66 protein-coding genes (1 of these 66 running past the window's edge) are annotated in these 54,326 nt (G+C 72.2%); 56 read left to right on the plus strand and 10 right to left on the minus strand.

Annotation, left to right across the window (positions count from 1 at the left end; translation table 11 throughout):
- Positions 1-5: 5 nt before the first annotated feature.
- Positions 6-1,085 carry a hypothetical protein gene (locus tag J7E96_RS19255; protein ID WP_215132884.1) on the minus strand — a complete coding sequence of 360 codons (1,080 nt, stop codon included), beginning with the start codon at positions 1,083-1,085 and terminating at the stop codon, positions 6-8.
- Positions 1,086-1,194: 109 nt separating this feature from the next.
- Between J7E96_RS19255 and J7E96_RS19260 the strand changes: the two genes are divergently transcribed.
- The 20 genes from J7E96_RS19260 (at position 1,195) to J7E96_RS19355 (ending at position 16,274) form a co-directional block, all read left to right on the plus strand.
- Positions 1,195-1,713: a hypothetical protein gene (locus J7E96_RS19260; protein ID WP_215132885.1), complete on the plus strand. Its 519-nt coding sequence runs from the start codon at positions 1,195-1,197 to the stop codon at positions 1,711-1,713.
- Positions 1,714-1,799: 86 nt separating this feature from the next.
- Positions 1,800-2,312, plus strand: a complete 513-nt coding sequence (locus J7E96_RS19265; protein WP_215132886.1) for a hypothetical protein — start codon at positions 1,800-1,802, stop codon at positions 2,310-2,312.
- 70 nt (positions 2,313-2,382) lie between these two features.
- Positions 2,383-3,132: a hypothetical protein gene (locus J7E96_RS19270; RefSeq protein WP_215132887.1), complete on the plus strand. Its 750-nt coding sequence runs from the start codon at positions 2,383-2,385 to the stop codon at positions 3,130-3,132.
- Positions 3,133-3,264: 132 nt separating this feature from the next.
- On the plus strand, positions 3,265-3,801 hold the full coding sequence (locus J7E96_RS19275) for a hypothetical protein (protein WP_215132888.1): 537 nt from the start codon (positions 3,265-3,267) through the stop codon (positions 3,799-3,801).
- A 64-nt stretch (positions 3,802-3,865) separates the two neighbouring features.
- Positions 3,866-4,594 (plus strand): PP2C family serine/threonine-protein phosphatase, encoded by a 729-nt coding sequence (locus J7E96_RS19280; RefSeq protein ID WP_215132889.1) that lies wholly within the window; start codon positions 3,866-3,868, stop codon positions 4,592-4,594.
- Positions 4,595-4,694: 100 nt separating this feature from the next.
- Positions 4,695-5,630: a DUF3560 domain-containing protein gene (locus J7E96_RS19285; RefSeq protein ID WP_215132890.1), complete on the plus strand. Its 936-nt coding sequence runs from the start codon at positions 4,695-4,697 to the stop codon at positions 5,628-5,630.
- Positions 5,631-5,854: 224 nt separating this feature from the next.
- Complete coding sequence (locus J7E96_RS19290) at positions 5,855-6,547, plus strand: nuclease-related domain-containing protein (RefSeq protein WP_215132891.1); 693 nt, start codon at positions 5,855-5,857, stop codon at positions 6,545-6,547.
- Between the two features lie 123 nt (positions 6,548-6,670).
- Positions 6,671-7,159 (plus strand): hypothetical protein, encoded by a 489-nt coding sequence (locus J7E96_RS19295; protein WP_215132892.1) that lies wholly within the window; start codon positions 6,671-6,673, stop codon positions 7,157-7,159.
- Positions 7,160-7,312: 153 nt separating this feature from the next.
- Positions 7,313-7,468: a hypothetical protein gene (locus J7E96_RS19300; protein ID WP_215132893.1), complete on the plus strand. Its 156-nt coding sequence runs from the start codon at positions 7,313-7,315 to the stop codon at positions 7,466-7,468.
- Positions 7,469-7,627: 159 nt separating this feature from the next.
- On the plus strand, positions 7,628-8,461 hold the full coding sequence (locus J7E96_RS19305; protein ID WP_215132894.1) for a hypothetical protein: 834 nt from the start codon (positions 7,628-7,630) through the stop codon (positions 8,459-8,461).
- A complete protein-coding gene (locus J7E96_RS19310; protein WP_215132895.1) occupies positions 8,458-9,204 on the plus strand; it encodes a hypothetical protein in 747 nt (248 codons plus the stop codon). The genes J7E96_RS19305 and J7E96_RS19310 overlap by 4 nt, the downstream gene beginning before the upstream one ends.
- A 333-nt stretch (positions 9,205-9,537) precedes the next feature.
- The gene (locus J7E96_RS19315; protein WP_215132896.1) at positions 9,538-10,275 is read left to right on the plus strand and encodes a hypothetical protein; all 738 of its coding nucleotides are present in this window, start codon (positions 9,538-9,540) and stop codon (positions 10,273-10,275) included.
- A 48-nt stretch (positions 10,276-10,323) separates the two neighbouring features.
- Complete coding sequence (locus tag J7E96_RS19320) at positions 10,324-11,028, plus strand: ParB/Srx family N-terminal domain-containing protein (protein WP_215132897.1); 705 nt, start codon at positions 10,324-10,326, stop codon at positions 11,026-11,028.
- Positions 11,025-11,960: a hypothetical protein gene (locus J7E96_RS19325; RefSeq protein ID WP_215132898.1), complete on the plus strand. Its 936-nt coding sequence runs from the start codon at positions 11,025-11,027 to the stop codon at positions 11,958-11,960. The genes J7E96_RS19320 and J7E96_RS19325 overlap by 4 nt, the downstream gene beginning before the upstream one ends.
- On the plus strand, positions 11,957-12,403 hold the full coding sequence (locus tag J7E96_RS19330; protein WP_215132899.1) for a hypothetical protein: 447 nt from the start codon (positions 11,957-11,959) through the stop codon (positions 12,401-12,403). Before J7E96_RS19325 ends, J7E96_RS19330 begins: the two co-directional genes overlap by 4 nt.
- Positions 12,403-12,831 carry a 6-carboxytetrahydropterin synthase gene (locus J7E96_RS19335; RefSeq protein WP_215132900.1) on the plus strand — a complete coding sequence of 143 codons (429 nt, stop codon included), beginning with the start codon at positions 12,403-12,405 and terminating at the stop codon, positions 12,829-12,831. The genes J7E96_RS19330 and J7E96_RS19335 overlap by 1 nt, the downstream gene beginning before the upstream one ends.
- A complete protein-coding gene (locus J7E96_RS19340) occupies positions 12,828-13,553 on the plus strand; it encodes a 7-carboxy-7-deazaguanine synthase QueE (protein ID WP_215132901.1) in 726 nt (241 codons plus the stop codon). Before J7E96_RS19335 ends, J7E96_RS19340 begins: the two co-directional genes overlap by 4 nt.
- Positions 13,550-14,155: a GTP cyclohydrolase I gene (gene folE / locus J7E96_RS19345; protein ID WP_251070140.1), complete on the plus strand. Its 606-nt coding sequence runs from the start codon at positions 13,550-13,552 to the stop codon at positions 14,153-14,155. The genes J7E96_RS19340 and folE overlap by 4 nt, the downstream gene beginning before the upstream one ends.
- A 48-nt stretch (positions 14,156-14,203) precedes the next feature.
- Positions 14,204-14,635, plus strand: coding sequence for a hypothetical protein (locus J7E96_RS19350; RefSeq protein WP_215132902.1), 432 nt, complete (start codon positions 14,204-14,206; stop codon positions 14,633-14,635).
- Complete coding sequence (locus J7E96_RS19355; RefSeq protein ID WP_215132903.1) at positions 14,622-16,274, plus strand: hypothetical protein; 1,653 nt, start codon at positions 14,622-14,624, stop codon at positions 16,272-16,274. Before J7E96_RS19350 ends, J7E96_RS19355 begins: the two co-directional genes overlap by 14 nt.
- A 52-nt stretch (positions 16,275-16,326) precedes the next feature.
- Here J7E96_RS19355 and J7E96_RS19360 read toward each other — a convergent pair whose 3' ends face one another.
- On the minus strand, positions 16,327-16,575 hold the full coding sequence (locus tag J7E96_RS19360; RefSeq protein ID WP_215132904.1) for a hypothetical protein: 249 nt from the start codon (positions 16,573-16,575) through the stop codon (positions 16,327-16,329).
- A 139-nt stretch (positions 16,576-16,714) separates the two neighbouring features.
- The gene (locus J7E96_RS19365; RefSeq protein ID WP_215132905.1) at positions 16,715-16,873 is read right to left on the minus strand and encodes a hypothetical protein; all 159 of its coding nucleotides are present in this window, start codon (positions 16,871-16,873) and stop codon (positions 16,715-16,717) included.
- A gap of 277 nt (positions 16,874-17,150) precedes the next feature.
- Here J7E96_RS19365 and J7E96_RS19370 point away from each other — a divergent pair, with 277 nt between their 5' ends.
- The 26 genes from J7E96_RS19370 (at position 17,151) to J7E96_RS19495 (ending at position 42,316) form a co-directional block, all read left to right on the plus strand.
- A complete protein-coding gene (locus J7E96_RS19370; protein ID WP_215132906.1) occupies positions 17,151-17,489 on the plus strand; it encodes a DUF1360 domain-containing protein in 339 nt (112 codons plus the stop codon).
- Positions 17,489-19,207 (plus strand): hypothetical protein, encoded by a 1,719-nt coding sequence (locus J7E96_RS19375; RefSeq protein WP_215132907.1) that lies wholly within the window; start codon positions 17,489-17,491, stop codon positions 19,205-19,207. Before J7E96_RS19370 ends, J7E96_RS19375 begins: the two co-directional genes overlap by 1 nt.
- Positions 19,204-19,443, plus strand: coding sequence for a hypothetical protein (locus tag J7E96_RS19380; RefSeq protein ID WP_215132908.1), 240 nt, complete (start codon positions 19,204-19,206; stop codon positions 19,441-19,443). Before J7E96_RS19375 ends, J7E96_RS19380 begins: the two co-directional genes overlap by 4 nt.
- Positions 19,436-22,840: a phage minor head protein gene (locus J7E96_RS19385; RefSeq protein ID WP_215132909.1), complete on the plus strand. Its 3,405-nt coding sequence runs from the start codon at positions 19,436-19,438 to the stop codon at positions 22,838-22,840. The genes J7E96_RS19380 and J7E96_RS19385 overlap by 8 nt, the downstream gene beginning before the upstream one ends.
- Complete coding sequence (locus tag J7E96_RS19390) at positions 22,840-23,007, plus strand: hypothetical protein (RefSeq protein WP_215132910.1); 168 nt, start codon at positions 22,840-22,842, stop codon at positions 23,005-23,007. Before J7E96_RS19385 ends, J7E96_RS19390 begins: the two co-directional genes overlap by 1 nt.
- A 29-nt stretch (positions 23,008-23,036) precedes the next feature.
- Positions 23,037-23,234: a hypothetical protein gene (locus tag J7E96_RS19395; protein WP_215132911.1), complete on the plus strand. Its 198-nt coding sequence runs from the start codon at positions 23,037-23,039 to the stop codon at positions 23,232-23,234.
- 110 nt (positions 23,235-23,344) lie between these two features.
- A complete protein-coding gene (locus J7E96_RS19400; RefSeq protein ID WP_215132912.1) occupies positions 23,345-24,988 on the plus strand; it encodes a major capsid protein in 1,644 nt (547 codons plus the stop codon).
- A gap of 74 nt (positions 24,989-25,062) precedes the next feature.
- Positions 25,063-25,917: a cupin gene (locus J7E96_RS19405; protein WP_215132913.1), complete on the plus strand. Its 855-nt coding sequence runs from the start codon at positions 25,063-25,065 to the stop codon at positions 25,915-25,917.
- Positions 25,910-26,425 (plus strand): hypothetical protein, encoded by a 516-nt coding sequence (locus tag J7E96_RS38225; RefSeq protein ID WP_215132914.1) that lies wholly within the window; start codon positions 25,910-25,912, stop codon positions 26,423-26,425. The genes J7E96_RS19405 and J7E96_RS38225 overlap by 8 nt, the downstream gene beginning before the upstream one ends.
- 76 nt (positions 26,426-26,501) lie before the next feature.
- A complete protein-coding gene (locus J7E96_RS19415) occupies positions 26,502-28,589 on the plus strand; it encodes a glycosyltransferase family 4 protein (RefSeq protein ID WP_215132915.1) in 2,088 nt (695 codons plus the stop codon).
- A gap of 251 nt (positions 28,590-28,840) precedes the next feature.
- The gene (locus J7E96_RS19420; RefSeq protein ID WP_215132916.1) at positions 28,841-29,542 is read left to right on the plus strand and encodes a hypothetical protein; all 702 of its coding nucleotides are present in this window, start codon (positions 28,841-28,843) and stop codon (positions 29,540-29,542) included.
- 2 nt (positions 29,543-29,544) lie between these two features.
- On the plus strand, positions 29,545-30,258 hold the full coding sequence (locus J7E96_RS19425; protein ID WP_215132917.1) for a hypothetical protein: 714 nt from the start codon (positions 29,545-29,547) through the stop codon (positions 30,256-30,258).
- Positions 30,258-31,073, plus strand: a complete 816-nt coding sequence (locus J7E96_RS19430; RefSeq protein WP_215132918.1) for a hypothetical protein — start codon at positions 30,258-30,260, stop codon at positions 31,071-31,073. The genes J7E96_RS19425 and J7E96_RS19430 overlap by 1 nt, the downstream gene beginning before the upstream one ends.
- A complete protein-coding gene (locus J7E96_RS19435; protein WP_215132919.1) occupies positions 31,064-31,657 on the plus strand; it encodes a hypothetical protein in 594 nt (197 codons plus the stop codon). The genes J7E96_RS19430 and J7E96_RS19435 overlap by 10 nt, the downstream gene beginning before the upstream one ends.
- Positions 31,654-31,818: a hypothetical protein gene (locus J7E96_RS19440; protein ID WP_215132920.1), complete on the plus strand. Its 165-nt coding sequence runs from the start codon at positions 31,654-31,656 to the stop codon at positions 31,816-31,818. Before J7E96_RS19435 ends, J7E96_RS19440 begins: the two co-directional genes overlap by 4 nt.
- A gap of 11 nt (positions 31,819-31,829) precedes the next feature.
- Complete coding sequence (locus J7E96_RS19445; RefSeq protein WP_215132921.1) at positions 31,830-32,207, plus strand: hypothetical protein; 378 nt, start codon at positions 31,830-31,832, stop codon at positions 32,205-32,207.
- Between the two features lie 96 nt (positions 32,208-32,303).
- Positions 32,304-32,855, plus strand: coding sequence for a hypothetical protein (locus J7E96_RS19450; RefSeq protein ID WP_308296038.1), 552 nt, complete (start codon positions 32,304-32,306; stop codon positions 32,853-32,855).
- Between the two features lie 5 nt (positions 32,856-32,860).
- Entirely contained in the window at positions 32,861-33,082 is a 222-nt protein-coding gene (locus tag J7E96_RS19455) for a hypothetical protein (protein WP_215132922.1), read from the plus strand.
- A gap of 57 nt (positions 33,083-33,139) precedes the next feature.
- Positions 33,140-36,769 (plus strand): hypothetical protein, encoded by a 3,630-nt coding sequence (locus J7E96_RS19460; RefSeq protein ID WP_215132923.1) that lies wholly within the window; start codon positions 33,140-33,142, stop codon positions 36,767-36,769.
- A gap of 1 nt (position 36,770) precedes the next feature.
- Positions 36,771-38,012, plus strand: a complete 1,242-nt coding sequence (locus J7E96_RS19465) for a hypothetical protein (RefSeq protein WP_215132924.1) — start codon at positions 36,771-36,773, stop codon at positions 38,010-38,012.
- Positions 38,012-39,163 carry a hypothetical protein gene (locus J7E96_RS19470; RefSeq protein ID WP_215132925.1) on the plus strand — a complete coding sequence of 384 codons (1,152 nt, stop codon included), beginning with the start codon at positions 38,012-38,014 and terminating at the stop codon, positions 39,161-39,163. Before J7E96_RS19465 ends, J7E96_RS19470 begins: the two co-directional genes overlap by 1 nt.
- The gene (locus J7E96_RS19475) at positions 39,160-39,456 is read left to right on the plus strand and encodes a hypothetical protein (RefSeq protein ID WP_215132926.1); all 297 of its coding nucleotides are present in this window, start codon (positions 39,160-39,162) and stop codon (positions 39,454-39,456) included. The genes J7E96_RS19470 and J7E96_RS19475 overlap by 4 nt, the downstream gene beginning before the upstream one ends.
- Before the next feature lie 2 nt (positions 39,457-39,458).
- Positions 39,459-40,424: a hypothetical protein gene (locus tag J7E96_RS19480; protein WP_251070141.1), complete on the plus strand. Its 966-nt coding sequence runs from the start codon at positions 39,459-39,461 to the stop codon at positions 40,422-40,424.
- A gap of 250 nt (positions 40,425-40,674) precedes the next feature.
- Positions 40,675-41,598, plus strand: coding sequence for an N-acetylmuramoyl-L-alanine amidase (locus J7E96_RS19485; protein WP_215132927.1), 924 nt, complete (start codon positions 40,675-40,677; stop codon positions 41,596-41,598).
- Positions 41,599-41,612: 14 nt separating this feature from the next.
- Positions 41,613-41,918: a hypothetical protein gene (locus tag J7E96_RS19490; RefSeq protein ID WP_215132928.1), complete on the plus strand. Its 306-nt coding sequence runs from the start codon at positions 41,613-41,615 to the stop codon at positions 41,916-41,918.
- Positions 41,919-41,923: 5 nt separating this feature from the next.
- Positions 41,924-42,316, plus strand: a complete 393-nt coding sequence (locus J7E96_RS19495; protein ID WP_215132929.1) for a hypothetical protein — start codon at positions 41,924-41,926, stop codon at positions 42,314-42,316.
- Positions 42,317-42,357: 41 nt separating this feature from the next.
- Here J7E96_RS19495 and hemC read toward each other — a convergent pair whose 3' ends face one another.
- The 5 genes from hemC to J7E96_RS19520 form a co-directional block, all read right to left on the minus strand.
- A complete protein-coding gene (gene hemC / locus J7E96_RS19500) occupies positions 42,358-43,290 on the minus strand; it encodes a hydroxymethylbilane synthase (RefSeq protein WP_215132930.1) in 933 nt (310 codons plus the stop codon).
- 17 nt (positions 43,291-43,307) lie between these two features.
- The gene (locus J7E96_RS19505) at positions 43,308-43,886 is read right to left on the minus strand and encodes a class I SAM-dependent methyltransferase (protein WP_215132931.1); all 579 of its coding nucleotides are present in this window, start codon (positions 43,884-43,886) and stop codon (positions 43,308-43,310) included.
- Positions 43,879-44,853: a porphobilinogen synthase gene (locus J7E96_RS19510; RefSeq protein ID WP_215132932.1), complete on the minus strand. Its 975-nt coding sequence runs from the start codon at positions 44,851-44,853 to the stop codon at positions 43,879-43,881. The genes J7E96_RS19505 and J7E96_RS19510 overlap by 8 nt, the downstream gene beginning before the upstream one ends.
- Before the next feature lie 353 nt (positions 44,854-45,206).
- The gene (locus J7E96_RS19515) at positions 45,207-45,965 is read right to left on the minus strand and encodes a hypothetical protein (protein WP_215132933.1); all 759 of its coding nucleotides are present in this window, start codon (positions 45,963-45,965) and stop codon (positions 45,207-45,209) included.
- A 52-nt stretch (positions 45,966-46,017) separates the two neighbouring features.
- On the minus strand, positions 46,018-46,191 hold the full coding sequence (locus J7E96_RS19520) for a hypothetical protein (protein WP_215132934.1): 174 nt from the start codon (positions 46,189-46,191) through the stop codon (positions 46,018-46,020).
- Positions 46,192-46,321: 130 nt separating this feature from the next.
- On the opposite strand from J7E96_RS19520, the gene J7E96_RS19525 reads away from it, so the two are divergent.
- The 10 genes from J7E96_RS19525 to J7E96_RS19570 all read left to right on the plus strand — a co-directional run bounded on the left by J7E96_RS19525 (position 46,322) and on the right by J7E96_RS19570 (position 53,319).
- Positions 46,322-47,569: a helix-turn-helix domain-containing protein gene (locus J7E96_RS19525; protein ID WP_215132935.1), complete on the plus strand. Its 1,248-nt coding sequence runs from the start codon at positions 46,322-46,324 to the stop codon at positions 47,567-47,569.
- 122 nt (positions 47,570-47,691) lie between these two features.
- Complete coding sequence (locus J7E96_RS19530; protein WP_215132936.1) at positions 47,692-48,264, plus strand: hypothetical protein; 573 nt, start codon at positions 47,692-47,694, stop codon at positions 48,262-48,264.
- Positions 48,261-48,761 (plus strand): hypothetical protein, encoded by a 501-nt coding sequence (locus J7E96_RS19535; RefSeq protein WP_215132937.1) that lies wholly within the window; start codon positions 48,261-48,263, stop codon positions 48,759-48,761. Before J7E96_RS19530 ends, J7E96_RS19535 begins: the two co-directional genes overlap by 4 nt.
- Positions 48,754-49,146, plus strand: coding sequence for a hypothetical protein (locus J7E96_RS19540; protein ID WP_215132938.1), 393 nt, complete (start codon positions 48,754-48,756; stop codon positions 49,144-49,146). The genes J7E96_RS19535 and J7E96_RS19540 overlap by 8 nt, the downstream gene beginning before the upstream one ends.
- Positions 49,143-49,997: a hypothetical protein gene (locus tag J7E96_RS19545; RefSeq protein ID WP_215132939.1), complete on the plus strand. Its 855-nt coding sequence runs from the start codon at positions 49,143-49,145 to the stop codon at positions 49,995-49,997. The genes J7E96_RS19540 and J7E96_RS19545 overlap by 4 nt, the downstream gene beginning before the upstream one ends.
- Before the next feature lie 173 nt (positions 49,998-50,170).
- Positions 50,171-51,283 (plus strand): radical SAM protein, encoded by a 1,113-nt coding sequence (locus J7E96_RS19550; protein WP_215132940.1) that lies wholly within the window; start codon positions 50,171-50,173, stop codon positions 51,281-51,283.
- Complete coding sequence (gene tmk / locus J7E96_RS19555) at positions 51,280-52,029, plus strand: dTMP kinase (protein ID WP_308296039.1); 750 nt, start codon at positions 51,280-51,282, stop codon at positions 52,027-52,029. Before J7E96_RS19550 ends, tmk begins: the two co-directional genes overlap by 4 nt.
- Positions 51,911-52,705, plus strand: coding sequence for an endonuclease/exonuclease/phosphatase family protein (locus tag J7E96_RS19560; protein ID WP_251070159.1), 795 nt, complete (start codon positions 51,911-51,913; stop codon positions 52,703-52,705). Before tmk ends, J7E96_RS19560 begins: the two co-directional genes overlap by 119 nt.
- Before the next feature lie 22 nt (positions 52,706-52,727).
- Complete coding sequence (locus J7E96_RS19565) at positions 52,728-52,952, plus strand: hypothetical protein (RefSeq protein ID WP_215132941.1); 225 nt, start codon at positions 52,728-52,730, stop codon at positions 52,950-52,952.
- Positions 52,953-52,995: 43 nt separating this feature from the next.
- Positions 52,996-53,319, plus strand: a complete 324-nt coding sequence (locus J7E96_RS19570; protein WP_215132942.1) for a MazG-like family protein — start codon at positions 52,996-52,998, stop codon at positions 53,317-53,319.
- Between the two features lie 99 nt (positions 53,320-53,418).
- Here J7E96_RS19570 and J7E96_RS19575 read toward each other — a convergent pair whose 3' ends face one another.
- Both J7E96_RS19575 and J7E96_RS19580 read right to left on the minus strand, forming a co-directional pair.
- A complete protein-coding gene (locus J7E96_RS19575; RefSeq protein ID WP_215132943.1) occupies positions 53,419-54,105 on the minus strand; it encodes a class I SAM-dependent methyltransferase in 687 nt (228 codons plus the stop codon).
- A gap of 115 nt (positions 54,106-54,220) precedes the next feature.
- Positions 54,221-54,326 carry the end of a hypothetical protein gene (locus J7E96_RS19580; protein WP_215132944.1) on the minus strand. The gene runs 359 nt beyond the window's last position, so only the last 106 of its 465 coding nucleotides appear in the window; its start codon lies off the right edge, out of view — the gene reads right to left on this strand; its stop codon occupies positions 54,221-54,223.

Here is a 54,326-nt window from a genome sequence, read left to right on the forward strand (position 1 = left end):
CATCTTCAGAGTCGTTCAACAGCCTGACCGTGGTGACCGCCGAGCAAGTGGAGAGCGCCGTACGCCTGGACGTGGTCGCCGGCGACCACCGGGGCCGGATCATCCAAGCCGTGGTGACCCGCCACGCGGGCAAGTTCCGCGTGACCTGCCAGTGCCTCGACGGCCTGGAGGTGTGCCGGATCGGCCGTCAGGTCGGATGGCGCAGCAGCCCGGAGGCCGCCAGGGAGCTGTGGGAGTGGCACGCCGCCGGATCGGTGGGCCCGGCCCCCGCCGACCGCCTGCCCGCGCCTGCCGCCCCTGCGACCGCCCCAACGACCGAGACCCCCCAGGAGGAGGCCCCGGCCACGCACGCCCCCGCCGAGCCGGTACAGATCCCGGCCCAGACCGCCCCGGCCGTCGACTACCGGGAGCAGTACCGACAGGAGCAGCAGGCGAAGGGACTCCAGTGGTCCACCCGCCACGCGGCGGCCGTCACCTGGGCCGCGGCCGGGGAGCTGGTCCGCGACGAGGACGGCACCCCGCGCCGCGTCGCCCCCGGCAGGTCCGGGCGCCGGGTGGCCGCCGCACTCCTGCCCCCGCTGGTGGCCGCCGGGTTCCTCGCCGACGTCGAACACGACGGGGTGACCCGCATCGAGCCGACCGCCGACGGATGCCGCGCACTGCTGGTGTGGGACCTCCACCGGCCGGAGCCCGTCGAGCGACCGCGTAAGAAGGAGAGCCTGCCGCTGCAACCCCTCCTCGGAGGCCAGGAGGCCCGGCGCCGCGCCGAGGCGTTCCGGGCCGACGAGGAACGGCGCCACGCCGAGCGGGACCGCTGGTACGAGGAGTTCGAGAAGCGACAGGCAGCCGAGGAGTGGCAGGACCGCCTGTGGGACGCCTGGGCCGCCGTCGCCGGCATCACGTACCGCCTCGGCCGCAAGCACCCCCGGGGCTGGGCCCCCACCGACGAGGAGGTCGCCCTCCACGGCCTGGACCCGGCCGTCGTCGCCGCGCTGCGCGAGGAAGCCGCGGCCGTAGTCGAGGAGGAGGCGCCGGCCGCCGCCCCCCAGGAACACCCCGCCGACCGGGACCAGGCCAGGCCTCACCCCGACACGCCCCACGCCTCGCTTTGTTGCAACTTGACGTTGCAACTCAATGGTGCAAGTATCGGGGTGTCAGGGAGGGCAGACAGCCCGACCAGGAAGGGGAACGGTCATGAGCCGCACGATCCGGATTCGCACCACGGAGGACGCCGTCGTGGAGATCGCCGCCCTCACGACCCGCGTGATCGCGGAGGGAGGGTACGAGGGCCACGACCTGGAGACGGTCGGCCGGATCATCACCTCGGACACGGTCCTGGACACGATCCGCACCGCGTACGACCGGCGGGTCGGCAACGGCGCCACCCCGAAGGACGCCGTGATCGCCGTGGGACAGAGCCTGATCGCCCACTACTGCAACTCCGCCGGTATCCCCACCGTCCCGGCCGCGCCCGCCGACCCGGAGGAGACCACCGCCGACCCGGCAGGCGTCCCGCACCGCGCGCACGGCACGTGCGGCGCCACGTGGCGCCGGGTGCCCGTGAACCGCAACCGCCCCGACCTCGGGGACACCACGGAGTTCGGGCACCGGGAGTGCGGCGAGCCCGCCACCGTCGACCGGTTCGTCAAGGCCGCCCACGCCGACTACTACCGCCCTGTCTACGCCTGCCCGACCCACACCCGCAGCAACTGACCCGCCGGGCCCCGCCGCTCCCCCCACCGGGAGGGCGACGGGGCCCGCCCCCGGCCCCCGCCACCAGCAGCCACCCGGAGGACGCCATGCGCAAGACCGTTACGACCTGCACCCTGTCCCGCTTCACCGGCACCACCGCCGAGGGCATGACCTTCACCGACGTAACGGTTCTCCTGGTGCGCATGACCGCCGCCCAGGTCAAGGGCTGGAAGTGGATCGGCGACGAGTGGAGGGGCGAGGACCCCGTGGAGGGCTACGAGGTCCGCGACACCACCGGCGCCCTCCTGGGCGTGGTCCTGCCGCTGGGCCACCGGGCCACCCGGATGCACGCGGAGTACTACGACCCGGAGGCCGGCGACTTCTTCCCGGCCGGGGAGACGGACGCCGCGATCTACACCCAGGGCATCGCCCGCATCCTCGACGCCCGCACCGTCCACGTCGGCACCGTCCCGGCCGGAGAGGGCTTCGACCTGGACGAGCCCCGTTACGTCCACCCCTGCTGGGTCGGAGCCTGCCCAGAGGACTGCCCCCTGTGTGACTGCGGCTGGTGGGAGCGCCAGGGTGCCCGGCCCCGCCGCCTCCAGCCCACCAGCAGCTAGCCTTCCCCGCCCTCCCGAGCCGGGCGCACCCGCGCCCGGCCCCCCACGCCGCACCGCCACAGGAGGACCCGTGTTCCGAGAGACCATCCACCACTCCAGCGGAGTCATCGAGGGCGCCGCGAACGAGCAGCACGCCACAATGCTCCTGACGTCCGCCGTCCGCCGGGGGTATGACGTCGAGTTCACCCCGGCCGGGGGCGCCCTCATCACCTGGACCCGCCACCTGTTCGGCGCCGGTGGAAACAGCGCCGTGCGCGCGGACCGCTCCATCAGCCTGGAGCCCTTCACCCCGGTCGGCGCCCTGTCCGACACCGCCCGCGACGACCTCGCCCTGATCGCCGGCGACCGGCACGCCCGCTACGACGAGCAGGACGGCCGCCGGGTGATCCGCGGTCTGGTGTGGCAGATCCCCGCCTTCACCACCGCACGCCTCCGCGCCCGGGGCCTGGTGGTCGAGGACGGGGACCGGCTCCGCCTGTCCCTGACGGCCCGCCTGGGGCTCCTGGCCCAGGCCCACCGGACCAGCACCACCGCGCCGAACGGCTGGTACCGGCCGTCCGCCGCCGACCCGTACGGATCCGCCGGACTCAACCGCCCCGGCGGCCGGGCCGGGATGCTCCGCGACAGCGGCAGCGCCGCCACGTGCGCGTGCGGGGAGCTGTCCGGGTGGGGAGGGGACCGCGACGAGGCCCGACGGCTGACGCGCGATCACCGGCGCGCCGTGGCCGCCGCGTTCATCGCCGAGCACCTCGCGTACGTCCCGGCCCCGGCTGCGGCCCGGTGCGACTGCGGCGGATGCGCGGAGTGCATGACCGGCTGACCCACCCCCCCTCGTGACCGCCCCTCCCAATGTCACCCGTGTGCCCACTGTTGCAACTTGACGTTGCAACACAAGGATGCAAGTATCGAGACATGAGGGAGGGGCACAAAGCCCGCCCCGGAAAGGACCGCCATGACCATCACCGCCACCGCCCGCGACGCCGCCACCCGCGCCCGCGCCCTGGCCTACGTCGTCCTGAGCCGCGCCGCCCTCCACCCCGCCCAGGACGTCCTGATGCAGATGGTCGAGCTGCTGGACACCGCCGCCCTGGCCTTCGAGACCGAGGACGCCCCGGTCATGGACGGCATCACGATCACCAACACCACCCCCTTCGACGCCGCGATGGCCCTCCTGGAGTGCCAGGCCCTGGCCGAGGACAACCCGGCCGCCGGCATCGCGGACGCGGTCTTCTACTACGTCACCGCCCCCATCAGCCGCCGCCCGGTGGAGCTGCCGGAGCTCAAACCCCTCAGCCCCCAGCTCGCCCGGCAGGAGATCAGCCTCCTGACCCGCATTGCCCTGGTCGCCCACGACCTGGACGCCAGCAGCCCCGCCGACGAGACCACGCGCATCGCGCACCTGGCCGTCCTGGTGGACCTGCACCGCCAGTTCGCCCGCCTCGCCGCCGCCGTGAAGGTCGACAACAACCGCCCCTGCAACAGCCGCTGACCCACCGACGGGCCGCCCCACCCCGGGGCGGCCCGCCCCCGCCACCCCAGAACGGAGCAGGACAATGCGCAACTACGCCACCGCCCAGAACATCGGCGGACGGGCTGTCCAGTGCGACGCCACCGCCGTCTACACCCACCGCAACGGCGCCCGCGCGTACGTGCTCCTGGACGGCATCGGGGACCGGGAGTACGTGCAGGAGTGGACCCGGGCCGCGGCCCGCCGCCTCGCCCGCACCGCCGCCCGCCTCCACGACGCGGAGGCCGGCCTGCGCGCCGAGTACGACGGCTACGCCAAGGAGCCGGACCGCGAGGGCCCGTGGGGATTCGGCCCGAAGGCTGCCGCCGTGGTGGCCGTCACCGCCCCCGGACTTCCCCTCACCGTGGCCTGGTGCGGCGACTCCCGCGCGTACGTCCTGGCCCGGGGCACCGCCCGGCGCCTGACCAACGACCACAACCTCCGCCGTGTGTACCCCCCGTGCGACATGTACCCGGAGGGCGGTAACCGCCACAAGATCACCTCATGCCTCGGCGCCACCGCCAACGACGCCCGCGTTCAGGCCGAGTACCAGCACCCCGCGATCGAGGCCGTGACCGTCCCGGCCGAGAACTGCCGCCTGCTGCTCGCCTCGGACGGCGCGTACGAGCCGATCGAGGACAACGCCGCCACGGTGTCCACCTACCTGGTCGGCACCCCGGCTGAGGCCGCCCGGGACCTGGTGACCACCGCCGTCGCGTGGGCCGGCGCCCGCCCGGACAACGCGACCGCCCTCGTGGCCGACCTGCGCCCCTGACCCCTTGTCCGGACCGGTGTCCGGGCCTGTCCGCCCCCGCTGGACGGACAGGCCCGGTCACCCGCCCGAGCACCACCAGCACTGACGAAAGGCGCGATCCATGGCCACCATCAAGATCACCCACACCCCGAAGGGCGGCACCCTCGTGGACGGGGACACCGTCAAGGGCGACGGCACCGGTGACATCCTCAAGCGGTACGGGTTCCGCTGGTTCCGCTCCCTGCGGCAGTACGGCCACTCCAACAGCCGCGACCGCGCCCCGCGCGTCGTCGCCATTGAGGCCGCGGCCGAGGAGTTGCGCGAGGCCGGCCACACGGTGACCGTCGAGATCGCCGAGGAGGTCCGCCTCAACGACGTCGTGCGCGCCGGCAAGCACGAGCGCCTGGAGGACCGACGCGCCGCCCTGGGGGCCAAGGGGGAGAAGCTGACCAGGGAGGCCGACGCCCTTATGCGCGCGTCCGACGCCATGGTCGAGCACCTCCCCCTCGGACAGCCGGTCATGCCCGGCAAGCGCGGGCGCGCACACCGCAACCTGTTGGAGCGCAGCGTGAACACCGCGATCCGCTCCGCGCAGACGGCCGACGCCGCCCGCCGGATGCCCGCCCGGATCGAGGGGTCCCGCCGCGCTGAGGCGTACAAGGAGCGCCCGGACGTCACCGCGCGCCGCGTCGAGCGCCTGGAGGCAGAGAAGCGCGGCCTGGAGCGCCGCATGGCCGGACTGTCCCTGTACCCCTCGGCCAACTCCGGTCGGCTGCGCCGACAGTACGAGGGGGAGCTGAAGGTCCTGGAGGAGCGGATCGCCGGCGACCGCGCCGTCCTCGACGCCGCCCGGGAGGCCGGGACGTTCGGCCGGTACTCCAAGGAGAACGTCCACCGCGACGACCAGGTGAAGATCCGGGGCCAGTGGCGCACGGTCGCCCGCCCCAACGGCAAGACCGTGAGCGTGACGACGGGCTACTCCTGGACGGACCGCTACGGCTGGGAAGAGGTCAAGGACGTGCGCTGCCACCACGTCCAGGACACCCCGGACAGCTGACCGGACACCGGGGCGGACAGTGCCCGGACACTGTTCGCCCCAGTTGTTCCGGACAACCCCGAACAACCCCTGCGGACACCCCGCCCGGACACCCCTGTCCGGGCCCTGTCCGCCCTGTCCCACCAGCGCGAACGCCTCGCGCGCGGACACCCCCGCCACCCCTGTCCCCCTGCCTGTCCGCCCCTGCCTGGACACCGTGTCCGCCCCCACGAAAGGACCCGAACGTGACCCTCCTGACCGTCCTCGCCCTGGCCGCCGCATGGTGGATCTGGAGGCACCACCGCACCCGCACGAGGACCGGGGCCGGCGCCTCGGCCGCCGCCCGCGCCCGGCAGCTCCGCACGCCCCTCGTCCGCCTCGCCGACGCCGTGGGCATCCAGACCCGCGCCGGACAGCAGGCCCGGAACTGTGAGGCCGGCGCCGTCGGCGAGGAGCGCGCCGCCGCCCGCCTGGCCCCCCTCGCCCGGCAGGGCTGGACCCTGCGGTACGACCTCGCCCTCCCGCCCGGCGAGGGCCCGGCCAATGTGGACGGGCTCGCCATCTCGCCCAACGGCGGCGTGTTCGTACTGGACCCCAAGATGATGTCCCGCCACTACCCGGTGACCGTGCGCGTCGGCCGCGTGTGGCACGGCGACCGCGACGTCACCAGCCGGATCACCAGCGCCCGGCACGAGGCCGCGGCCGTCTCGCGCGCCCTCGGCGTGCCGGTCACCGCGATCGTCGCCATCGAGGGCGCCCCCCTGGTCGGCCCCCACGGGCGGCCGACCGCCGAGCTCGGGTTCCGGGGCGTGCGCATCGTGCCGGCGGACGTCCTCCCGGCCGTGCTGCGGGAGGCCGCGCGCATCCCCGGGCAGCGACGCGCCGCCGACCTGGTGGCCGCCGCCGACCGCGCGCTGCCGCCGTACACCCGCCGCTAGTCCTCGCCCTCGGTCCGCACCGCGCCCCCGCGCCCGGTGGGACCTGTGACCCCCGAGGGGGCGACCCACCGGCGCCCCCTCCCCGCTAGCCTGCCAACCCTGCACCCGGAAGGAGCACCCCCTATGGGCGCCTGCCTCAACCCCACCGCTGACATGCGGCCCTGGTTCAACGTCGAGGTGAGCGGCGGCCACGCCGAGCTGACCGCCACGACCTACCTCCACGGCTGGTACCGCATCCGCGAGGAGTCCGACGGCGATCTCACCGACGAGCAACTGGCCACCGCCTACACCGACGAGGAGCGTTCCGCGGCCTGGATCACCTACGCCTCGGACACGTTCGCCACCCCGGCCGCCCCCCTGTCCGCGTTCCTCGCCACCCTCCGGCAGATCGCCGACCACCCCGCTTATGGGCGCTGGAAGCAGGAGGGGGGCCAGCCCAGGCCGACAGGCGCCCGCGCGGAGATGCGCGACGACGGCCGGGTCCTGATCACCGGACCGTTCATCCGCCACCCCAGCGACCGGGACGGGGATCTCCTCCAGAGCGTGGAACTCCTCTACGGCGACGTCGCGGCCCTCCTCGACGCCGTGACCGCCCTGACCCCCGGCCGCTGATCACGGGAACCCCGACGGACGGTCGGACGGCCGGACGGTCAACGCCACGCTCGGTGATCACACTCGCCGGTGGACCTGTCCCCGTTCCACTCCCGCACCCGGCGCCCGGGTGAGAGCCTTCCCGCGCCCCACCCCGCGACGAGGAGCCCCACCGTGCCGAAGATCAAGACCCGCCAGCAGATGGGATGTCTGCTGGCCTGCTTCCACTGGACCATGATCGTGTTCACGGTCGGGCTGTGGACGCCGGTCTACCTCGCCGCCCGACGCAAACGCGTCACCGTCACCTACCTACCGGACGACCCGAAGTAGCCCCACCACCCAGGGCCCCGCACACGGACGCGTGCGGGGCCCCCGCCATTCCCCCGGACACCGCCCGCGCGCCGGCCTGCCGACCCGGCCACGGCCCGCAGACGCGCGCCTGCCCTTATCCTTCTGCGCCCTCTCGACCCGCGACCAGGGGATAAGCCCATGACCCAGGCCACCTACGTCCGCACCGACACCATCCCGCTCGGCCAGCTCGTACCGTTCCCCGGCAACGCGAAGCGCGGGGACGTCGGCACCATCCTCACCAGCCTCTGCCGGAACGGGCAGTACCGCTCCCTTGTCGTCCGGGAGGTCGAGCCGGACCGGTACGTCATCCTCACCGGCAACCACACCACCCAGGCCCTGGCCGCCCACGGCCCCGGCGACTGCGGCATGACCGTCAAGGTCGGAGAGGAGGAACGTCCCTGCGGAGTGTGCGGCAACGAGACATGGGATCCGGTCGCCCGCTGCGAGATCGTCCAGTGCGACGAGGAGACGGCCCGCCGCATCAACCTCGTAGACAACCGCTCGGCGGACCTGGGCACGTACGACGACCAGGCCCTCGCGGAGCTGATCGCCGGCCTGGACGACGTCCACGGCACCGGCTACACGGACGAGGACCTGGCCGACCTGCTGACCGCCATCGAGGAGGCCGCCGAGGAGGAGGAGCCGCCCGAGGAGCAGCCGGCCCCGGCCGCCACCCCCGGCGCCCCGGACACCGCCGCCCCCGCCACCCCGGCCGCGGCCGGCGACTCCACCCCGCCCACGCCCCCGCCCCCCGGACACGTGATCATGACGCTGACCTACCTCCCCCCGGACCGCGACGAGGCCGCCCGGCTGGTGTCCGTCGCCCGGGAGATGTTCCCGGCCGAGGGGGCACCGGAGATCGTGCTCCGCGCGCTGCGCACCCTCACGGCCGTCCTGGACTCCCGGCACGCCCACGACGGGGTGCTCACCGTCTCCGCGCTGCTCAAGGCCGCCGGGGTCGAACCCTCATGACCGCCGTCGCCCTGGACGTGCCCCAGGTTCGCCGGCGACTGCGGCGCCCGCAGCGGCTGCTCACACAAAACAGCGAGCTGCGCGAGGAACACATCTGGAACTGGACCCTGCCGGCCCTGGCCACCCGCCTCCGGGACGGACGAGTCGTCAAGACCTGTCCAGCGGCAGGGGTCTGTGCACAGGCTTGCTACGCGCGGAATGGCACCTATAACTTCCCCGGGGTCATCGACCGCCACCAGGCGAATCTGGCCTATGTGCTGGACGACATGCCCGGGTGGCAGCGGCAGATGGCCGTCGAGCTCGCGCACCCGCGCCACCGGGGCGGCTGGATCCGCATTCACGACGCCGGCGACTTCTTCAGCGACCACTACCTATCCGCCTGGCTGCGTCTGATCGCGTTCCGTCCGGCCGTGAACTTCTACGCCTACACGAAGGAGGTGAGCCGCTTCCGACGCCTCGTTGAGCCCGCCCCGCCCCGTAACTTCCGCTGGGTGTTCAGCTACGGCGGCCTGGAGGACCGTCTCATCCGGCCCGGCGACCGCGTCGCGGACGTCTTCCCGGACGAGGCCGCCATCCTGTCCGCCGGCTACCACTCCCAGGACGCGAGCGACCTCCTGGCCGTCCTGGGCCCAGCCCCCGTCGGCATCCCGGCGAACAACATTCCTCAGTTCAAGCGGCGTATGGGTGGCCGGTCCTTCCGTCAGTGGCAGGCCGAGCGCGACGCGAGGCGCCGAGGCCGCTGACTCCCGACCGTCCGGCGATGTTTTCCAGTCACGCCCCTGTGCTGTGGCTGAAACCGGTGCCATGCTGAACGCGCGCCGTCCGAGCCTTCCCCCCAGGCCGGGCAGGTGCACCGGCCTCGCCGTGCCTGACCAGCACGCGGGGCCGCGCCGCCTCCCGGTCCTCCCCACGGGAGGCCAGGCGCATGTCCGGCCCCGGCCCGCCGATGGGTTCCGCTTGTGGATGCGGAAGTGATCAACTCCCTTTCTGATCAATGGAGATAGTCGCCCCAGGAGGCCGGTCCGCCCCTCCGCTTATCCTCTTGCGCTGCCATCGCGCGACGAGGGGACCAGGGCATGTCACAGGCCACGTACCAGGGGACGGCCCTCGTGCCGCTCGCCGACCTCACCCCGTTCCCCGGCAACGCCAAACGCGGCGACGTCGACACCATCCTCGCGAGCCTGCGCCGGCACGGGCAGTACCGCTCCCTGGTCGTCCGGCACATCGAGCAGGAGCCGGACATCGGCACCGACATGTCCACCGCCCGTACGGCCGTGCCCCGACGGCGCCTCGTCGTCCTCGCCGGCAACCACACCATGGCCGCCCTGGCCGAGCACGGCCCCGGCGACTGCCGGCGTACCTTCCCCGACCACGGGCAGCAACGCCCTTGCGGCATCTGCGGAAACGACCCTGCATGGGAGCCGGCCGCCCGCTGTGAGCTGGTCGCGTGCGACGAGGACACCGCCCGCCGCATCAACCTCGTGGACAACCGCGCCTCCGACCTCGGCGGCTACGACCCGGACGCCCTGACCGAGCTGCTGTCCTTCCTGGACGAGGACTACGAGGCCACCGGCTACACGGAGCCGGACGTCCTGCGCCTGCTCGCGCCGCCCCCGTCGCTGGAGGAACTGGCCGACACCTACCGGCACCCGGAGGACGAGGGCCTGTGGCCCGTCCTGCGGTTCACCGTCCCGCCCCAGGACCGGGACGACTTCTACGACCTCACCGCCTCCTGCTCCAACCCCGGCGACGACGCCACCCGGTTTCGCTACCTGCTGGACCGCGCCCGCGCCGACGCACGCAACCCCCCGTAACAGCCCGCGTCCTCGAGTCCGCCCACTACCAGCAGGAAAGAGCCCCGCATGACCGCACAGGCCACCTACGTCCGCACCGCCGACGTCGCCCTGGACGAGCTGACCCCGTTCCCCGGCAACGCGAAGCGCGGCAATGTCGACACCATCCTGGAGAGCCTCCGCAGGAACGGGCAGTACCGCTCCCTGGTCGTGCGGGAGATCCCCGACGGGCCGCTGATCGTCCTCGCCGGCAACCACACCATGCAGGCCCTCGGCGCGCACGGCGCCGGCGACTGTGGCAAGACCGTCAAGGCCGGTACCAGCACCCGGCCGTGCGGCATCTGCCAGAACGACCCGTCATGGCAGCCCGGCGCCCGCTGCGAGATCGTCCAGTGCGACGAGGACACGGCCCGCCGCATCAACATCGTGGACAACCGCGCCGCCGACCTGGGCGGCTACGACTACGAGGCTCTGTCCGAACTCCTCACCGGCCTGGACGACCTGGACGGCACCGGCTACACCCCGAGGGACGTCGAGGACATCACCGCCCTGCTCACCGCACCGCCGGACGAGGTGGAACGGTTCACCGAGCACCACGGCGAGCCCAATGAAGACATCTTCCGCCCGAAAATCAGCATGACCGTGGACGCGGCGACCTTTGACCGGTGGCGCCTCGCGCTGGACGCGCACCCGGGCAAGGACGACGAGGCCAAGCTCGACGGCCTGCTGGACGAGATCGAGCGCACCCGAGCCGCGGCAGGGGCCGGGGCATGAGCGTCCACCTCGGCGGCCTGGACCAGGACTTCAAGGCCCTGACCTCATTCGCGTTCTGGCGCACGAAGGACATGCGCGACTTCACGAGCAAGCTCGCCACCCCGACCAACATGATCTTCGGGGACTCCGGCGCCCACTCCGCGCGCACCATGGGCATCCACCTGACCCTGGAGGACTACGCCGCCTGGTGTCAGAAGTGGGACACCCAACTCACCCTGTACGCCAACCTGGACGTCATCGGCGGCCCGGAGGCCACGTGGCGCAACCAGAAGGAACTGGAGCTCGTCCACGGCCTGGAGCCCATCCCCGTCTTCCACACCGGCGACCCCTGGGAGTGGCTGGAGCGCTACCTGGACGAGGGCTACACGTACATCGCCCTCGGCAAGCTGCTTGGCAACCCGGTCAACGAGGTCCTGCCGTGGATCGCGAAAGCCTTCAAGATCGCTGACGGCCGCGCGGTCTTCCACGGCTTCGGCATGACCGTGTGGCGAGCACTGCGGGAGTTCCCGTTCTACAGCGTGGACTCCTCCACCTGGGGATCCGGCTTCCGCTTCGGCGTGATCAAGCTGTTCAACCCGGCCAACGGCTCCTGGACCAACCTGATGATGCGCGACCGGGAGGCCCTGCTCAAGCACCGGGAGCTGGTCCGCGCCCACCACATCAGCCCCATGAGCCTCGCCACCCGCGCGACGTACAACCGCACCGACGCCACGGTCCTCGCCGCCGTCGCATGGCGCCGCGCGGAGGAGTACATCCGCGCCCGGCACGGCCCCATCTCCATCCCGGACGGCCCCCACAACCCCGTCACCCGGGGCGGGCCCAGGCCGGCGCCCCCAGGCCTCCACCTGTACCTCGCGGAGGCCACCACCACGAATCTCTACCGAGCCGCGGCCGGCATCCAGGCCGCCCGACAGGAGGCACGCACCCCATGACCACCCCCACCACCCCGGCTCCGGCCGAGGCGCCGGCCCTCATCCGCACCGTGGACGTCGGCCCCTTCCCGATCTACTTCACCAACGTCAACAAGGCCATGGGACTGCGCGCCCACTCCCACACCGGGGCCGTCACCGTCATCTACGACACCGTCGGCCGGCACGGCTACCCCTCCTTCGCGGCCACGAACGCCGCCCTGGAGGCCCGTATCCACGAGCTGACCCGCCGCGTGTTCAAGGACGCCACCAACGAGGACATCGCGGACCGCCTGTGGGCACACCTGGACGGCTACGTGGCCCCGGAGTGGGAGCCCTGGGGCGGGGAGTACCGCCTGCGCGCCGTCCACCTGGACGTCATCGGCGTCCACGACGACATCGGCCACGACAACTCCACCACCCGATACACCGTCGCCCGCCCCCACCACGAGCAGGGAGTCCAGTGATGCCGCACGCCGTAACGGTTCGCCACAACTTCGAGACCGGGCACCGGCTGCCGCACCTGCCCGGCAAGTGCCAGAGCCTCCACGGCCACTCCTGGTGGGCCGAGGTCACCGCCGAGGCCCCCGACCTCGCCGGCGGCCTGGTCGTGGAGTTCGGCCCCTTCAAGAAGCAGCTCCGCCGCTGGATCGACGAGCACCTGGACCACGGCCTCATGCTCGGCCCCGACGACCCGCTGCTGACCGTCCTCCAGCCGTACGGCATGAAGATCCACCAGGTGCCCGGCTGGCCCACCGTCGAGAACGTCGCCGGCCTCATCGCCCATGTCGCCCACGACGCCCTCCAGGACCTCGTGCGCGCCCCCGGCGCCCGCATCACGGCCGTCCGCATCAGCGAGACCCACGTCAACGCCGCGACCTGGACCGCCGAATGACCGCCACGGCCGCGGCTGCCGTGGCCACCCTCGTCGTCGCGGAGGTGTTCGGACCGACCGTCCAGGGCGAGGGCCCGTCTACGGGGCGCCGGGCCTCCTTCCTGCGCCTCGGCGCGTGCAACCTGTCCTGCGACTGGTGCGATACGCCGTACACCTGGGACGCCTCCCGCTTCGACCTGCGCGCCGAGCTCACCCGCCGCCCCGTCCCGGAACTCGTGGACCGCCTCCTGGAAGGCCACCCCGGCATCGTCGTCATCACCGGTGGGGAACCCCTGCTCCACCAGCGCCGCCCCGGCTGGATCGCGCTCCTGGACGCCCTCCACGCGGCCGGCGTCGAGATCGAGATCGAGACCAACGGCACCATCCCGCCCACCGACTACACAGCCGAGCGCGTCACCCGCTTCAACGTCTCCCCGAAGCTCCAGCACGCCGGCGACCCGGAGGACAAGCGCATCCGCCCCGACGCCCTGGCCGCCCTCGTCACCACCGGGAAGGCCGCGTTCAAGTTCGTCGCCCGCACCGGCGCCGACGTCGACCAGGTCGCCGCCCTCGCCGCCGCGCACCACCTCCCGGCCCACACGGTGTGGCTCATGCCCGAAGGCACCACCACCGCCGAGCTGGACACCCACCTCCACACCATCGCCGACCCCGCTATCGCGGCCGGCTTCAACCTCACCACCCGACTCCACGTGTACGCGTGGGGCAACGAAAGGGCCCGATGATGACCACCACCGCCGAACTGTTCGCCGGTAACCCCGCCGTGGCGTGCGCCGCGTACGTCGACGGCCTCCGCGCCTGGCTCGCCGGCCGCGGCCTGGACCCGGACAGCCCCGCCCTGGTGGACACCCCGGCCCGCGTCCTGCGCGCCCTGGAGGAGATGACCGCCGGCTACGAGGAGGACCCGGCCGTCCACCTCGCCCGCACCTTCCCGGTCGACCATGACGGCGGCCCCATCATCGTCACCGGCGTCCCCTTCACGAGCCTCTGCGAGCACCACATGCAGGTGTTCACCGGGCACGCGGACATCGCCTACCAGCCCCACCCTGGCGACCCCGTGGCCGGACTGTCCAAGCTCCCGCGCGTGCTGGACGTCTACGCCCGACGCCTCCAGACACAGGAACAGCTCACCCAGCAGGTCACCACCGCCCTGGACACCCACCTGGTCCCGGCCGGGGCCGCGTGCATCATCCGGTCCGAACACGGCTGCCTCGCCCACAGAGGCGCGCGTAAGCCCGGCTCCGTCATGGTCACCGCCTCCTACACCGGCGTCTTCCGCGACGACCCCCAGGCACGCGACGAGCTCCACCGCCTGATGACCCGCTGACCGGGCGGACGTGCGAACCAATAGCGACATGCGAACGGAGGTCACCGGATGAGCGCCAGTAAGGCCAAACGCGCCGAGGTCGCGGAGCGCCGGAAGAACGCGATCCAGATGGTGCTCGCCGGCCTGGACTACGAGACGATCGCGGAGCGCCTGGGGTACGCCTCCAGGGGCGCGGCGCACACCGACGTGGACCGGGCGCTGAGCGCCAACCTCGCGGACCTCAAGACGGAGGCGGCGACGCTCCGGGAGGTCCAGGCCCGCCGGTATCACCGTCTCCTGGCCGCCGTCTGGCCGAAGGCGTTGAAGGGCGACCTCAGGGCCGTGGAGACGGCCGCCAAGCTGACGGACCGGGTGGTCAAGCTGTACGGCCTCGCGGAGCCGGACAAGCTGGACCTTGACGTCACCGGGACGGTCACCGCCGAGGACCTGATGGAGATCATCCGCAACGCCCCGGCTGGCGACGACGATGCTGACGCGTGACGCCGAGGCCGCGTACCGGCAGCTCTCCCGTGCGGACCGTATGCGGCTCGCGCGGGGGGCGCCGGCGGAACTGCGCCCCCACCTCGCCACCCTGGAGCGCCGAGTCCAGGCACAGGAGCGGTACATGTACCGCCCGGCGGCCTGGGCGCGGGAGGTCATCGACTGGCGGGGTGGGGACGGCATCACCGCGTACCAGGGCGACATCATGGAGGCCCTGGTCGCGTACCGGCGCGTCGCAGCACGCGGACCCCACGGCCTGGGCAAGACCGGTATGGCGAGCATGGTCGTGCTCTGGTTCGCCACCACGAGGGACGCGGCCGGGGTGGACTGGAAGGTCCTCACCACCGCGAGCGCGTGGCGTCACCTGTCCGTCTACCTGTGGCCGGAGATCCACAAGTGGGCCCGCCGCATTCGGTGGGACGTCCTCGGCCGGGAGCCGTTCTCCGACCTTACGGAGCTGCTGACGCAGAACCTCAAGCTGGAGCACGGCGCCGCGTCCCCGGTCGCGTCCAACAAGGCCGAGCTGATCGAGGGCGCGCACGCGGACAGCCTGCTGTACCTGATCGATGAGGCCAAGATCGTCCCGGATGCCACATGGGACGCCATCGAGGGCGCGTTCTCCGGTGGCCGCATGGACGGCTTCCCGGAAGCCTTCGCCCTCGCCATCTCCACCCCCGGCCCCACCAGCGGCCGGTTCTACGACATCCACCGGCGTGCCCCGGGACTCGAGGACTGGTACACCCGGCACGTCACCCTCGCCGAGGCCGTCGCGGCCGGCCGGATCAGCGAGGACTGGGCGCAGCAGCGCGCCCGGCAGTGGGGCGAGGACTCAGCGCTGTACGCGAACCGCGTGCTGGGCGACTTCCGCGCTGCTGACGAGGACAGCGTCATTCCCCTCGCGTGGGTGGAGGCTGCCGTGGAACGGTGGCTCGCCTGGGACGCGGCCGGCCGCCCGGCCGTGGAGGGCCGGGGGATCCTCGGCGTGGACGTCGCCCGCGCGGGAAGCGACTCCACCGTGTTCGCCTACCGCCGCGGCCTCCTCGTCGTGGAGCTCGTCGCGTACGACCGGGAGGACACGATGCAGACCACCGCCCGTGTCCAGGCCGCCGTCACCCGCGACGAGCACGACGACCAGGAGGAGACGGCCGGCATGGTGCCCGTTGTCGACTCCATGGGCGTCGGTGGCGGCGTTGTGGACCGGCTCCGCGAGCTCGGCGTGCCCGTCCTCCCGTACACCGGCGCCGCGAAGACCAAGCAGCGCACCAGAGACGGGGAGTGGGGGTTCACCAACGTACGGTCCGCCGCGTACTGGCGCATGCGGGAACTCCTCGACCCCGCGTTCGGCGCGGAGCTGATGCTGCCGCCGGACGACCTGCTGCTCTCCGACCTCACCACCCCCACGTGGGACGTGACCACGGGCGTGCCGCCGAAGATCCAGGTGGAGCGGAAGGAGGACGTCGTCGCCCGCCTCGGCCGCTCCCCGGACCGGGGTGACTCCGTGGTCATGTCCTTCTGGGCGGAGAACCTCGCCTACTCCACGATCCAGTCGCCGGCGTCCCGCACGGCGCGGCCGACGGCCGCGGCTTCCCGGTACGGGCGCAGCTTCGGCAGCGGAGCGGGCACGGCGCGGGGGAGGTAGCAGCGCGCCCCGGGGACCGTGTCCCCGGGGCGGTCAGGACCGGCAGCGGCGGTTATGGCTGGGCGTGTGCGTCCTCGCCCCGGACCACCTCTACGGGGAGGGCGTCGCGGACCTCGTCTGTTACGCCCCACCGGTGTTGGAACCTCTGGCGGGCCAGGTTGGAGAGCGTTGTCCGCAGCTCCTCGTCGGCGCCGTCCCACAGCACGCGGTCCGTGGGCACGTGGCATACCCGGCCCTGGTCGACCAGGCAGAGCGTGACGGTTCCGGGCCGGACGTCACTCTCGAAGTGGGGGTGGTGCATGTCGCCTCCGTGGCAAGGCCCCCGGCCCGGCCCATAGCCAGCGGCACGGAGGCCACCGCCTCGGCTCGGCCGGGCGGCTGTGCAAGCGTAGCGCGTAACTGCCCTGTCGACCCTGCATTCGGCGTGACCCTGATGACGGCTAGGACTCCTCGGCCAGCAGCTCCGCCGGTACGAACACCACGCCCACCACAGGGAAGGGGGGGCCGGGACCGTAGGCGATGCCCTCCCGGCCCTCCTCCGTGTCCAGCTCCACCAACCGTAACGGCTCCTCGTCGCCCGGCTCCGGGTGATCAGCCATGCATCCACGGTAGAGCGCTGGCCCCGGCTGGGCAGGGACTTTCCGCTTAGAAGGGGCGGCGCATTGGGGGCGCCGGCGGTCGCGGGGTGCGTACGCCCGCGCCGTCCGGACACTGCATCGGCATCACCGCCGGCGCCCAGGATCGGCACCCTAACCCCTCGCCTTGATCAGAACTCCCGTGCTGAGCTGGCCATTTACCCCCCAGGGGCCGGTCCGAGGTGTGGCCTATGATGCTCCGCCGACAACCGGAGGACCGCATTCCGCCTGGGGGCGAACCATGATCGACCTGACCACCCTCGCCCTACTCGGCCTCGCCGGGTACCGGGCCACCCAGCTCGCCGTCCACGACACGATCCTCGACCCCGCCCGCGACCGGATGCACGCCTGGCACGAGAGCCGCCCAGACTCCGCCACCCGGGAGTTCGTCATCGCGCTGATCTCCTGCGTGTACTGCATGGGCTGGTGGATCTCCGGGGCAATCCTCGCCACCTACCTACTGGTCACCGGCCAGTTCGAGGATGCACCCCTGCTGATCCACGGCCTGGAATGGTTCGCCATCGCCGGCGCCGCCGTCTTCCTCAACCGCGTGGACGACACCCTCGGCCGGGTGGGCTGATGCCCGACCAGACGCTCAAGGCCGCCGCCGCCCGCTACACCCAGCGAACCGCGAAGACCTCCGCCCAGAACCCGGCACGCTCCCGCCAGGAACAGGCATGGAGCTTCTACCGCACCCCAGAGGTCCGGTCGTTCGCCAACTGGATCAGCAACGCCATGAGCAGCGCACGCCTCTACGCCGGCCGCCTGGGCCCCGGCGACAGCATCATCAAGGCCCCGGACAACCACCCGGCCGCGCGCATCGTCTCCGAGATCGCTGGCGGCCGGGACGGGCAGTCCCAACTCATGCGGGAGTACGGCCGGCACCTCGCCGTCGCCGGGGAGGGCTGGACCGTCATCCGCCCCCGCGAAGGGGCCCCGCCCACCTGGCACGTCGTCTCCGTCCTGGAGATGACCAGCAAGGGCAAGGGCATGGAGGCCCAGATCGACGGCGCACCGGTCGCCATCCCGCCCGGCGCCGACGAGGGCACCGAGGACAAGGCCAACTCCCTGGACCCCGTCGCGATCCGGGTGTGGGACCCGAGCCCGGAAAGGCACCTGGAGGCCGACTCCCCGGTCCTCGCGAGCCTCAACGAGCTGGAGGAGCTGCGCCTCCTCGGCGCCGCCGTCCGCGCCGTCACGCTATCCCGGCTTATCGGCCGCGGCGTCCTCGTCGTCCCGAAGGGCACCCGCTTCCCCTCCACGCCCGTCCAGGGCAGCGAGGAGGACGACCTGATCGACATCTTCATGGAGGTGGCCGAGACCGCGATCCGCGACCCCTCCAGCGCCGCCGCCACCGTGCCGATCATCCTGGAAGTGCCGGCGGAGATGGTCGGCCTGATCCAGCGCCTCACCTTCGAGTCCAACTTTGACGAGCTCGCGATCAAGCTGCGCGAGGAGAACATCCGGCGCTTCGCCACGGCCGCGGACATCCCGGCGGAGTTCCTGCTCGGCCTGGGCGACGTCAACCACTGGGGCGTCTGGGGCCTGACGGAGGAAGCGATCCGGCTGGGCATCGAGCCCCGCCTGTCCGTCGTCGCCCACGCCTACACCGAACACTGGCTCCGCCCCCTGCTGGAGAGCGAGAACGTCCCGGACGCCGAGGAATGGTCCGTGTTCGCGGACTCCGCGCCGCTGCGCGTGCGCACCAACCGCTCCGAGACCGCGCTGCGCCTGTTCGAGCTGGGCGCCATCTCCAGCAGGGCACTGCGCCGGGAGACCGGGTTCGATGAGGCCGACGCCCCGGACGGCGAGGAGCGCCCCAACCCCCAGCGCCAGGACCAGGAGGACGACCAGGCGCCCGGCGGCACGGACCTGCCCGTGGACCAGGCCCCCCGCGAACCGGACACCCTCCCGGCCGCGGCCACCCCTCGCCCCACCGATGCCGCCCTGGCCGCCGCCGACGCCCTCATTTGGGCCGCCCTCTCGGCAGCCGGTCGCAAGCTGGAGCGCACCCCCGCCTGCCCGCGCAGCGAGCGGGCCCGCGCTCGGGAAGTTGACCCGGCCCAGCTCCACACTCTGCTCACCGTGGAGCCGACCCAGGTCGACCAGTGGCGCCTTCTGGACGGGGCATGGTCCCGCGTCCCGGAGATCGCCACCCGCTACGGCCTGGATCCGGACTGCCTCGCCGCGAGCCTGGACAACTACTGCCGGGAACTGATCGCGGCCGGGGTGGTCCACACCTTCGAGGTCGTGCCGGCGGCCATCGGCTCCTGCTCGCGTAGGGCGGCAGCGGCATGACCGGCCCCCACAAACCCCGCCCCGCCCCGCCGCCCGCCGTGCTGTCCATCACCATCACGTCCTCCACCCCCACGGAGACCTGGTGCACGGCGTGCAAGGCCTACACCCGCCTCACCGGGACGCTGCTGGCCCTCACCCCGGACGGCGTGTCCACCCTCGGCCCCTGGACGTGGTGCGACATCTGCGACGACCCCACCGACCCCACCGGACCAAACGGGAGGCCCGCCCATGGATGAGGCCCTGCAGCGCGCCCTGGACGCAGCCGAGGAGGACATCGCCGGTGCCGTCACGGACGCCCTCGCCCAGGTGGCCGCCGAGTACGCCGCCGCCCTGGAGGAAGCCACGGAGCTGGTCGCCGCGCGATTCTCCGTCTCCCGTATCGCCGCGATGTGGAGCGCCCGCGTGCCGCGCCTGGTGCGCCGCCTCCTCGGGGTCGCGGAGACCGCCGCCCACCAGGCCGCCGACGACGTGGACGTGCCGCTGCCGGACGGCTGGGACGACCTGCCCGCCCGCTACGACGACGACACCCTCCCCGCGCAGCTCGGGGACTACGTGGCGAGCACCGAGCACCTGCTGCGCGCCGTCGGGGACCGCCTCGCCGCCGTGGCGGTCGCCGAGCTCGCGGCCGGCGTCAACGAGGGCGAGGACGTCGAGCAGCTTCGCGCCCGCCTCCGCGCAGCGTTCGCCCGTGAGGGGGCCCAACTCGGGGAGGTCCGCGAGGAGCGCATCGCCCGCACGGAGTCCGCGCGCGCCTGGAACATGGCCACCCTCGCCGCGGCCCAGGCCCTCACCGGGCCGGACCGACCCCTGGTCAAGCAGTGGCTCACCCGCCGGGACACCGACGTCCGCGACGCCCACGAGCGGATCAACGGTCAGCTGCGGCTCCTCGATGAGCCGTTCACCGTCGCCGGTGTCTCCATGACCGCCCCCGGCGACCCGACCGCCCCGCCCGAGCTCGTCATCAACTGCCGCTGCGCCCTGGCACTCGCAAGAGCAGACCGGGCAGCGGCCGACGAACCGCAAGGCCCCACGCGGGGCCGCGCTTTCGAATCCGAGGAGAGCACCGTGCAACCCGTGACGGCCGCCGCCGACGGCAGCCACCGAACCGGCGCCATGATCGCCCTCATGCCCACCGAGGAGGACGCGCAGCGCCTCGCCCTCGACGGCGGGGAGCCCGCCGACGACCTCCACCTCACCCTGTACTTCCTCGGGGAGGGCGCCGACTGGACCGAGGACCAGCGCAACGAGCTGATCGCCAACCTGCGCGCCCAAGCCCAGGAACACGGCCTTGCCGACGGACTGGTCCACGGCCGCGCGTTCGGCGCCAACCACTGGAACGCCGGATCCGACTCCCCGTCCTGGGTGTGGGCCGTCGGCGACGACGGCGACCGCCCGGACGACGCTCCCACCCTGGAGGCCGCGCGCTGGGCCGCGACGTACGCCCTGGAGGACCGGCACGGCCCGGACATCCCGACCCAGCACTCCCCGTGGCAGCCCCACGTGTGCGCGGCCTACAGCGATGACCCGGGCCTCTTGGCCGCCCTGGAGGAGCGGCTAGGCCCGGTCACCTTCGACCGGCTGCGCGTCGCGTTCGCCGGCGACCACACCGATATCCCCCTCGGCCCCACGGAGGCCCCCATGGAACCCACCGAGACCACGGCCGCCGGGATGCCGACGCGCTCCTGGTCCACCCCCGACGACACCGCCCTCGCCTTCGAAAACGAAGAGACCGGCGACGGCAGGATCTTCGCCGCGAACTCCCTGTACTGGGACCGCGACCCGGCCCCCCTCCAGTACGCGGACGAGATGCTCATGGGCCACGAGGGCGCGGAACTCGCCGGCGCCATCGAGTCCTTCGGCCGGGACGGCGACCGCATCACCGGCAAAGGCGTGCTCTACACCAGCCGCCCCGCCGGAGCCGACGCCGCCATGCTCCTGGAGGAGAACGCGCCCCTCGGCGTCTCCGTCGACCTGGACGACGTGGCCGTGGAGTTCGTGGACCGCACCATGAGCGAGGACGAGGACGGGTTCCTCGTGCTCGCCGCCTCCCTCCCGGCGATGAGCGTCATGCGCCTGCCGGACGACGCGTGGATGATCACCGCCACCACCGCAGCGGAGTGGACCGCGTCCGGCGCATCCCTCTCCCGCGCACAGCACGCCGTCCAGCTCATCACAGGCCCCGGCGGCACCGTGTCCGCCGACGCGCTGCGCGCCGCGTTCACCACCACCGGCATCCTCACGGCCGCGGCCGGCGACCCGGATGACCCGGAGGGCGGCGTCGTCGTCCACTCCGAGCGCACCGGGGACTTCCTGCTGCGCATCACCCGCGCCCGCGTACGGGGCGCCACCCTCGTCGCCATGCCCGCCTACAGCCGAGCCCGGATCGTGCTGGACCCCCTGGAGGACGAGGACCAGGAGGAGGCCGCGGCCGCCGTGACGGCCGCCGGCCCGAGCGAGGCACACCACCAGGTCGTGGCCTACGTATCCGCGTCCCCGGTGCCGGTCGGCGCCCGGGAGGTGGCCACCGCCCTGGGCATCAGCATGGAGTCCGCCAGGGGCCACCTCTCCCGAGCCGTTGACGCTGGCCGCCTCGTACGCCTCGCCCCCGGCCTGTATGTCGGCACCTCGACCATCCCCGAAGGCCCCGAGGCCACGGCTGCCGCCCTCGCAGCGGACGGTGAGGACCCAGGGCTCAGCGACCTCGTCGCGTCCGCCTGGAGCGCGATGCGGGACGCCCCGCCGTTCCCGGCCGCCTGGTTCCAGGAGCCGACCGCCGAGGAGCTGCCCCCCGGCTCCGGAGGCGTCCACTACAGGGACGGCCGGATCTTCGGGTGGGTCGCCCAGGCCGGCGAGCCCCACGCCGGGATGCCCGGCCGGAACCTGACGATCGACAGCCTCGGGGACATCGACCTCACACACTTCCTGCGCGCCCGCTTCAAGCTGGACGACGGCAGCCTCGTGCGCGCCGGGGCGTTCACCATGAACGTCGGCCACCACCGCGACGGCGCGGAGTGCGAGACGGCGAGCTGCCAGTTCGACGACACCCGCACGGTCGCGGGAGTGATCACGTGCGGCATGAACGAGCGCGGCATGTGGTTCAGCGGCGCGGCGGCCCCGTGGCTGAGCGAGTGGGACCGCACCGTGTTCCAGGCATGCCAGCCCAGTTACCACATGAAGCAGGGCCCGGCCGGACGGTGGCAGCTGCGGGCGGTGCTGTCCGTACCCGTCCCCGGCCACTCCTCGCCGCTCCTCGCGTCCGTCGCGGAGCGCTCGAACCTGGCCCTGGCCGCCTCCGCCGCCGTCGCGGACACCAGCCCGGACACCGTGTCCGGACACCCGGGCACCCTGTCCGCGCCCGCGTCCGTACCCGTCGTGTCCGCCCCCGGCGACCAGGGCGGACACGGTCCGGACACCGTGTCCGGACAGGGGTCCGCGGAGCTGGTGGAGGCCGTCGCCGCGCTGCTCACCAGCACCACGTTCCTGGACCAGTTCGCCGGCGCCCTCGCCGACCGCGAGGCAGCGCGCACCGAAGCAGCGCGAGCCGAGGTGGAGCGGCTCGCCGCCTCCGTCGCCCCGGCCCGTGAAGAGATCGCCGCCAGTGTGGCCGGCACCGACAAGAGGGGAGAGGTCTGATGCCTTGCTCATGCACGAACAAGAACCGCCAGCAGTGGGAGGTCGTCGTTCCCGGGCAGGCCCGGCCCGTCTTCACCTCCGCGTCCAAGCCGACGGCCCAGACCGTGGCCAAGCGCTACCCGGGCAGCGAGGTCCGGGAAACGGCCCCAGCCGCTAAGGTCGGGTAGCTGCCCCTTCGCACCGAGGAGCCGGACGCATGGCCTGTAGATGCCCCCACGACGTCATCCACGCCCTGCCGCCGACCGACACCAGGAAGCGGCATGAGGTGCTGTCCGGGGGCCGGGTCGTCTTCCGGACCTTCGACCAGGACCAGGCCGAGACGGTGGCCGCACGCTGGTCGGGCGGCACCGTCCGGTCGGTCGATCACAGCACCACCCCGTACCGGGACACGTAGTCCCGCCTCTTGACACCTGCCCGCCCGACTGCCCGGCGGGCTAAGATTCACCGCAGACGACCGCTGGTTCTGGGCCGGGTCTCCAACGCAGATCATTGGAGATCCGTCCCATGGACCCGTTCGAGCTCCCCGAGGACATCACCGCACTCAACGACGAAGAGCTGAGCGACCTCCTGGAGGGAGCCGTCGCCGCCTTCGACGCCCGGTCCACCAGCAGCGTCGTCACCCCCGGGGACCTGGAGCAGCTCCGCTCCCTGGCGACCGCCGTCAACGACATCCGCGCCGAGCAGCAGGCCCGCCACGAGGCCGCCACCCAGGCCGCGGCCGAGATCGACGCCCTCGCGGCCCAGGTGCGCGGCGGCGACCCGGCCCTGGAGCCCGTCGAGCCGGCCGAGCCGGCGGAGCCCGTCGCCGCTGCCGACCCGGCCCCGGAGGTCGAGACCCCGCCCGCCCCCGAGACCGCGACGGCCTCCCTCGTCACCCGCCCCGCGCTGGACCTTTCCCAGGTTCGCCGGCGTCAGCCTCGTGTCCTGCCCCCGCCGCCGGCCCCGGGCACGCACATCACGGCCGCCGTGGACGTCCCCGGCTACACCCCGGGCTCGGACCTCAACTTCGATGACGTCGTGCGCGGTATCAACTCCCGCGCGACCGCGCTCAAGACCGCCGGTGGCGGTGTTGGACAGGTCATCAGCTACCGGCACCCGTACCCGCAGGAGACCATCGTCACGGACTCCTCCTCGGCGCCCGAGGGCACGACGGTGGCCATGACCGCCTCCGCGCAGAACCGCCTGCCGAAGGGCGACCTCGTCGCCTCGGGCGGCTGGTGCGCCCCGTCCGAGACGCTGTACGAGCTGACGGACACCTCCTGCCCGGACATGCTGTGGGACGCCCCGGAAATCCAGCTTGCCCGAGGCGGGCTCAGGTACTACAAGCCGCTGTCGCTGGACGTCTCGTCCATGACCTGGGTCCACACCGAGGCCGACGACATCGCCGGCAACACCAAGCCCTGCTTCCGCATCCCCTGCCCGGACCCGGTGGAGGTCCGCTGTGACGCGGTCGGCGTCTGCCTGGAGGCTGGCATCCTGACCGCCCGGCACTTCCCGGAGCTGATCGGCTGGTACCTCCGCAACGCGATGACGGCCCACGAGATCCGGATCAGGCAGGTGCTTTTCCAGCAGGCCCTGACCGCCGCGACCCCGGTCACCGTCCCGGCCACCATGGGAGCCCTGTCGGCCGTCTACGCCGCCATCGCGCTCCAGGCCGCCGATATGATCGAGCGCCACAGCCTGTGCGAGACCACCGCGCTGGAGGTCGTCCTGCCGTGGTGGAGCCGGAACCTGTTCCTGGCCGACCTCGCGCGCCGCAACGGCGTCAGCGTGGACGAGGTCACCACGGCCCAGATCCAGGCCCTGTTCACCCCGCTCGGCGTGCGCATCCAGTGGGCGCGCGGCCTGTCCCCGGCCGTCCCCACCGACATCGGCGCCCCGACTCCGGCGCTGGACTGGCCGGCCACCCTCAAGTTCCTCATCTACCCGGCTGGATCCCTCGTCATCGGCCGCGGCGAGGAGGTCAACCTCGGCGTGATCCACGACTCCACGAAGTTCGTCACCAACGACTTCACGGCGCTGTTCGCGGAAGAATGCATCGCCCTCGTAGACCGGTCCGTCGACACCCGTGTCGTCACCGTGCCCGTCTGCCCGAGCGGTGAGACCGGCGCCCAGACCGCCATCCTCTGCCTCGCCGACGAGAGCTGACCACCTCCGTCCCACAATCGCGTGCCGGGCCCTCTTGGGCCCGGCACCGCGCCTGACACCACTGGAGGTGCGTGATGCCGTCCGCCGGCCTGCGCAGCTATGTAGAGGCGATCCCGGGCACGCCGCTGCCGCACGGCATCCTCGGCGCCTCATGCACGACCATCACAGACGTCACCGAGGACCGCATCCACGAACTCAACGGCGTGGAGTGGTTGGCCCTGGGCTGCTGCCCCGTCCGGGACTGGCCCGACCCGTGCGACGAGGAGAGCCCCGGCCAGGAGTCGCCCGGCAGCCCGGCACAGAAGGAGTTCTGCCGCCCCACCACCGAGCACGCCGCCCCCATCACGGTCTACGCGGGCTCGGAGTGCTCCACCCTCGGCTGGACCTACGCCGAAGCCCGCGCCCACGCCGAGGCAACCATGGCTCTGGGCGAACAGCACGCGCTGGAGGCCGCGTTCTGGCGGACCAAACTCGCCATGGACGCCGAAGACCTCACCCCTGCCCAGGGCCCGGTGAGCGTCGCCCAGGGCGTGGCCGCGCTGGAGGGCTGCCTGGCGTCGTCCTACGGCGGTATCGGCACCCTCCACGTCCCGGCCGGCGCCGCCGCGCTGCTCGGCTGCTGCAACGCCCTGCGGGAAGACCCGGTGTCCGGTGCGCTGCGCACCCTCGCCGGAAACTGCGCGATCATCGGCGCCGGCTACTCCGCCCTGAACACGGGCCCGGGGAACATCCCGGCCGAGCCCGGCACCGCGTGGCTCTACATCACCGGCCCCCTGGTCATCCGCCGCGGCCCGGTGGACACCATCCCGGACCAGGCCGGCGCCTCCGTCAACTACCGCACCAACGACAGGAAAGTCCTCGTCGAGCGGACCTATGTGGTCGGCACGACGTGCACCGTGTGCGCGATCCAGGTGGTGACCTATGACTGACCTCATCCACATCCAGCCCACCCGGGCGCAGCGGCGCGCGTTCGCGCAGTGGGCGGTCGCCCAGACCCCCAAGCTGCGCACCATCGGCCCCAACGTGTTCGCCGTCCCGGCCGAGCTGTTCACCCAGGCCCCGGAGGAGATCCTGATCGGCTCCCTCGTTGACGGCCACCGGTACGTCTCCCCCCAGGAGGACGCCCAGGAGGGGAGGGCGGCCCCGGGGGAGCTGCTGGGGGTAGCCACCCCGGAGGGACTGGCAGAGCCCAGCACGCTGGAGCCGAGGGACGCCGTGCCCGGCGAGCCGCTGCCGGAGGTGCCCGCCTCCGCGTACGGCCCGGACTCCGTGCCCCTCGGCGTCGTCGGCGACGAGGCCGAGAGCAGGGACTCAAGGGACCAGCCGGCCGAACTCGCGGAAGTGTCCGGCCCGTTCCCGTGCGGCCTGTGCGAACGGGACTACCCGACCGAGCGCGGCCGGGACAGCCACCGCCGCCAGAAGCACCCGGAGGCGTAAGCGGCGTCCTGGCGGCTGGTACGCCCGCGACCGGGGTCACCGTCCATGCCCAGGCCATCGAGCCGTAAGGAGCACCATGCGCATCCTGGCCATCGTGCCGGTCTACGACCAGGTGCCCCCGGCAGGCGCGTTCGTCACCACCCGCGAGTACATCCAGCACCTGGCGGCGGCCGGTCACGCGGTCCACGTGGTGACCACCGTGAACGAGCCGACGGGCGAGCCACGCACCGAGGGCGGCGTGCAGGTGTGGCCGCTGCGGTACTGGCTGCGGGCTATCCGCGCCGCGCGGCCCGATGTGCTGATCTCCCATTACCGGGACCGGAAGGCCGGGCGGATCGTCACCCAGGCGCCCGGTGTGCCGCACCTCCTGATGGTGCACGGCATGGCCGACGACCTGAACCTCGGTCGGCCGGCCCTGACCTGGTTCCCCTCCCATGCCTGCCGCGCCCACTATCGGGCGTACCGAGGCCGTTCCATCGTCCTGCCGCCGCCGATCGACCCGGAGCGGTACCGCACTGTCCCCGGCGAGCTGGTGACCCTGAACGGGGCCACGGCCGCGAAGGGTGCCGACGTGGTCGCCCAGCTTGCCGGCCGGATGCCAGACATCCGGTTCCTCGTCGTACGCACCCCGCGACGCGACGACCCGCCGATGCCCGGGAACGTCGAGCTGGTCGACCGTACGGACCCGAGGCAGATGTACGCCCGCACCCGCATCCTGCTCATGCCGTCCACGACGGAGTCGTACGGGCGCGTCGGCGTCGAGGCGATGCTGTCGGGTATCCCCGTTCTTGCCTCCCCGCTGCCTGGGGTGCAGGAAGCGCTGGGCACGGCCGCGACGTACATCGAGCGGGAGGACGTCGCCCGTTGGGCGGGGGAGATCCGCCGGCTGTCCGACCCGGCCGCCTATGCGGCAGCGTCCGCCGCGGCCGTCGTCCACGCCGAGACGCTCGACTACGCGGGCAGCCTGAGCGCCTTCGAGGAGGCGTGCGCCAGCCTGCTCCCCTCCCGACCGGCGAGGGTCAGCCACCACCAGCGCCCCCAGCGCACCCCCGCAGGCGCGGCCTCAGCCGGGCCTCCGCCGACGGCTGAGGTGGTGGCCTGGGTGCACTACGGCGTGCCCTACCGGCGCGCCGGCTCGGAGACGATGCTGCACACGATGATGCGGGCGTTGAAGGACGCGGGCACCAGCGTCCTGGTCATCTGCTCCGAGATGCCCGAGGCGCCCGCCGTGTGGGACGTGGACGGCGTCCCCTACGCCCAGCTCGCCCCGGCAGCGGCCGAGGCAACGATCCGCCGTATGCAGCCCAGGGTCCTCGTCACGCACCACCATTTCGCCTCCGACGCGATCACCCTGTCCAAGAGGGTCGGAGCCCGGTCGGTGCTGCTGCTGCACAACGACCATGAGCAGCCGGCCGTAGCGCTCGGCCCCGACCTGTGCGTCTACAACACCGACTGGGTGATGAAATCCTTGGCCGCGCGCTACCCGCAGCTTGACCAGGCCCGCGCGCTGGTCATCCACCCCCCGGTGATCGCCGATGAGCACCGGGCGCCGAAGACCGGCAACCACGTCACCCTGGTCAACCTGAACGCCAACAAGGGCGTCGGGACCTGGCGCGGGGCAGCGGCTCTCCTGGGCTCCCTGCCGTTCCTGGGGGTCACGGGTGCCCACGGCCGACAGGTGACCCGCCCCGTCCTCCGGAACATCCGAGTCATCCCGCAGACCTCCGACATGCGCCGGGACGTGTGGAGCCGGACGCGGGTCCTCACCGCGCCGAGCGTCTATGAGTCGTACGGCATGGCCGCAGTGGAAGCCCTGGCCTCCGGTATCCCGGTCATCGCCCACCCCACCCCCGGTCTTCGGGAAGCACTGGGGCCCGCCGGCACCTTCGTTGACCGGTCCGACGTCCGGGCCTGGGCGGCAGCGATCCGGGCCCTGTACCACGACGGCCCCACCCGCGCCCGGATGGTGGCCGCGGCCCTCGGTCGCAGCGCGTTCCTCGCCGATCAGTCGCGTCGCGAGCTGGAGTTGTGGGTGGAGGCCATCAGCACGCTCGGAGGACGTACGAGTCCGCGCCTCATCGCGCCGGCCGGCGCCCAGTTCAGGACGTCCAACGGTGTGCTGCCCCCTCCAGAGGGCCGGACCGAGGCGGCTGCCGAGGAGTAGGAGCAGCGCCCGTCCGCGAAGAAGGAAGCCGCGGCCCAGAGCGTGGCCGGCTGGCGGGCCGAGCACGGCACCCAGACGTCAGCCGAATGAGCCGCGCGGTGCCGTCGGCCCTTCCCGGCGGCACCGCGCACTCCCAGGCGCCGCCCCGGTGCACACGCCCAGGAGAGGCAGGGCGCGCGCGGCTATGCTGTTGACGTCGCCGCTGGTTGTGGGCCGGGCCGACCAACACGCAGAACTGTTGGAGGCCCACAGTGCCCACTCCTCTGATCGCCAACGCAGACACCATCCGCGTCACCCGCCTCGACGGCTGTGGCCGCCCGGTCTGTGGCGTCGACAACGGCTTCACATTCGACTGCTTCGCGAGCCTCTCCATGAACCCCAACACGGATGAGGGCGAGGATGTCGAGTACCGGGCCGCTAACGGCAGGGTGTGCGGCTTCAAGCGCGGCTGCCCCAGCTTCCGGGGCTTCGACGTCGAGCTGAACTTCTTCTCCGTCAGCCCGGAGTTCATCGAGATCACCACCGGTAACCCCGTGGTCTACGGCTACGACGGCAAGCCCATCGGTTACGACGACTGTTCTGTCCAGTGCAACAGCGGCTTCGCGATCGAGCTGTGGGCCGAGGTGCTGGACGAGGATGCGTGTGCCACGGGCGGCGGCGACGGCGCGTGGATCTACTTCCTCATGCCGTGGGTGACGAACGGGCAGCTCGGCAACATGGAGATCGGCTCCGAGTCCGTGTCCCTCACCCTCTCCGGTGCCACCCGCGCGGGCGGCGGGTGGGGCGTCGGCCCGTACGACGTCATGCCGATCGACGCCGCCGGCACGCCGGGCACACTGCTCACCCCGCTCGGGTCGAACTGCCACCGCAGGACGTTCGTCACGACCGTGGCCCCGCCGGAGGCCGTCGGGGACTACACCCCGGTCGCCGGTGACCTCTGCCTGGCCTCCTGACCGTGGACGCGCCGGACATCGTGGTTCCGGTGCGGGAGGGGGCCGCCAACGAGCAGCTGCGCTTTGCGCTCCGCTCGTGGGCGGCCCACCTGCCTCACGGCCGGGTGTGGCTGGTCGGATACCGGCCGCGATGGGCGGCCGGCGTCGAGCACATCGCCACCAGGCAGATCGGAACGAAGTACCAGAACACGACCTTCGCGGTGCGCGCGGCCTGCCAACACCCACAGGTCTCCGACGTGTTCCTCCTCGCCAACGACGACATGTTCGTCATGCACTCCTTGCCGGACGGGATGCCGGTGCTCCACCGAGGCCCGGTCAAGGCCGTGGAGGCGTACTACGCGACCCGATCCTCCGGGACGTACCTGCGGGGGATGCGGGAGACCCGGGCGCTCCTGGAGAGCCGCGGCCACCCCGAGCCGCTGTCCTACGAGCTCCACGTCCCGATGCCCGTCCAAAAGTCCGCGATGCTCGCGGCGCTCGAGGAAGCCCGGCACCTGGACGTCGTCCACAAGCGCACGTTGTACGGCAACCTCGCCGGCCTGGGCGGCGAGGAGATCCAAGACGTGAAGATCCTGCACCGCGCCCCGCACGGCTACGGCCCCCACAGTCGCTTCCTGTCCACCATGCCGGACTCCTTCGCCGCCGGGCACGTCGGCCAGTTCATCCGCCGGGCCTTCCCCCAGGCGAGTCGATACGAGAACCCCGGGAGACGTTGATGCCGCTGCAAGTCGGGCCGTGCGACCCGTGGGAGGTGGACCTGTGCTGCCAGCTCCCGGAAGACCTGGACCCGGCGGCTATCGACCGGTGGCAGCGTGTGGCCTCCCAAACCCTGTGGCGGTTGTCCGGGATGAGGTGGGGGCCGTGCCCGGTGACCGTACGGCCCTGCCGCCGTTCCTGCCTGGAATCCGCGCCCGTCTCCTTCCAGGCCGGGGTGGGCACCGGGCCGTGGGTGCCGTACATCGGGACGGACGGCATGTGGCGCAACGCGACCGTCTGTGGCTGCGCTTCGTCGTGCTCGTGCGGGGAGCTGTGCGAGGTGAAACTGCCCGGCCCCGTGTACGACGTCGTCAGCGTCAACGTGGACGGTGAGGACCTGGTCCCGGAGGCATACCGCGTCGATGCCCCCGGGATGCTGGTGCGCACGGACGGGGAGTGCTGGTCGACCTGCCAGGACATGGCCGCACCCGAGGGCGCACCGAGCACGTTCACGGTGACCTACCGGTGGGGTCTGCCGCTGGACGAGGCGGCCATCGCGGCCGTGTCGGAGCTGACCTGCCAACTGGTTCTGGCCTGCCTGCCGGCCGGGACCAAGGGGTGCGGGGAGTGCCGGCTGCCCGGCAACGTCACGCGGGTCGTACGGCGCGGCGTGGAGATCGAGATGGCCGACCCCACGGTCATCTTCGCCGAGGGCCGGACCGGGCTGCCCCTGGTGGACATGTGGCTGTCCACCGTGAATCCTCACCGCCTTGCCTCCCCGTCCCGGGTGTTCAGCCCGGACTACAAGCGCCCCAGGGTGACGACATGGCCCTGAACCTGCTGGACGTCCACACCCTCGCGGAGACCGTCCTGGGGTGCGTGTGCGCCGCGCTGGAGGACACGGCCGCGGCCGTCGAGGACCAGCCCGGTTGCCCGTGCCGCGCGTGCGTGACGCCGGGCCCGCCCGCGTGGGACGGCTGCAACGAGCCGTGCGGCGTGGACGGGGAAGGTGCCGGTGGGCAACTCACCGTCCACGTCGCCCGGATCTTCGCCACGTCCTCGTTCCCGGTGGACGACCGGGTGGTCCAGGGCGGCCGGAACTGCGCCCCGCCGGCCGCGACCGGGGTGGAGCTCGTCGTCACGCTGCTGCGCTGCGCCCCGGTCGTGGATGATCGCGGCTGCCCGCCCTCGTGCGAGGAGTTGGCGGCCGCGGCCCGGACGGTCCACGTGGACGCGGCCACGATCTACAACGCGCTGCTGTGCTGCCTGCCGACCACGGGCACCAGGCGCCGGGGGCCGATGTTCTTCCTCGGCGCGCAGCGCGTGCTGGAGCAGGAAGGCGGTTGCATGGGGGTGGAGCAGCGCGTCACCGTGGCACTGCCCGGCTGCGGCTGCCCGAGCGAGGAGACATCACCATGAAGATCAGCGACTTGATCCCGCGTTTGCACCGGATGTGGGAGGAGCACGGCGACCTGGACGTGCGGGCGTACGACTATTCGGATATCACTCCGAGCGTGGTGGAGACGCCCGAGGTTGAGTCCAACAAGCAGGGCGAGACGTACGTCCTGCTTCGCCCGTAGAGGGGTGTGCGGTGTCTGTTGAGGTAAGGATCGACCCCGGGCGCATCGCCCGGCTGCTGCGGCTGCGTGGAGGCGTCGCGGAACGAGGGCTGCGCCGGCGAACGGAGCGCGTCGCCAACCTCGCGGAGCGGAAGGCGCCCGGGTCCATGGGCGACTACGTGTCCTGGACGATCGAGCAGGGGCCCAAAGGCCTCCAGGGCGTGGTCACCTGTGATCACCCGGCGGTGCGGTTCGTGCTGGACGGCACCCGCCCGCACGTCATCCGGCCCCGGCGGGCGAAGGCGCTGCGCTTCGACATGGGCGGGCGCATGGTGTTCGCCAAGAAGGTGAACCACCCGGGGACGAGGGCGAACAACTTCCTGGAAGCGGCCCTACGCGAGGGCCGGTAGGCGGCTGCCGACGGCCCCGGCCCGGCCGCGGCTACCCTTCGGGGTACGCCGCTGGTTTTGGGCCGGGCGACCGCGCGGGAGTGGAAGGGCATACCCGTGGCCATCAAGAAGTTCGCGCTCAACACACAGCCGCACGAGGCCGAGATCGGCGACGACGTGACGCTGCTGTTCCAGCCCGAGGTGATGGGTGATGAGTTCCTGGACGCGTACGGGCGTCTTCAGGAGACGATCAAGAAGCTGAACATCGACCTGAGCGACGCGACCAGCGTGGACCTGTCCGACGTCCGGGAGGCGAACGTCGCGCTCCGGGTGTTCCTCGCGTCCCTCATGCTGCCGGAGTCCGCCGAGCAGTTCGCCCGGTGGGAGGTCCGCGCCGGCGGAAAGACCGTGGGCTCCTACCGCGACCCGGAGGAAGCCCGGGAGGCGGCGGAGAGCCGCAAGGGCGGGAAGGCCCTGGACGCGGGTATGCGGCTGCCCGACCGCGTCCTGGTGGAGCTGATGGAGTGGGTAGTCGAGCTGTACGGAGGTGCGGGCGGCCAGCGCCCTCCTACGTCGTCGAGCGGCTCTGCCTCAGCATCTCCCGGTCCTGGTCCGCGTGGGAGGGCCGCCTTGCCCTCCAAGGGGTCGACATCCACACGTGGCCGCTAAGGGTCATGCTCTCCGCCGCCGAGGCCGCGATTGATGACGCGGCCGAGGACGAGGCACAACGGGAGCGCAACCGCGCCGAGCTGTACGCGCCGCCCCGGGCGGCTGGTCCCGGCGGCCGGCGCGTGAGGCCGCCACCTGCCGCGCGGCTGGACCAGTCCGGGGCCCAGGCCCTCATGGCCCAGCTCGCCGCCGAGGACACACAACTCGCCGGACGGCGCACCGGCTAGTCTGGACACCGCCGCTGGTTTTGGGCCGGGCAACCACCGCACACGCGTGGGGTTGCCTTGGCCGAGGAAGAGGACTACGGCGTCGGCCGTATCCGCATCGAGCTGGACGATGCGGATGCGGTCGCGGACGCGCGGGACCTCGGCGCGCGAATCCAGAGGGCGCTGGACCGCAGCACCCGCACCGTCGGCGCCCAGATCCGGCGGAACGTCCAGCGCGGACTGACTGCTGCCGGCGCCGTCAGCGTCCAGGTCGAGCCGGACGTACGGCGATTCGGCCGGCTGCTCACCACGGGACTGCGCGGCCTGTCGGCCGTCAGCGTCCCCGTCACCCCGGACCTGTCCCGGTTCCGCACACTCCTCGTCGCCGGGCTGCGCGGCCTGGACGCCGTGGCGGTGCCGGTCACCCCGAACCTCGCCCGGTTCCGGACGCTCCTCGCCGCCGGCCTCCGCGGCCTGGACGCCGTTCCGGTGCCAGTCACCCCGGACGTACGCCAGTTCCAGCGGCTGCTGACCACCAGACTGCGCGGCCTGTCCGCCGTCAGCGTCCCGGTGGCCCCGGATCTGCGCCGCTTCGACCGGGACCTGGTCCGGGGCCTGCGCGGTCTGGACGGCCTCAACATCCCCGTCCTGCCGGACCTTCGGCGCTTCGACCGGGAACTCCTCCGGGGCCTGCGGGACCTGGACGGCATCAACATCCCGGTCCTGCCGGACCTGGACCAGTTCGCGGAGCGCGTCCGCGCGGCCCTGGACGGCCAGGAGTTCCCCATCCGGATCGTCCCGGACCTCGACGGGTTCGATGACCGCATCCGGGCGCACAACCCGCCGGACATCAACGTCAACGCGGACGTAGACACCAACCGGTTCAGCCGCGCCCTGGGTGCCCTGGGCGGGATCGCCGGGCGGGTCGCTGGTGCCCTGGGCGGGTTGCTCCGGATCGGCGCCATCGGCATCGCGGCAGCCAGCGCCGCAACGGCTGTCGGCGGCCTCGCCGCGGCCCTGGCCCCGGCGGTCGGCATCATCGCCGCGTACCCGGCGGTCGTCCTCGGTTTCCAGGCCGCGCTCGGCGCGCTGCGCCTGGCCCTGATGGGCGTCAAGGAGGCTTTCGGCGCAGCGCTGACCGGCACGGCGAAGGAGTTCCAGAAGTCTCTGGAAGGACTGTCGCCGGCAGCCCAGGCCGCGGCCCGGGAAGTCCGGGCGCTCAAGCCCGCGTTCGAGGCACTCCGGTCCTCGGTACAGGACGCGTTCTTCTCCCAGTTGGAGGGGGAGATCACTGCGGTTGCCGGGGCACTGCGGGGGCCGCTGCAGAGCGGGCTGACGGGCATCGCGGAAGGCTGGGGGCGGGCCGCGCTCGGGGTGACCGGGTACCTCAAGGGCGCCCGGGGCGTCAGCAACATCAAGAGCATTCTCGGCGCGGCGGAGCAGGCCGTCGGCGGTCTGAGCTTGACCACGAACAAGCTGACCGCCGGGTTCCTCCAGATGGCTGCGGTCATCTCCGACCGGTTCGGCGCCGAGCTCGCGTCGGGGATCTCCGGCCTGGGCGAGAGGTTCGGGACGTTCCTCCAGCGGACCGCACAGGGCGGCGACGCGGTGAGGTGGGTAGACCAGGCCCTCAACACTTTCGCCCAGCTCGGGGACCTCCTGGGCAACGTCGGTTCGATCATCGCGGGCGTCTTCCGGGCCGGGGAGGAGGCCGGCGGCGGGTTCCTGGGCAACCTCCAGGAGATCACCCGGTCCATGGCGGAGTTCGTGAACTCCGCGCGTGGCCAGGAGGCGATCTCCAACGTCTTCCGGACCGTCGCGACCGTCGCGGCGCAGGTCGGCCCGATCCTGGCCGCCCTCATCACCCAGGTCGGTGCCATCGCCCCGGCCCTGGCTCCCATCTTCACGGCGCTCGGGCCGGCGATCGTCGGACTGATCAACTCCCTGGGCCCGGCCCTGGCCCAGATCGCGCCCGCGCTCGCCGTCGTCGGCACCGCCCTGGCCGACGCCTTCGCCGCCGTCGGCCCTGCGCTCGGCCCCGTTGGTGCTGCGATCGGTGCCGTCCTGCGGGCCCTGACCCCGCTCCTGCCGCTCGCCGGGCAGCTCGTCGCCACCCTCGCGGCAGCCCTTGCCCCCGCGCTGTCCAACCTGGCCGCGCTGTTCGCGCCGATCATCTCCGCGCTCGTCGGCGCGCTGCTGCCGATCCTGCCCCCGATCGCCCAGGCGTTCGGCACCCTCGTCCGGGCCATGACCCCGCTGTTCTCCGGGGTCGGCCAGGCCGTCGCGCAGCTCATCGGCTCTCTGGCCCCGCTGCTGTCCAGCCTCGCCGGCGTGCTGGCCACGGTCGCCACCGCCTTCGCCCCGGTCTCGGCCGCCTTCAACGAGGCCCTGCTCCAGGTCCTCCCGCCCCTGGTGGAGGCGTTCAACGCCGTCGTCCAGGCCCTCCTGCCGCTCCTGCCACCGATCGCTCAACTGGCCGTCGCCCTGGCCCCCCTAGCGGTCCTCACCGCGCGGCTGCTGGGGCCGCTGCTGTCCATCGCGGCAGGGTTCGCGGCCTGGCTCATCATCAACACCGTCGTCCCCGTCATCCAGGCCGTGGTCGGCGTGATCGCCGGCCTCGTGTCCGGGCTGGCCGCGGCCGTGACCTTCGTGGTCAACCTCCCGGGCAGGATCATGGCCGCGCTCGGTTCCCTGGCGTCGACCATCGCCGGTTTCTTCACCGGCCTGTTCACCTCGCTCGGCACGACCCTGACCAACGGCTTCAACACTGTGGTCGGGTTCTTCACCCGCCTGCCCGGCATGATCATGGCCGGGCTCGCCGCGCTGCCCGGCCTGCTGGTCGACCTCTTCGTCAACGCCGTGGCGGCCGTGGCCATCGCCCTGCTCACCGCCGTAGCGGCCGTGATCTACATCTTCACGGTGCTGCCCGGCCGGATCTACAACGCCCTGGCCTCCCTGGGCTCCCGGATGCTGACCGCCTTCCGGAACGCGTTCAACTCGGCGCGCGCCGCGACCTCGTCGTTCCTGTCCTCGACGGCCACGTTCTTCGCCCAGCTCCCGGGCCGGGTGGGCTCCGCCCTGGCGGCACTACCGGGGAGGGTCCGGTCGATGTTCACCTCCGCCGGCTCCTCGGCCCTGTCCGCGGCCCGTTCGCTCGGCTCCTCGGTCGTCTCGTTCTTCTCGCAGATGCCCGGCCGGGTCGGGTCTGCCTTGTCGTCGGTCGGCTCCCGGATCGCGTCCGCGTTCCGCAGCGCGATCGGCAGCGCGAGGAGCGCGGTCTCCTCGCTGATCTCCTCCGTGGTGTCGCTGTTCTCGACGCTGCCCGGCCGGATCGTCAGCAGCCTGGGGAACATCGGCTCCCGCATCGTCTCCAAGATCAAGAGTGGGCTGCCTTCAGCGGTACGGAACCTGCTGCCGTTCGCCAACGGCGGCATTGTCACCAGCCCGACGGCCGCCCTGATCGGTGAGGCGGGCAAGGAGGTCGTCCTGCCGCTCACGAGGCCGGCCCGCACGGTGGAGCTCGCCGAGAAGTCCGGACTGCTGGACCTGCTCGCCAAAAGGGGCGCTATCGCGCCCGGCGGGAGCGGAGGCGCCGGCGGCGTGAGCCGCACCGTCACCCACAACTGGAACATCAGCACGCCGGCACAGGACCCCCGAGTCCTGGCCGAGCACCTGTACGGCCAACTGGCCCGAGCGGCAGGGGTGTGACGTGATCAGCGACTACGCCGACTTCGGGTGTACGGAGATCGTCAACTCCGCCAGGGCCGCGGCCTACGCGGAACCCTCCTGCCTGCTGACGAGCTGCAACCCGTGCCCGGACATCGCGGCAGCCCTCAACGATGCCCCGTACGTGGACCCTGTGACCGACCCTGCGCCCTGGTATGACGCGGCCGTGCCGGAGTCGGCCGACTTCCTCGGCGTCATAGGGATGAACGTGGTTGGCTTCTCCCAGTCCACGCTGTCCCGGGACCCCGTCCAGCTCGTGGGCGACGGGGCCGCCCTCGGCATCGCGCGCCGCTCCCACCGCGAGATCACGTACACCGTCCTCCTCCTGGCCCTGGAGGAGTGCGCGCTGGCCTACGCCCTGGAGTGGCTGGCCTCCGCGCTGCGCGGCGCGCCTTGCGAGGGGAGTTGCGGCGGGGACGAGCTGGGGGTGTTCGCCTGCTGTCCGACCGGGGACGGCACCGGGGAGCTGCGCCATCTGTACGGCGTGGGGCTCATGCACGGTCCGCAGATCACCTCCGTCCGGTACTACCCGGAGGGCCTCATCGCGGAGGCTACGTTCACGCTCGCTGCGTCGGTGCCGTACATCTACCGGGAGCCGCTGAAGACGCTCACCGGCTGGGTCGACCTCGCTGCCGGCGACCTGGTGACGTTCGACCCGGACGAGATCTACGGGGACTGCGTGGAGGCAGCCCCGTGCCTTGAGGATCCGCTGTGCCCGCCTCCGCCGCTGCCGATCCGGGCCCCGGTGCCCGTGGACCCGTGCTACCCGACCGGCGCGGCGCAGTTCCGCCGGTCCGTGGTCGCCTTGTCCCCACAGGATCAGCCGGAGTGGCTGGAGGCCGTGCCGGTCCTGGAGCTGGAGACCGGCGCGAGCGCGCTGCGCCGCCTCGTCGTGCGCTTCTGGGCCAACCCCCTGGGCGGCAACTGCCAGGAGGTCGCGGACCCCTGTGCGGCGTGCACGGACATCCAGATCCCTTACCTGCCCGCCGGAGCCAAGCTGATCGTTGACGGCCGTACGCAGACGGCAGAGGTGGAGTGCAACGCCGGAGCGCTGGACGCCTCCACCAGCGAGCCGATCCTGTACGGGCCGCTGGGCCAGAGTTTCGAGTGGCCCGTGTTCTCGTGCCCGACCGGCGTGTGCATCGAGATCCTTTCCACCTCCGCGACGACGGCCGCCGACGCCCGTGCGCGGGTCCTCCTCGTTCCCCGATCGGACGTGGGCTGATGGCCGTTCTCGGGTGCGCACAGGAGTACCGGGCCGTCATCCACTGGCGGGGCGGCAGCCTGCCGTTCACGTCACCGGGCGTCTCCGCGCTGACGGCGGTCTCCTGGAACCGGACGCTCAGCGACACGAGCGAGGCCAGCATCACGATCGCCAAGGGGTCGGCCGGGGCGGAGTGTTGCGCGCAGCTCGGGAAGGTCGAGCCGTTCGCCCACGACCTATCCATCTACCGGGACAGTGAGCTCGTGTGGCAGGGGCCCGTCTTCCGGGTGACGGAGAACCGCACTCGGTTCGTGGTCGAGGCACGCGACGTCACGGAGTGGCTGGCCCGCACGGTCAACACCACGTTGCTGCGGTACGTCAGCACGAACCCGGCCGACCCCAAGCGCCAGGGGCCGGTCCAGGAGATCGCGGAGTCCATCATCCGGGAGAACCTGCTGGGCGGGCTGTTCGCCTCCGGGCCGGACTGGCCGCGCATGGTCGACTACATCGTCCGCCAGGACGACACCGTGACCGCCCGGTACGAGAAGGACGGCAGCCTCGATAACGAGATCTGGATCGTGCCGATCCTGCGGATCTTGGACGAGGAGCTGGTCCCGCGCGGCCTGGAGTACACCACGGTCGGCCGCGCCCTCGTCCTCGGCCGGCCCCAGACGACCGCTGATCCAGCCCAGGCCCGCCTGACGCTCGACGCGTTCGCCGGCGACGTCGAGATCGTGCGGGACGGCACGAACGCGGCCTCCCTGGTCTGGGTCACCAACCAAGAAGACCAGGACATCAGCGGCTCGCAGTACGGGGTGTCCGGTGTCGTCAGCGCGTATTACGGGCGCTTGGATTACCTCATCCGCACGACCGCCGAGGGTCTGACGGCGTACGACCTGTGGCAGATCGCCCGAGGCTCCTACACCGGCCGGAACCCCGTGCCCACGTCGCTTCGCATCCCGGACGGCGCCGGCCTCGCCGCGACCGCCCCCGTGTCCATGCGGCAGCTCGTGCCTGGCGTCCGGATCGACGTCGCCGCCACCGGCATGTGCATGGGCCTGTCCCAGCCGTACCGGCTGTCCGACGTGGACGTGGACTGGGGCGACAACGGCGAGAACGTCGGCGTCTCCCTCATCCCGCTTGGCGACCCGTTCGTAGGAGACCCCCCATGACCGCCCTTCCAGGACAGCGCGCTGCCCAGCGCACCGTACGCGCGATGACGTCCAGTCAGCGGGCCCTCGGCCGTTCTGCCCAGGCCGCGGCCGGCGGTTTGGCCACTGCGATCGGGTGGGGGTGGGTCGACGGCCAGCACCTGGACGTCGACCTCGCCGCGCAGCCCGGACAGCAGACCCGCCCGGCGGCGCTCGCGTGCGGCTGCACCGGCCGCTGCCTGGGCGAGTGCCCGCCGCCCGAGGACGGCGGCGGCGAGGACACCCAGACCGACACACAGGAGAGGCAGGGATAGACATGGCCCGATGCGGATGCCAGGGCGGATGCTCCTGCGCGCTCAACGGCGCCGGGGCGGTCGACGTCTCCGGGAACGGGTCGGCCTCGTCCCCGTTCGTGGTGAGCGTCGACCGTGCCGAGCTGCTCCAGGCCGGACCCGGGATCACCTACCACCCGGGCACAGGCACGATCAGCGCTCTGCCATCGACCGACCCCGGGAACGCGCTGACTTTCGGAAGCGATAACGGCGTCTTTGTGTTCCCGGGCGCCATCGCCTTGTGCGACGAATACTTCACGACCGACGGTTCGGGGGACACCTGTCTCAAGCCCGGCACCATGGGGCTCCGGCAGGTCGTCACCTACTCCACGGCCGGCACGTTCAGCTTCACCAAGGCGGACTATCCGTGGTTGGCCCGGGTCCGGGTCAAGGTCCAGGCCGGCGGCGGAGGCTCGGCCGGTGCCTCGGCCGCGGCTGCCGAGTCCATTTGGCGAGCTGGCGGCGCGGGCGGCGGGTACGCGGAGTCCTTGATCAACGTTGCCGCGCTCGCGGCTGTGGAGACAGTCACCGTCGGCGCCGCCGGAGCGGCAGGCGCGTCCACCAACGGCGCCGGCGGAGCGGGCGGCAACTCCTCATTCGGCGCTCACGCCACCGCCGTTGGCGGCCCCGGTGGCGCGGCTGCCATGTCTACGGGCTCCACCGTCACCACCTCGAGCGGCACAACCGGGCCCGCAGGCGGCACGGGGTCCTGGGCCATCGGCGGCGGTGCCGGCGAGGGCGCGATCCGGCTGGGCGGAAACGTGGGTATCGGCGGCGCGGGCGGCTCCTCGCGCATGGGCCACGGCGGTGCCTCGCGGGCGACTGCCGGCGCGGGCATCGCGCCGCGAGGTTACGGCGCGGGCGCAGGCGGGGCCGTCTCCGCGAACGGCGCCGCACAGGCCGGCGCCGCCGGCGAGCGCGGAATCGTGATCGTGGAGCTCTACGGATGAACCCCGGCCGCTGCCCTCCGCCGACCCGTCCGGACACCCCCTGTCCGGACACTGTCCGCGCCGTGTCCCCGCAGGTCACAGCCGCCCACGCCCCCGCGTTCGGACACGAGCGCGGACACCCCTCGCCCCGTGTCCGGACAGTGTCCGCACAGGGCTGTCTCCACCCCTTGGAGGTCCCCATGTCCCAGTCCACTACGACCGCCGACAGACCCGCTGTCGGCGCCTCGCCCGCCTCATCGGGGCGTGCGTGATGGCCGCCCCGCTCTCCGCCGACCGGTTCCTGCGCGCCCTCCTGGACGAGGGCCTGGACGTGGTCGAGGTCCCCGGCTGGAGGACAAGGAACCGCGACCATAAGGGGCCGTGGGGCCCGGTCCATGGCGTCATGGTCCACCACACCGTGACTCAAGGAACGGCGAACACGGTGCGCATCGTGCGCGACGGATACGCGGGGCTCCCCGGCCCCCTGTGCCACGGCATGATCGCCAAGAGCGGGCAGGTCCACCTGATCGGCTACGGGCGCACCAATCACGCCGGCCTGGGCGACCCGGACGTGCTGCGCGCGGTGATCGCGGAGACCGCCCTGCCGGTGGACGACGAGGCCGCGGTCGACGGTAACCGTCACCTGTACGGCTGGGAGTGCGAGAACGCCGGTGACGGGGAGGACCCGTGGCCGGACGCGCAGCTCCTCGCGATTGAGCGGGCTTCCGCCGCCGTGTGCCGGGCGCACGGCTGGGGCGCCCGGTCCGTCCTGGGCCACCTGGAGTGGCAGCCCGGCAAGCCCGACCCGCGCGGCTTCACCATGCCGTCCATGCGCGACCGGATCGCCGCGCGCCTCGGCCACCCCCTGCCGACCACGCCGCTGCCCACCCCGGCCCGGCCGCGCGTCTCCCTGTCCCAGCTCATCGCCGCCGCGCGCAGCAACCCCCGCATGGTCGGCACGCCCGTCACGTACGCCGGGGTCATCACCGTAGAGGCCGCGCTCGTGAACGAGGGCCTGTTGGCCAAGCGCTACCAGGACGGCCACTACGGCTCGACCACCATCACCGCCATGAGCGAGTGGCAGGAGGAATGCGGCTTCCGTGGCCGCGCGCCCGGTCAGCCGGCGGACGGTATCCCCGGCCGGACCAGTCTCACCCGCCTCGGCGCGAAGCACGGCTTCGACGTCGCCGCCTGAACAGGAGTACCCCCATGGACATCACCCTGGACGCCGCCTACTGGTACGGCCTGCTGTTGTCGTTCGTACTGCCCGTCCTCGTCGGCTTGGTCACCACCCGCGTGACCCACGCCGGGACGAAGGCGGTCGTGTTGCTGGCCCTGGCCGCGGCGGACAGCTTCATCGTGGAGCTCGCGGCCGGTGGCCCCGGCTGGGACGTCGGCAACGCGCTGGTGCTCACCCTGGTCAGCTTCGTAATCGCGGTCGCCTCGCACTTCGGCCTGTGGAAGCCGACCGGCGTTGCTCGCCGGGCGCAGGACGCGTTCGTCAAGGCGGCATGACGTCTGTGGCTGCAACCGGAGTTCCCGCCCTGGACACGCTGCTGGTGTGGGGCGGTGCCATCACCATCCTCGCCGGTGTCGGGACAGTGGCCTGGCGCGCGGTCCGAAGCGGGATAAGACTCGGGCACCGCGTGGACCACTTCATTGACGACTGGTACGGAGAGCCGTCCCGCCCAGGCATCCCGGCCCGGCCCGGAGTGCTGGAGAGGGTCGGCGCGATCGAGGACCGTCTCGGCCGCGTCGAGCACGAGCTGTACCCCAACAGCGGCGGGTCACTGCGGGATGCCGTGGACCAGGCGAACGAACGGCTCGCGCGCCTATGTCTGGACCGTGAGGAGAGCTTTCCGTTCGCCCCGCCGGACGAGACCGACCCCCCGCCGCCTGCTGCGGCCCCGTGACCGAGCGCCCGCCCCCTAGGACTCCGGGGGCGGGCGCTCGCTCAGTGGGCGATGCTGTCGATCACGTGGCGCGCGCCCTGCCGGAGCAGGGCCACCGCCACGGACGTCCCCAGCGTGGCCGGATCGAGGCGGCCGGCCCACTCATGGGCGTTCAGTACGGTCTTGCCGTCCGGGGAAAACACGCAGGCACGCAGCGACAGTTCCCCGCTGCCCTCCACGCGCGCGTACCCGGCGATCGGGGAGTTGCAGTGGCCTTGGAGGACATGGAGGAGCATCCGCTCTGCCTGGGTCTCCCGGTAGGCGTCGCGGTCGCCGAGCCCGCTGATGAGGTCGATCAGCTCTGTGTCGCCCTCGCGGCACTGGAGTGCCAGGACCCCGGCGCCGATGGGCGGCATCATCGTCTCTGCCGACAGGATCTCGGTGATGACGTCTGTACGGCCGATCCGCTCCAGGCCGGCGACGGCCAGAAGCAGCGCGTCGGCCTCGCCGGCCTCCAGCTTCTCCAGGCGCCGGTTTGCGTTGCCGCGCATCGGGACGCACTCCAGGTGCGGGTGGGAGGCGGCGAGTTGGGCGATGCGGCGTACGGAGGAGGTGCCGATCCGGGTTCCGGGCGGTAGCTCGTTCAGGGCGAGGCCGCCGGGGTGGATCAGGGCGTCCCGGATGTCGTCGCGCTTGAGGAAGGCCGCAAAGACCGTTCCGGCCGGGAGGGGCCTGTCGGCGGGCACGTCTTTGACGCAGTGCACCGCGAGGTCCGCGTCCCCGGAGATGAGGGCGGCGTCGACCTCCTTGGTGAACGCTCCCTTGCCCTCGACCTGGGCGAGGTCACCCATCCATTTGTCGCCGGTCGTCTTGACCGGCAGCACGGTCGTCTCGACGGCGGGGTGGAGCGCGGCCAGTTCGGCGCGGACACGCTCCACCTGGGCGAGTGCCATCGGCGAATCGCGGGAAACGATGCGAATCAGATCACTGGGCATGGGGGCACGATAGTCCCTCAGATGCGGGCGGCCACCACCAGCCCCGAGGCCCAGTTCATCGGCGTGGCGCGCCAGTTGGGTACGTCGGGCAGTCGTTCGAGGAAGCCGTCCACCCTGGGCTGGTGGTCCTCCGGCCATGTGGCCTGGGGCAGCATGTCGTCTACGACGTACAGGGCACCCGGCTTGAGCAGGGCCAGGAGATCCGGCAGGCGGAGGTACTTCCCGGGCCTGCAATCGACGTACGCGAAGTCGAACAGGGCCGCCGGCTGCTGCTCGGTGAGCCAAGCATCCGCGTCCGCGTGGACGAACTCGATCCGGGGGTCCTTGCCCAGGTGGCTCCGCGCGATGGCCTGGACGTCCTTGTCAGCCTCCACTGTTGTCAGGCGAGCGTCGGCAGTCATGCCGGTGGCCAGCCACGCGGCGCCGGCCCCCACGCCCGTGCCCAGCTCCACGAATTGGCCGCCGGGCTTGGACGCGGCGAGGGTGGCGAGGAGGGAGCCGGTGCGGTCCTCGCAGGACATGGCGAACCCGGCGCGGGCGGCGTCCGCGAGGATCGCGTCCAGCTGCGGCGGGCGGGTGTGGGGTGCGTCATGCACGGCCGGCCTCCAGGTACTGGGCCGCTGCCTCGGCGGCGAAGGTGAGGACCTGGTCCGCGCCGGAGCGCTTGAGCATGGTCAGGTACTCCACCATCCCGGACGTGCCGAGGGCCTGGAGCGCGGCCCACTCCCCGGACGTGGAGTACGCGACGATCGGTACGCGCTGGTCGTCGCGGAGCCGCACGAGGACGTCCACGGCGGTCATGACGGGCTGGAGGGTGAGGGAGTCGGCGCCCTCCGTGATCCAGTGGCGGCCCTGGGTGATCGTGTCCCGGTCCGCGCGGCCGGGTTCGAGCTGGAGGCCGCGCCGGTGCCCGGCCCTGGGGTCGGTGTTCATGAGGGTCTTGAACGGCCCGTAGAGGCTGGTGTGGATGGCCAGGTTGGGGTTCACGCCGACGTCGCGGTGCCCGGCCGCGTCGAGCGCCTGCCGGACGACGTGGATCGAGCCGTCGAGCATGGCCGTCGGGGAGACGACGTCAGCACCGGCGTCCGCGTGCTGCACCGCCATATCGGCCATGAGCTGGTAGGTGGCGTCCAGGTCGATCCCGCCCTCGTCGGTGCGCAGCACGCACTGGCCGTGGTCGGTCCAGGAGCAGCCGCACACCTCGGTGGTGACAGCGGTGTCCGGGGCGGTGTCCTTCACGGCGGCGATGGTGGCCACCATGCGGTTGCCGGGGGCGAGGGCGCCGGTGGCGCGGCCGTCGCGGTCATGGCCGTACGCGAAGGCCTTGACGCCGGCGATGCCGAGTTCGGCCCAGCGGGCGACGGTGGCCGGGATGCCCACCAGCGGTACGGCGCCGGGCAGGGCGCTGCCGCCCTTGGCGTCGTCGGGCAGGGTCAGGAGGGGCGCGCTCAGGTTCGCGGCCGTGAGGGCCGAGCCGGTGTAGAGGGCCCGGACAACGCGGCGGGCGCGTGCCGGGTTGATGCCATCTGGAGTCGGAGCGTCGCGCTCAGTGAGGACGGTCATGCGGTCGAGTAGATACCGACGGAGTGTCGGCAAACAGGGGCGCGAGGAAGCACGGCAGGGGCGGACGATGCCGTGCGCGCCGCGCCCCCAGGTGCCGCCCGCTCCCGCCTGCTGGGGCACCCCGGCCCGGGCCGGTGTCACACCCGGGCGCTAGCGTCCGTCCTGTCCGTGCTCGTGCTACTCGGACTTCCTGTGCGCCTCGTCCGGCGGTGGAACCCGGACGGGGCGCACTGCTGTGTGCGGACACGCTGTCCGCGCTGTCCGGACACGGTGTCCGTGGCCTGTCCGCCCCCACGGTGTCCGCCCGATTGACCTGCGAGGACACCTGTCCGGACAGGGTGTCCGCGCCGGGTTCAGGGGCTGGGCTGCTGGGGTTCTGCGGGGCGCCAGTCAGGGTTGTCGACGGTCCGCGCCACCTTCCAGGTCTCCTCACCTCGGCGGCACGTGAAGACGAGCCGCAGGGGGTGCCCCTCGTACTCGCGCTGCCACATGTCGTAGGTCTTCCCGCCCATCCAGGACCCCGGATACGTCCGGTCCAGCGCGAGCGGTCGGCCGCGGCCCACCTGGAGGTCTGTGAAGATCAGTTCTCGACCGTTGTCGTCGGCCTCGTTGACACGGGGCCTGAGACGGAACGGGCCCCAGATGTGCGCTGCGATCTGCTCCGGCGTAGGACCGAGGGGGTCGGTAAAGCCCAGGCGCTGCTGCGTGGGGGTGTGGTCGTAGTCGTCATCACCGATCCGGACGGTGACCGAGTCCAGGTGACCGAGGGCGTCCGGGCCGGCGAGGTGCACGAGGAGCCTGGCCGCCTGGTCGCCCTCTTTGGTCAGCGTGAACTCGAACTGGGGAGACAGCTCGGCGAGCCATCGGTCCCGCTCGATCCGGGCTACAACCTCGGCCGTCTTCCTGGCGTGTTCTGCTGTGTCGCTGGCCCGCCCGGTCGCCTCCCATGCGGCGGCAGCGGCTACGACGCTGAGGAAGGCGGCGACGAGGGCGGCGCGATCCTTGCCCAGTTGGTCGAGAGCGGTGAGCAGCACCACGCCGCCCACCGTGGCGATGAACGCCAGCACGAGTAGCAGGCGGCGGCGTCGCCTGCGTCGATCTATGTCCGTCATGGAGGGGAGGGTAGGGCCAGGGTCGGACACCTGGGCCCGGATCGCCCTTGGGTCAGGCGGCTTTGACGAGATCGGCGCGGGTGGCCTCGGCCCAGGCGACCAGCAGCCGCCGGTACTCCTCGGCCCGTGCCTCGTTGTTGGGCTCATCCATCAGCCGGCGAATCCGCTGGTTGATCCGGGCAGTGGCGGGTCGCAGCAGGCCGTGAGGCCGGGGGCGGGGAGGCATGGGCACCACGTTAGGGGCCGGGTGTGACACCGAAACGGACTGCGCCCCCGTACCGCTCGGGGCTTCACGGGGGCGCGATCCGGAGTACCGTCCTGAGTGTCTAGGTCAGCACGGAGTACTGGAGTTCAGTATGCCCCTTCCCACTGACGAGCACATCGGCACGCGTGTACGGATCGCCCGGAACGCCGCCGGCCTCACGCAAGTGGAGCTCGCCGACTTCCTGTCGCGTACGGAGTCCTGGATGGCCAACGTGGAGGCCGGCAGGCAGTCCCTCGACCGGTACAGCGTCATCACCGCCATCGCGGACCGCTGCGACGTGGACGTGGTGTGGCTGCTGGGCCAGCCCTACCGGCTCCAGCGCAACGGCGGGCAACTGGCCCACGCCTACATTCCAGCGCTGCGCACGGGACTGCGCCGGGCCGGGCTCATCCTGTCCGGTCACCCAGGCCTGACCCCCCAGGGCGGGCCCGTCGACCTGGCCGCGCTGCGCACGGGGCTGAGCAAGGCCAACGTGGCCCGGCAGGCCGCCAACCTGCCGAAGGTGGCCATGAAGCTGCCTCCGCTGGTGGAGGACCTGAACACCGCCGTCCTCACCCAGGCCGGCCCGGCCAGGGAGGAAGCGCTGCGGCTGCTGGTGGACGCTGCCCGTACGGCCCGCATGTGCCTCAACCAACTCGGCTACGCGGACTTGGCATGGAGCGCGGCCGAGGTAGCGGCCGGCGCCGCGACGCAGCTTGACGACCCGGTCATCAAGGCGGCCGTGGCCTGGGACCGGTGCGGAGCCCTGCTGCACCAGGCATCGTTGCGGGAGACCGTCGCGGTCGCGGACGCGGCGCTGCGGGAGCTGGAGCCGTACGCGACCGCATCCCAGCCGGAAGACGCGGTGTTGTCCCTGCGGGGGGCGCTGCATCTGCGGTGCTCCATCGCGTACGCGCGGGGGGCTGGGCGGAAGGAAGATGCCTGGGCGCGGGTGGACGCGGCCCTGGCCGACGCCGACCGGCTCGGGCCGGACTGGTACGACCTGGAGCTGCACACCGTGTTCAGCCGCAGCAACGTGGCCGTGCACGCGGCAGAGGCCGGGGTGGAGGTCGACCAGCCGGACACCGGGCTGAAGAAGGTGAAGAACGCCGCCATCGGGACGATGCCGAGCCGGGAGCGCCGCACCCACTTCATGATCGACAGTGCTCGGGCGCTGCATCGGATGGGTAAGAGCCCGTCCGCCGTGTTGAAGCTGAGGGAGGCCGCGGCCGATGCCCCGTACTACGTGTACGCCCACCCCATGAGCCGGGCCCTCGTCGCGGACATGGCCCGGATCGGCGTGCCGTCCCAGGCGTCGGCCCTGTCCGGGCTCATCAGGAACATGGAGCTGGTGAGCTAACTACCCGCGCTGTTCGAACAGTTGACGCCCCCTAGAAATTCTAGGGGGCGTCGGCATGTCGGGGCGTCACCCTCGGGAAGGTCACTGCCCGTAAAGAAGTGATCACCCTGGGAGTAGCGGCGATGGAGCCGATCGATACCCGACAACCGGGCGCTGCCGTGAGCGCGTACGCCGGCATTCTGGAGTGGCCGTTGACGGTGGGCTACCGCAACCGGCCGCGGCAGGGGTGCACCTGCCAGACGGAGGAGTGTCGGACGCCCGGCGCCCACCCCGTGCCCGGCCGCCCCAACTTCCGCAGCGTGGAGGAGATCCAGCAGGAGCTGGAGGCATCGCCCGGGGCTGGCCTCATCGCCTGGACGACCGTGTTCGACGCGTTGGTCGTCCCTCGCCCTCTGGGCATGGCCGCCATGGTTTCCCTGGACCGTGTGGCCCCGGTGCCGTGCCTCGTCACCGAGGACCACGTCGTCCTCCTGGTGCTGCCCGCCACCGGCCGCTACGCCCTGGACGACGTGCCCGGCGAGGTGCGGTCCGGGTCGGACCAGTGGATCGCCGTGCCGCCGACGTACGGGGTGCGGTGGGACACCACGCCCTGGGTCGAGCAGACCGCAACCCCGGTGCAGCTGCTCCACGGCCGGGACGTCGGCCGGCACCTCCGCGAGGCCAAGCAGGCCGCTGGGGCGGAGGTGCAGGGATGACGGTCCAGCACGTGACCAGCGGGGCGGAACGGCAGCTCGCGGCCCAGCACTGGCTGTCCTCGGCATCCCCTGACTCTGCCCAGACGCGCCGGGAGTGGCAGGAACGCCCCGTCGCCATGCTGTCGTGCGGGTCGCTGTTCGCGGCCGTACGCATCCCTGCCGACCTCGTCCAGGCCGCCGCCCAACAGACCGACGCGGCGCTGATCGACGTCTACCTCGCCGGCGCCCTCCACAACGGGCCGGTCATCTGCGACCGCTACGCCCACTGGTACTACGCCCTCGTCCCGGCGAGCACCGCCCGCCGGTGGGACGTCCCGGAGACCGTATGCCTGGGCGTCGGCGCCTCCCTCGGCGTGCCGCGGCCGGGTCTGTGCGGCGCTGAGAGCGAGCGCGTGTACTGGTCGGTGCCCATGGACTCCGCCGGGTCCCTGTGCTCCCCGCACGCCGTGTCTCAGCTCGTCATGACGGGCCGGTTCAAGGCGGTGAGCCATGGATGAGTACCCGATAGACAACGTGACGATCCGGAAGACGTGCGCCGAGGCCGAGGCCCTGGCGGCCGACTGCCTCACCGGCGGCGTGGAGCCCCGACCCGGGCGGGTCGAGGAGCTGCTGGCCCTGATGCACGGGCACCTGCGGCTCCTGGTGGACGGGGTGCGCGAGACGTACGCCGACGTCCCGCCCGGCCGTCTGCGGGCCCTGTTGGACAACATGCTCGCCCTGGCCGGCCAGCTCCTGGAGGACCCCGTGCGGCGCGGCGTGGTGGACCTGCTGCCGCCGCCCCCGGTCATCCGCCTCCTGGTGCTCATGAACGACGCGCCGGAGGTGTTCTCCGGCGGGGCTCTGCCCCCCATCACTGACGACTCCCTGACTGGACCGTTATGACGACCGAACAGAAGACCCGACGCGACACCCGGCGCGCCGGTGTGGCCCTGGTGGAACACCACCTCGACGCGCTCGGGTTGGCCCCCACACACACCAAGCGGGACGGCGTCTCCTACCGCACCCTCCCGGAGGGGCTGGGCTGGTGCCAGGCCCTCTACGCCCCGGAGGAGGGGTGGCCGCCCGGCGCGGACCTGTGCGTGATCGTGCGCTGGCACCCGGACAGGGCTTACCGCCGGGACGGAGGCACCGGTCGTGTCCCGGTTGGTGCTGAGGAGCACTGGAGGGAGCGCACCCGGGCGACGATCGCCGCGCTCGGGTCGGTCGGCTTCTGTGCTGCGGTGACCGGCCCGCCGCGCGCTCCGCGCCTCCATGCCCAGGAGGACATCCTCGTCTGGCGCATGCCGGAGGGCCAGGAGTCGATGTGGCCGCCGTTCCAGGCGTGGGACGGTTCGGCGCCAGCCCGCCCCAACTTCGACCAGCCGGGCTACCGCTACCCGGAGCGCGACCCGCTGCGCCTGGTGGACGCCGTGCTGAACACCGCCCGCGACCAGTGGCCCGGCAAGGAGCTCGGAAGGTTCTACACGGTCGACGCGCCGGCCGTGCTGTGGCCGCCGCACGCGGAGAGCTGTGTCCGGGTGCTGTGGCAGCCCGACCCCCAGTTCCGGCGCCTGCCGGACGGCACGGTCCCGGCCGGGGCCGAGGAGCACTGGCGTACCGGCATCAGCCGCATCAAGAGCGACCTCAAGGCCGCCGGCTACCACGTCCGGCAGGCCGAGCGCGGCACATCGCCGGCGCTGGACGAAGACGCCGGCCTCCTGGTGTGGCGCGGCGGCTGGCCCTCCTTCGGCTGACGCCGACCCCTTCCACTTCCCGTCCTCGCGGGGGGACTTCTCCCAGGACGCCGGTACGGCTCACGCTGGCGCCGGCGAGGACGGGCCGCCCGCTCCTGCTGTGACGGGCACGGAGCGGACCCCCGCGCCTGGTGCTCTCCGGGCGCTGGACATCCCCGAGATTGGAGTACGCCTTGACCGCGCGTCCCATCCGCACCACAGATCAAGCAGCGTCCTGCTACTTCCGGACGACCGTTGAACCGCCCTTCCGTAAAGCCCTCGTCCAGATCCTTGAGCCCTGCAACATGCTGTGCGGCCACTGCTTCGTCAACGCGACGAAGCGCGGGACGTACATGTCCGTGGCCCAGGTCAAGGACCGGCTGATCCCGCAGCTCCTCGCGGCCGGGGTCGTCCGGGTCACGGTGACCGGCGGGGAACCGTGGCAGCACGCGGACCTGGTGGAGATCTGCACCGAGCTGCACGCGGCCGGCTTCGACGTCGGCGTGTGCACCAACGGCACCGGTGTCAGCGACGAGGACATCAGCGCCATGCGCAAGATCAACGCCCACATGAACGTGAGCTTGGACGGCTTCGCGGAGGAGTCACACAGCGTCTTCCGCGGCCTGCCCGGGTGCTTCGAGGAGACCGTCGACACCATCCGGCGCTTCGCCGTGGCCGGCATCCTCCAGGGCCTCCTGTGCACGCCCAACAACCTCGCCGAGCTCCACGAGTACGAGAAGCTGGTCGCCTTCGCGCGGGAGCAGGGCGCGCGATACGTGCTCATGAACCCCTTGGGGTCGATGGGGCGCGGCGCGTCCAAGAAGGCACAGGGGAAGCTGCGCACGCCGGACGAGCAGATGCGGGAGATCGCGGCCATGACCGCGCCGTTCGAGGCCGACGTGGAGATGGTCAACATCCGGTTCCCCAACAGCGAGGGCAAGCCGCTCGCGCCGTGCGAGGCCGGGAACATCATCTACGTGTTCACCAAGGGGGAGGTCACCGTGTGCCCCTACCTGGTGTTCGCCGCCCGGACCCAGGTGTCCCAGCACCCCGACACCGACTTCATCGTCGGCAACATCTGGGAGCACGACGACATCGCGGCCCGACTGGACGCCTACCGGTTCCACGAGCGGTTCAAGGTCGGGGACAATCCGACGTGCGGGAGCTGTTCCATGTCCGGCGGCTGCGGGAAGGGCTGCCCGGCCGCCGTGGTCGCGTCCGGCCAGCGCATCGGGGCCGTGGACACCGAACAGTGCCCCGTGGTGCCACGGCAGACCCGCGTGCTGCCCGTCGTGGGGGTCTCGTGACCCGGCGCCGCGGCCTGCTGGTCGCCATCGAGGGGCCGGGCGGCGTGGGGAAGTCCACCGTGACCGCCCTGGTGGCCCGGCTGCTGCACACGGACAGGGTGCCCGTGCTGGCGACGAGGGAGCCGACGGACACCGCCCTGGGCAGCCTCGCGCGGCACGGAACGGACGAGTACCAGGGCACGGCCATGGCGTGCCTCATCGCGGCCGACCGCTACAAGCACGGCGAGGAGATCCGGCCGGCGCTGGAGCGCGGGGAGGTCGTGGTCTGTGACCGGTACATCGCCAGTAGCCTCGCGCTCCAGTGCATGGACGGCGTGGACCGGGAGTTCGTGTGGCTGCTCAACGAGGGCGTCGCCCAGCCGGACCTGACGGTCATGGTGAGCGGGCAGCCGGAGGTGATCGAGGAACGTCTCGCCGCGCGGGGCGCGCACTCCCGGTACGAGCGCGCCGAGGGCTCCAGCCACGTGGAATGCGCGTACTACGTCGAGGCCGCTAAGTTCCTACGAGGCAAGGGGCACCGCGTGCTGAACGTGGACGCCTCTAACGTGCCGGCGGAAGAGGTCGCCCGGACGGTCGTTGCCGCGATCACCCGACTCAGGAAGGACCAGCCCGACGATGCTGGACGTGCTGACGTTCAACCTCAACAATCCGTCCCGGGAGCGCGCGGAGAGACAGCTTCGGTACCTGGCGGCCCGGCCGGAGTCGGTGCTGGTGCTGACGGAGACGGCGCGGTCGGCGGGGTGTGAGTTCCTGGCCGAACGGTTCCAGGCGGCCGGCTACTCCGTTACCTTCCCCCGGCCCCCGTACGGGAGCCGGGAGCGCGGCGTGATGATCGTGTCCCGCCTCGCCACGGAGCCTCTGCCGCTGTCCGTGGGTTACCTGCCGCACCGGGTTGCAGCGGTGACCGCCCAGACCGACAGAGGGCCGCTCAACGTGGTCGGGGTCTACGTCCCGTCGCGGGACGCTACCGAGGCGAAGGTGACCCGTAAGCGGACGTTCCTGGAGGGCCTGGCCGCCGCCCTGCCTCCCGGGACGAGCGGGCACCGGCTGGTGCTCGGGGACTTCAACATCCTGGAGCCGGACCATGTACCGCGCTACCGCACGTTCCAGGCATGGGAGTACGGGTTCTACAGCGGGCTCGGGGCGGCCGGGTACCGGGACGCGTTCCGCCTCGTCGCGCCGGACGAGCGGGCGTACTCCTGGGTGGGGCGCACCGGTGATGGCTACCGGTACGACCACGCCCACGTTTCCGAGCCGCTCGCCGGCCTCGTGGGGGGCTGCCGGTACGTGCACGAGCCGCGTACGGACGAGGACCGGCTGACGGACCACTCCGCTCTGACGGTGGGCCTGGCCGTCACGGCGACGGAGCCGCTCCAGGTGACCGACCCCAACGCGCTGGACCTGGTGCCGGCGCTGTTCTGACGCACTCATGAGGAGACCTGTGATGGACGCCTTCAAGGCGGACGGGGCGGAACCTCGCCCCGCGCAGTACGTAGCGGTCAGCATCAGCGCGTTCGGGTTCCGCGCCCAGGCCGACGGCCACACCGGGTGGGCTGCGTTGCGGCGTATCCGGCGCTCGCACCCGGCGCTCGCCTGGGCGGCCGTGGCCCAAGTAGCGGTCCTGACCGCGCTCGTGGCCGCGCTCTGCGTGGCCGTGTGGCTGCGGTAGCTCGACCTGAGTACAACCCCTGTAGAACGACGAGGAGAAGCGCATGGACGGGAACGGGAGCACGTGGGACGGCGTGCACAAGCTGCGGGGCTGGCTCGACAGCGAGGACCAGGCCGCGGCCGGTGACGTCCGACTGCTGAGGGTCCTCAAGATCAGCGAAGAGGTGGGCGAGGCCGCCGAGGCCATCACGGGCGCGCTCGGCGCCAACCCGCGTAAGGGCAGCAGCCACACGTGGGAGGACGTCGAGAAGGAGCTGAGCGACGTCATCGTGACCGCCATGGTCGCCCTGTCCACGATCACCCCGGAGGCGGAGAAGGTCCTCGACGCTCGGGTTCAGCGGCTCCTGGAGCGGCTGGACCTGGGCTGACCCAGGCCCGGACACACCACTGCCCCAGCGACCAGGTGACTGGTGCCGGGGCAGTGGTGTGTCTACTGGTAGCTCTCACTCCCGTGACGATCAGCGATGTCAGCCAGCGGGACGCTCGGCGGTGACCAGCAAGGTGGCGGCTGCCCGCGGACCCTCGCCGGCGGGCAGCTCCTCTACGTGGATCCGGGTGAATCCGGCCTCGTCCAAGACCTTGATCCACACGTGCTCTTGCAGCACCCACCGGCGCATGGTGGCGGTCTCGCCGTCCGGGGTCTTCGCCGGGACGTCGGCCGGCGTCACGTCCGGCTGCGCGGAGGCCCCGGAGAGGTAGTGCGCCAGGGTGGAGAAGACGAGGAGCCCGCCGGGGCTGAGCGCGACGGCCGCGGCCGGCAGGAGTTCGCGGGGGTCGGTGAAGTCCACCGCACCGAACACGCTGTACAGCACGTCATAGGCGCTGGGCGCGGTGCTCAAGTGGGGGACGACGTCGTGGTGGACGAGTCGGAGGCGCGGGGCGAGCGGGCCGTAGAGGTCGGCGGCCATGGCGTGCTGGGCCGGGGAGGCGTCCACGGCGTCGATCCGGGCGGGGGTGTGGTGGACTGCCAGGTGGGCGGCATGACGGGCGGCGCCGGCGCCGAGGTCGGCCAGGGTCTTGCCGGTGATGTCGCCGAGGACTTCCGGGCCTGGTCCGCCGTCCTGGCCCCAGTTCCAGAGGAAGGTGTCAGGCACAGCGCGATCGTGCTTGGCGCGGACGCGGCCGTACTGGTGCCAGAGGTCTGTCGTCGTCACCCGGCCATCTTGGCGGCAGGGCCCCGGTCGTGTGGCTTGTTCGGGGGAATGTCACCCGGGCGTGCCTCGGGGGCCCGGACGGCGAGTCCGGGCCCCCGAGGGTCTTGCGGGGAGGTCAGTGGGAGTCGTTGCCGGGGTGGCACGGGCCGCACTCGGCAGCGTCCTCCCACAGCGACAGATCGACGTCCCAGCCGTTGCAGGCAACGATGTGGGCGGTCTTC

It is taken from the genome of Streptomyces sp. ISL-96 (genome assembly GCF_018614035.1).
Lineage (GTDB): Bacteria > Actinomycetota > Actinomycetes > Streptomycetales > Streptomycetaceae > Streptomyces.

Excerpts from the sequence above, each read along its gene's own strand:
- J7E96_RS19260 (WP_215132885.1), top strand. The coding sequence starts at position 1,195 with ATGAGCCGCACGATCCGGATTCGCACCACGGAGGACGCCGTCGTGGAG.
- J7E96_RS19265 (WP_215132886.1), top strand. The coding sequence starts at position 1,800 with ATGCGCAAGACCGTTACGACCTGCACCCTGTCCCGCTTCACCGGCACC.
- J7E96_RS19275 (WP_215132888.1), top strand. The coding sequence starts at position 3,265 with ATGACCATCACCGCCACCGCCCGCGACGCCGCCACCCGCGCCCGCGCC.
- J7E96_RS19280 (WP_215132889.1), top strand. The coding sequence starts at position 3,866 with ATGCGCAACTACGCCACCGCCCAGAACATCGGCGGACGGGCTGTCCAG.
- J7E96_RS19285 (WP_215132890.1), top strand. The coding sequence starts at position 4,695 with ATGGCCACCATCAAGATCACCCACACCCCGAAGGGCGGCACCCTCGTG.
- J7E96_RS19295 (WP_215132892.1), top strand. The coding sequence starts at position 6,671 with ATGGGCGCCTGCCTCAACCCCACCGCTGACATGCGGCCCTGGTTCAAC.
- J7E96_RS19305 (WP_215132894.1), top strand. The coding sequence starts at position 7,628 with ATGACCCAGGCCACCTACGTCCGCACCGACACCATCCCGCTCGGCCAG.
- J7E96_RS19310 (WP_215132895.1), top strand. The coding sequence starts at position 8,458 with ATGACCGCCGTCGCCCTGGACGTGCCCCAGGTTCGCCGGCGACTGCGG.
- J7E96_RS19315 (WP_215132896.1), top strand. The coding sequence starts at position 9,538 with ATGTCACAGGCCACGTACCAGGGGACGGCCCTCGTGCCGCTCGCCGAC.
- J7E96_RS19320 (WP_215132897.1), top strand. The coding sequence starts at position 10,324 with ATGACCGCACAGGCCACCTACGTCCGCACCGCCGACGTCGCCCTGGAC.
- J7E96_RS19325 (WP_215132898.1), top strand. The coding sequence starts at position 11,025 with ATGAGCGTCCACCTCGGCGGCCTGGACCAGGACTTCAAGGCCCTGACC.
- J7E96_RS19330 (WP_215132899.1), top strand. The coding sequence starts at position 11,957 with ATGACCACCCCCACCACCCCGGCTCCGGCCGAGGCGCCGGCCCTCATC.
- J7E96_RS19335 (WP_215132900.1), top strand. The coding sequence starts at position 12,403 with ATGCCGCACGCCGTAACGGTTCGCCACAACTTCGAGACCGGGCACCGG.
- J7E96_RS19340 (WP_215132901.1), top strand. The coding sequence starts at position 12,828 with ATGACCGCCACGGCCGCGGCTGCCGTGGCCACCCTCGTCGTCGCGGAG.
- folE (WP_251070140.1), top strand. The coding sequence starts at position 13,550 with ATGATGACCACCACCGCCGAACTGTTCGCCGGTAACCCCGCCGTGGCG.
- J7E96_RS19350 (WP_215132902.1), top strand. The coding sequence starts at position 14,204 with ATGAGCGCCAGTAAGGCCAAACGCGCCGAGGTCGCGGAGCGCCGGAAG.
- J7E96_RS19355 (WP_215132903.1), top strand. The coding sequence starts at position 14,622 with ATGCTGACGCGTGACGCCGAGGCCGCGTACCGGCAGCTCTCCCGTGCG.
- J7E96_RS19360 (WP_215132904.1), bottom strand. The coding sequence starts at position 16,575 with ATGCACCACCCCCACTTCGAGAGTGACGTCCGGCCCGGAACCGTCACG.
- J7E96_RS19365 (WP_215132905.1), bottom strand. The coding sequence starts at position 16,873 with ATGGCTGATCACCCGGAGCCGGGCGACGAGGAGCCGTTACGGTTGGTG.
- J7E96_RS19370 (WP_215132906.1), top strand. The coding sequence starts at position 17,151 with ATGATCGACCTGACCACCCTCGCCCTACTCGGCCTCGCCGGGTACCGG.
- J7E96_RS19375 (WP_215132907.1), top strand. The coding sequence starts at position 17,489 with ATGCCCGACCAGACGCTCAAGGCCGCCGCCGCCCGCTACACCCAGCGA.
- J7E96_RS19380 (WP_215132908.1), top strand. The coding sequence starts at position 19,204 with ATGACCGGCCCCCACAAACCCCGCCCCGCCCCGCCGCCCGCCGTGCTG.
- J7E96_RS19385 (WP_215132909.1), top strand. The coding sequence starts at position 19,436 with ATGGATGAGGCCCTGCAGCGCGCCCTGGACGCAGCCGAGGAGGACATC.
- J7E96_RS19390 (WP_215132910.1), top strand. The coding sequence starts at position 22,840 with ATGCCTTGCTCATGCACGAACAAGAACCGCCAGCAGTGGGAGGTCGTC.
- J7E96_RS19395 (WP_215132911.1), top strand. The coding sequence starts at position 23,037 with ATGGCCTGTAGATGCCCCCACGACGTCATCCACGCCCTGCCGCCGACC.
- J7E96_RS19400 (WP_215132912.1), top strand. The coding sequence starts at position 23,345 with ATGGACCCGTTCGAGCTCCCCGAGGACATCACCGCACTCAACGACGAA.
- J7E96_RS19405 (WP_215132913.1), top strand. The coding sequence starts at position 25,063 with ATGCCGTCCGCCGGCCTGCGCAGCTATGTAGAGGCGATCCCGGGCACG.
- J7E96_RS38225 (WP_215132914.1), top strand. The coding sequence starts at position 25,910 with ATGACTGACCTCATCCACATCCAGCCCACCCGGGCGCAGCGGCGCGCG.
- J7E96_RS19415 (WP_215132915.1), top strand. The coding sequence starts at position 26,502 with ATGCGCATCCTGGCCATCGTGCCGGTCTACGACCAGGTGCCCCCGGCA.
- J7E96_RS19430 (WP_215132918.1), top strand. The coding sequence starts at position 30,258 with ATGCCGCTGCAAGTCGGGCCGTGCGACCCGTGGGAGGTGGACCTGTGC.
- J7E96_RS19435 (WP_215132919.1), top strand. The coding sequence starts at position 31,064 with ATGGCCCTGAACCTGCTGGACGTCCACACCCTCGCGGAGACCGTCCTG.
- J7E96_RS19440 (WP_215132920.1), top strand. The coding sequence starts at position 31,654 with ATGAAGATCAGCGACTTGATCCCGCGTTTGCACCGGATGTGGGAGGAG.
- J7E96_RS19455 (WP_215132922.1), top strand. The coding sequence starts at position 32,861 with ATGCTCTCCGCCGCCGAGGCCGCGATTGATGACGCGGCCGAGGACGAG.
- J7E96_RS19470 (WP_215132925.1), top strand. The coding sequence starts at position 38,012 with ATGGCCGTTCTCGGGTGCGCACAGGAGTACCGGGCCGTCATCCACTGG.
- J7E96_RS19475 (WP_215132926.1), top strand. The coding sequence starts at position 39,160 with ATGACCGCCCTTCCAGGACAGCGCGCTGCCCAGCGCACCGTACGCGCG.
- J7E96_RS19480 (WP_251070141.1), top strand. The coding sequence starts at position 39,459 with ATGGCCCGATGCGGATGCCAGGGCGGATGCTCCTGCGCGCTCAACGGC.
- J7E96_RS19485 (WP_215132927.1), top strand. The coding sequence starts at position 40,675 with ATGGCCGCCCCGCTCTCCGCCGACCGGTTCCTGCGCGCCCTCCTGGAC.
- J7E96_RS19490 (WP_215132928.1), top strand. The coding sequence starts at position 41,613 with ATGGACATCACCCTGGACGCCGCCTACTGGTACGGCCTGCTGTTGTCG.
- hemC (WP_215132930.1), bottom strand. The coding sequence starts at position 43,290 with ATGCCCAGTGATCTGATTCGCATCGTTTCCCGCGATTCGCCGATGGCA.
- J7E96_RS19510 (WP_215132932.1), bottom strand. The coding sequence starts at position 44,853 with ATGACCGTCCTCACTGAGCGCGACGCTCCGACTCCAGATGGCATCAAC.
- J7E96_RS19515 (WP_215132933.1), bottom strand. The coding sequence starts at position 45,965 with ATGACGGACATAGATCGACGCAGGCGACGCCGCCGCCTGCTACTCGTG.
- J7E96_RS19520 (WP_215132934.1), bottom strand. The coding sequence starts at position 46,191 with ATGCCTCCCCGCCCCCGGCCTCACGGCCTGCTGCGACCCGCCACTGCC.
- J7E96_RS19525 (WP_215132935.1), top strand. The coding sequence starts at position 46,322 with ATGCCCCTTCCCACTGACGAGCACATCGGCACGCGTGTACGGATCGCC.
- J7E96_RS19530 (WP_215132936.1), top strand. The coding sequence starts at position 47,692 with ATGGAGCCGATCGATACCCGACAACCGGGCGCTGCCGTGAGCGCGTAC.
- J7E96_RS19535 (WP_215132937.1), top strand. The coding sequence starts at position 48,261 with ATGACGGTCCAGCACGTGACCAGCGGGGCGGAACGGCAGCTCGCGGCC.
- J7E96_RS19540 (WP_215132938.1), top strand. The coding sequence starts at position 48,754 with ATGGATGAGTACCCGATAGACAACGTGACGATCCGGAAGACGTGCGCC.
- J7E96_RS19545 (WP_215132939.1), top strand. The coding sequence starts at position 49,143 with ATGACGACCGAACAGAAGACCCGACGCGACACCCGGCGCGCCGGTGTG.
- J7E96_RS19565 (WP_215132941.1), top strand. The coding sequence starts at position 52,728 with ATGGACGCCTTCAAGGCGGACGGGGCGGAACCTCGCCCCGCGCAGTAC.
- J7E96_RS19570 (WP_215132942.1), top strand. The coding sequence starts at position 52,996 with ATGGACGGGAACGGGAGCACGTGGGACGGCGTGCACAAGCTGCGGGGC.